At 31.8% G+C, this 57,671-nt stretch carries 57 protein-coding genes and 1 other annotated feature (2 of these 58 running past the window's edge); of the genes, 4 read left to right on the forward strand and 53 right to left on the reverse strand.

Translation table 11 applies throughout. From position 1 onward, the window contains the following. Positions 1 to 143, forward strand: partial view of a hypothetical protein gene (locus B5X81_RS11385; protein WP_079491847.1) — the 3' end only. It extends 889 nt beyond the left edge of the window; 143 of the gene's 1,032 nt are visible here — the last part of the coding sequence; the start codon falls outside the window, past its left edge; the stop codon is at positions 141 to 143. A gap of 77 nt (positions 144 to 220) precedes the next feature. Here B5X81_RS11385 and B5X81_RS11390 read toward each other — a convergent pair whose 3' ends face one another. Further along, positions 221 to 493, reverse strand: coding sequence for a DUF3343 domain-containing protein (locus tag B5X81_RS11390; protein ID WP_079491848.1), 273 nt, complete (start codon positions 491 to 493; stop codon positions 221 to 223). Between the two features lie 258 nt (positions 494 to 751). On the opposite strand from B5X81_RS11390, the gene B5X81_RS11395 reads away from it, so the two are divergent. Further along, the gene (locus B5X81_RS11395; RefSeq protein ID WP_079491850.1) at positions 752 to 1,495 is read left to right on the forward strand and encodes a CsxC family protein; all 744 of its coding nucleotides are present in this window, start codon (positions 752 to 754) and stop codon (positions 1,493 to 1,495) included. A 133-nt stretch (positions 1,496 to 1,628) separates the two neighbouring features. Here B5X81_RS11395 and B5X81_RS11400 read toward each other — a convergent pair whose 3' ends face one another. From B5X81_RS11400 to B5X81_RS11615, 46 genes are all read right to left on the reverse strand, one after another. Further along, positions 1,629 to 2,183, reverse strand: coding sequence for a DUF4489 domain-containing protein (locus B5X81_RS11400; protein WP_079491851.1), 555 nt, complete (start codon positions 2,181 to 2,183; stop codon positions 1,629 to 1,631). 66 nt (positions 2,184 to 2,249) lie between these two features. Further along, positions 2,250 to 2,789 carry a hypothetical protein gene (locus B5X81_RS11405; protein WP_079491853.1) on the reverse strand — a complete coding sequence of 180 codons (540 nt, stop codon included), beginning with the start codon at positions 2,787 to 2,789 and terminating at the stop codon, positions 2,250 to 2,252. 222 nt (positions 2,790 to 3,011) lie between these two features. After that, the gene (gene orr / locus B5X81_RS11410; protein WP_139380308.1) at positions 3,012 to 4,085 is read right to left on the reverse strand and encodes an ornithine racemase Orr; all 1,074 of its coding nucleotides are present in this window, start codon (positions 4,083 to 4,085) and stop codon (positions 3,012 to 3,014) included. 173 nt (positions 4,086 to 4,258) lie between these two features. Continuing rightward, on the reverse strand, positions 4,259 to 5,629 hold the full coding sequence (locus B5X81_RS11415; protein WP_079491854.1) for a GlmL-related ornithine degradation protein: 1,371 nt from the start codon (positions 5,627 to 5,629) through the stop codon (positions 4,259 to 4,261). Beyond that, positions 5,619 to 7,838 carry a D-ornithine 4,5-aminomutase subunit OraE gene (oraE, locus tag B5X81_RS11420; RefSeq protein WP_079491856.1) on the reverse strand — a complete coding sequence of 740 codons (2,220 nt, stop codon included), beginning with the start codon at positions 7,836 to 7,838 and terminating at the stop codon, positions 5,619 to 5,621. Before oraE ends, B5X81_RS11415 begins: the two co-directional genes overlap by 11 nt. After that, positions 7,838 to 8,215, reverse strand: a complete 378-nt coding sequence (locus B5X81_RS11425) for an ornithine aminomutase subunit alpha (protein ID WP_079491857.1) — start codon at positions 8,213 to 8,215, stop codon at positions 7,838 to 7,840. The genes oraE and B5X81_RS11425 overlap by 1 nt, the downstream gene beginning before the upstream one ends. Positions 8,216 to 8,286: 71 nt before the next feature. Further along, entirely contained in the window at positions 8,287 to 9,696 is a 1,410-nt protein-coding gene (gene ortB / locus B5X81_RS11430) for a 2-amino-4-oxopentanoate thiolase subunit OrtB (RefSeq protein ID WP_079491859.1), read from the reverse strand. After that, positions 9,689 to 9,997 carry a 2-amino-4-oxopentanoate thiolase subunit OrtA gene (gene ortA / locus B5X81_RS11435; protein WP_079491860.1) on the reverse strand — a complete coding sequence of 103 codons (309 nt, stop codon included), beginning with the start codon at positions 9,995 to 9,997 and terminating at the stop codon, positions 9,689 to 9,691. Before ortA ends, ortB begins: the two co-directional genes overlap by 8 nt. A 26-nt stretch (positions 9,998 to 10,023) precedes the next feature. Continuing rightward, positions 10,024 to 11,070: a 2,4-diaminopentanoate dehydrogenase gene (gene ord, locus B5X81_RS11440; protein ID WP_079491862.1), complete on the reverse strand. Its 1,047-nt coding sequence runs from the start codon at positions 11,068 to 11,070 to the stop codon at positions 10,024 to 10,026. Positions 11,071 to 11,293: 223 nt separating this feature from the next. Then, positions 11,294 to 12,715, reverse strand: a complete 1,422-nt coding sequence (locus B5X81_RS11445; RefSeq protein ID WP_280175267.1) for a sigma-54 interaction domain-containing protein — start codon at positions 12,713 to 12,715, stop codon at positions 11,294 to 11,296. A 103-nt stretch (positions 12,716 to 12,818) separates the two neighbouring features. Further along, on the reverse strand, positions 12,819 to 13,247 hold the full coding sequence (locus B5X81_RS11450; protein WP_170917384.1) for a SoxR reducing system RseC family protein: 429 nt from the start codon (positions 13,245 to 13,247) through the stop codon (positions 12,819 to 12,821). A gap of 157 nt (positions 13,248 to 13,404) precedes the next feature. After that, positions 13,405 to 13,677 (reverse strand): metal-sensitive transcriptional regulator, encoded by a 273-nt coding sequence (locus B5X81_RS11455; RefSeq protein WP_330397371.1) that lies wholly within the window; start codon positions 13,675 to 13,677, stop codon positions 13,405 to 13,407. Between the two features lie 334 nt (positions 13,678 to 14,011). Continuing rightward, the gene (gene aspS / locus B5X81_RS11460; RefSeq protein ID WP_079491866.1) at positions 14,012 to 15,790 is read right to left on the reverse strand and encodes an aspartate--tRNA ligase; all 1,779 of its coding nucleotides are present in this window, start codon (positions 15,788 to 15,790) and stop codon (positions 14,012 to 14,014) included. A 24-nt stretch (positions 15,791 to 15,814) separates the two neighbouring features. Then, the gene (hisS, locus tag B5X81_RS11465; RefSeq protein WP_079491868.1) at positions 15,815 to 17,077 is read right to left on the reverse strand and encodes a histidine--tRNA ligase; all 1,263 of its coding nucleotides are present in this window, start codon (positions 17,075 to 17,077) and stop codon (positions 15,815 to 15,817) included. Positions 17,078 to 17,159: 82 nt separating this feature from the next. Then, positions 17,160 to 17,431, reverse strand: a binding site (T-box leader). Between the two features lie 80 nt (positions 17,432 to 17,511). Beyond that, on the reverse strand, positions 17,512 to 18,996 hold the full coding sequence (hemZ, locus tag B5X81_RS11470; protein ID WP_079491869.1) for a coproporphyrinogen dehydrogenase HemZ: 1,485 nt from the start codon (positions 18,994 to 18,996) through the stop codon (positions 17,512 to 17,514). A 52-nt stretch (positions 18,997 to 19,048) separates the two neighbouring features. Beyond that, on the reverse strand, positions 19,049 to 19,228 hold the full coding sequence (locus tag B5X81_RS11475) for a hypothetical protein (protein WP_079491871.1): 180 nt from the start codon (positions 19,226 to 19,228) through the stop codon (positions 19,049 to 19,051). Between the two features lie 111 nt (positions 19,229 to 19,339). Next, positions 19,340 to 19,960, reverse strand: coding sequence for an MBL fold metallo-hydrolase (locus B5X81_RS11480; RefSeq protein ID WP_079491872.1), 621 nt, complete (start codon positions 19,958 to 19,960; stop codon positions 19,340 to 19,342). 12 nt (positions 19,961 to 19,972) lie between these two features. Next, a complete protein-coding gene (dtd, locus tag B5X81_RS11485) occupies positions 19,973 to 20,422 on the reverse strand; it encodes a D-aminoacyl-tRNA deacylase (protein WP_079491874.1) in 450 nt (149 codons plus the stop codon). Positions 20,423 to 20,452: 30 nt separating this feature from the next. Continuing rightward, positions 20,453 to 22,621 carry a RelA/SpoT family protein gene (locus B5X81_RS11490; protein ID WP_079491875.1) on the reverse strand — a complete coding sequence of 723 codons (2,169 nt, stop codon included), beginning with the start codon at positions 22,619 to 22,621 and terminating at the stop codon, positions 20,453 to 20,455. 290 nt (positions 22,622 to 22,911) lie between these two features. Beyond that, a complete protein-coding gene (locus B5X81_RS11495; protein ID WP_079491877.1) occupies positions 22,912 to 23,424 on the reverse strand; it encodes an adenine phosphoribosyltransferase in 513 nt (170 codons plus the stop codon). Positions 23,425 to 23,470: 46 nt separating this feature from the next. Continuing rightward, positions 23,471 to 24,835 carry a hypothetical protein gene (locus tag B5X81_RS11500; RefSeq protein ID WP_079491878.1) on the reverse strand — a complete coding sequence of 455 codons (1,365 nt, stop codon included), beginning with the start codon at positions 24,833 to 24,835 and terminating at the stop codon, positions 23,471 to 23,473. 425 nt (positions 24,836 to 25,260) lie between these two features. After that, positions 25,261 to 25,659: a LapA family protein gene (locus B5X81_RS11505; RefSeq protein WP_079491880.1), complete on the reverse strand. Its 399-nt coding sequence runs from the start codon at positions 25,657 to 25,659 to the stop codon at positions 25,261 to 25,263. A gap of 194 nt (positions 25,660 to 25,853) precedes the next feature. Continuing rightward, entirely contained in the window at positions 25,854 to 26,717 is an 864-nt protein-coding gene (gene secF / locus B5X81_RS27045) for a protein translocase subunit SecF (RefSeq protein ID WP_139380309.1), read from the reverse strand. A gap of 41 nt (positions 26,718 to 26,758) precedes the next feature. After that, positions 26,759 to 28,063, reverse strand: a complete 1,305-nt coding sequence (gene secD / locus B5X81_RS27050; RefSeq protein WP_139380310.1) for a protein translocase subunit SecD — start codon at positions 28,061 to 28,063, stop codon at positions 26,759 to 26,761. A 19-nt stretch (positions 28,064 to 28,082) separates the two neighbouring features. Further along, positions 28,083 to 28,589 carry a gamma carbonic anhydrase family protein gene (locus B5X81_RS11515; RefSeq protein ID WP_079491881.1) on the reverse strand — a complete coding sequence of 169 codons (507 nt, stop codon included), beginning with the start codon at positions 28,587 to 28,589 and terminating at the stop codon, positions 28,083 to 28,085. A 17-nt stretch (positions 28,590 to 28,606) separates the two neighbouring features. Next, entirely contained in the window at positions 28,607 to 29,962 is a 1,356-nt protein-coding gene (scfB, locus tag B5X81_RS11520) for a thioether cross-link-forming SCIFF peptide maturase (protein ID WP_079491883.1), read from the reverse strand. A gap of 123 nt (positions 29,963 to 30,085) precedes the next feature. Continuing rightward, a complete protein-coding gene (gene scfA / locus B5X81_RS11525) occupies positions 30,086 to 30,226 on the reverse strand; it encodes a six-cysteine ranthipeptide SCIFF (protein ID WP_079491884.1) in 141 nt (46 codons plus the stop codon). 70 nt (positions 30,227 to 30,296) lie between these two features. After that, positions 30,297 to 30,692, reverse strand: a complete 396-nt coding sequence (locus tag B5X81_RS11530; RefSeq protein ID WP_170917385.1) for a TIGR04086 family membrane protein — start codon at positions 30,690 to 30,692, stop codon at positions 30,297 to 30,299. A gap of 100 nt (positions 30,693 to 30,792) precedes the next feature. Continuing rightward, on the reverse strand, positions 30,793 to 31,041 hold the full coding sequence (gene yajC, locus B5X81_RS11535; protein ID WP_408606796.1) for a preprotein translocase subunit YajC: 249 nt from the start codon (positions 31,039 to 31,041) through the stop codon (positions 30,793 to 30,795). A 195-nt stretch (positions 31,042 to 31,236) separates the two neighbouring features. Next, the gene (tgt, locus tag B5X81_RS27420; RefSeq protein WP_079491888.1) at positions 31,237 to 32,355 is read right to left on the reverse strand and encodes a tRNA guanosine(34) transglycosylase Tgt; all 1,119 of its coding nucleotides are present in this window, start codon (positions 32,353 to 32,355) and stop codon (positions 31,237 to 31,239) included. A 9-nt stretch (positions 32,356 to 32,364) separates the two neighbouring features. Beyond that, entirely contained in the window at positions 32,365 to 33,390 is a 1,026-nt protein-coding gene (gene queA / locus B5X81_RS27425; RefSeq protein ID WP_079491890.1) for a tRNA preQ1(34) S-adenosylmethionine ribosyltransferase-isomerase QueA, read from the reverse strand. An 11-nt stretch (positions 33,391 to 33,401) separates the two neighbouring features. Beyond that, the gene (locus tag B5X81_RS28760) at positions 33,402 to 34,964 is read right to left on the reverse strand and encodes a SpoIID/LytB domain-containing protein (RefSeq protein WP_170917386.1); all 1,563 of its coding nucleotides are present in this window, start codon (positions 34,962 to 34,964) and stop codon (positions 33,402 to 33,404) included. A gap of 78 nt (positions 34,965 to 35,042) precedes the next feature. Next, entirely contained in the window at positions 35,043 to 35,255 is a 213-nt protein-coding gene (locus tag B5X81_RS11555) for a DUF2905 domain-containing protein (RefSeq protein WP_079491893.1), read from the reverse strand. Next, on the reverse strand, positions 35,234 to 36,286 hold the full coding sequence (ruvB, locus tag B5X81_RS11560) for a Holliday junction branch migration DNA helicase RuvB (RefSeq protein ID WP_079491894.1): 1,053 nt from the start codon (positions 36,284 to 36,286) through the stop codon (positions 35,234 to 35,236). Before ruvB ends, B5X81_RS11555 begins: the two co-directional genes overlap by 22 nt. Positions 36,287 to 36,304: 18 nt before the next feature. Next, on the reverse strand, positions 36,305 to 36,907 hold the full coding sequence (ruvA, locus tag B5X81_RS11565; RefSeq protein ID WP_079491896.1) for a Holliday junction branch migration protein RuvA: 603 nt from the start codon (positions 36,905 to 36,907) through the stop codon (positions 36,305 to 36,307). A gap of 93 nt (positions 36,908 to 37,000) precedes the next feature. Beyond that, complete coding sequence (ruvC, locus tag B5X81_RS11570) at positions 37,001 to 37,492, reverse strand: crossover junction endodeoxyribonuclease RuvC (RefSeq protein ID WP_079491897.1); 492 nt, start codon at positions 37,490 to 37,492, stop codon at positions 37,001 to 37,003. A gap of 161 nt (positions 37,493 to 37,653) precedes the next feature. After that, positions 37,654 to 38,322 (reverse strand): BofC C-terminal domain-containing protein, encoded by a 669-nt coding sequence (locus B5X81_RS11575; RefSeq protein ID WP_170917387.1) that lies wholly within the window; start codon positions 38,320 to 38,322, stop codon positions 37,654 to 37,656. Between the two features lie 567 nt (positions 38,323 to 38,889). Next, entirely contained in the window at positions 38,890 to 40,035 is a 1,146-nt protein-coding gene (locus B5X81_RS11580; protein WP_079491900.1) for a hypothetical protein, read from the reverse strand. Between the two features lie 54 nt (positions 40,036 to 40,089). Then, positions 40,090 to 40,257, reverse strand: coding sequence for a hypothetical protein (locus tag B5X81_RS27430; protein WP_170917388.1), 168 nt, complete (start codon positions 40,255 to 40,257; stop codon positions 40,090 to 40,092). A gap of 135 nt (positions 40,258 to 40,392) precedes the next feature. Beyond that, positions 40,393 to 41,736, reverse strand: a complete 1,344-nt coding sequence (locus B5X81_RS11585) for a CCA tRNA nucleotidyltransferase (protein ID WP_330397372.1) — start codon at positions 41,734 to 41,736, stop codon at positions 40,393 to 40,395. 1 nt (position 41,737) lies between these two features. After that, positions 41,738 to 42,406 (reverse strand): alpha/beta fold hydrolase, encoded by a 669-nt coding sequence (locus tag B5X81_RS11590; RefSeq protein WP_079491902.1) that lies wholly within the window; start codon positions 42,404 to 42,406, stop codon positions 41,738 to 41,740. A 260-nt stretch (positions 42,407 to 42,666) separates the two neighbouring features. Continuing rightward, positions 42,667 to 43,863, reverse strand: a complete 1,197-nt coding sequence (gene gltS, locus B5X81_RS11595) for a sodium/glutamate symporter (protein WP_079491903.1) — start codon at positions 43,861 to 43,863, stop codon at positions 42,667 to 42,669. A gap of 129 nt (positions 43,864 to 43,992) precedes the next feature. Further along, positions 43,993 to 44,895 carry a DNA-binding domain-containing protein gene (locus B5X81_RS11600; protein ID WP_079491905.1) on the reverse strand — a complete coding sequence of 301 codons (903 nt, stop codon included), beginning with the start codon at positions 44,893 to 44,895 and terminating at the stop codon, positions 43,993 to 43,995. 5 nt (positions 44,896 to 44,900) lie between these two features. Further along, positions 44,901 to 46,136 carry an ATP-binding protein gene (locus B5X81_RS11605; RefSeq protein ID WP_079491906.1) on the reverse strand — a complete coding sequence of 412 codons (1,236 nt, stop codon included), beginning with the start codon at positions 46,134 to 46,136 and terminating at the stop codon, positions 44,901 to 44,903. Between the two features lie 103 nt (positions 46,137 to 46,239). Further along, complete coding sequence (locus B5X81_RS11610) at positions 46,240 to 47,856, reverse strand: ABC-F family ATP-binding cassette domain-containing protein (RefSeq protein ID WP_079491908.1); 1,617 nt, start codon at positions 47,854 to 47,856, stop codon at positions 46,240 to 46,242. Positions 47,857 to 48,043: 187 nt separating this feature from the next. Continuing rightward, positions 48,044 to 48,244, reverse strand: a complete 201-nt coding sequence (locus tag B5X81_RS11615) for a hypothetical protein (RefSeq protein ID WP_079491909.1) — start codon at positions 48,242 to 48,244, stop codon at positions 48,044 to 48,046. A gap of 479 nt (positions 48,245 to 48,723) precedes the next feature. Between B5X81_RS11615 and B5X81_RS11620 the strand changes: the two genes are divergently transcribed. Further along, a complete protein-coding gene (locus B5X81_RS11620) occupies positions 48,724 to 48,975 on the forward strand; it encodes an aspartyl-phosphate phosphatase Spo0E family protein (protein ID WP_079491911.1) in 252 nt (83 codons plus the stop codon). A gap of 117 nt (positions 48,976 to 49,092) precedes the next feature. Here the strand turns inward: B5X81_RS11620 and B5X81_RS11625 are convergent, their stop codons facing one another. The 3 genes from B5X81_RS11625 to B5X81_RS11635 form a co-directional block, all read right to left on the reverse strand. Further along, the gene (locus B5X81_RS11625; protein WP_079491912.1) at positions 49,093 to 49,578 is read right to left on the reverse strand and encodes a methylated-DNA--[protein]-cysteine S-methyltransferase; all 486 of its coding nucleotides are present in this window, start codon (positions 49,576 to 49,578) and stop codon (positions 49,093 to 49,095) included. Beyond that, entirely contained in the window at positions 49,578 to 51,038 is a 1,461-nt protein-coding gene (locus B5X81_RS11630; protein ID WP_079491914.1) for a DNA-3-methyladenine glycosylase 2 family protein, read from the reverse strand. Before B5X81_RS11630 ends, B5X81_RS11625 begins: the two co-directional genes overlap by 1 nt. A 166-nt stretch (positions 51,039 to 51,204) precedes the next feature. After that, positions 51,205 to 51,858 carry a (Fe-S)-binding protein gene (locus tag B5X81_RS11635; protein ID WP_079491915.1) on the reverse strand — a complete coding sequence of 218 codons (654 nt, stop codon included), beginning with the start codon at positions 51,856 to 51,858 and terminating at the stop codon, positions 51,205 to 51,207. Between the two features lie 480 nt (positions 51,859 to 52,338). Between B5X81_RS11635 and B5X81_RS11640 the strand changes: the two genes are divergently transcribed. Then, a complete protein-coding gene (locus tag B5X81_RS11640) occupies positions 52,339 to 53,985 on the forward strand; it encodes a PucR family transcriptional regulator (protein ID WP_079491917.1) in 1,647 nt (548 codons plus the stop codon). 87 nt (positions 53,986 to 54,072) lie between these two features. On the opposite strand, the gene B5X81_RS11645 is transcribed toward B5X81_RS11640, so the two are convergent. The 3 genes in view from B5X81_RS11645 to B5X81_RS11655 are tightly spaced (at most 11 nt apart) and all read right to left on the reverse strand, a layout consistent with a single transcriptional unit that may run on beyond the window. Then, positions 54,073 to 55,665: an OPT/YSL family transporter gene (locus B5X81_RS11645; protein ID WP_079491918.1), complete on the reverse strand. Its 1,593-nt coding sequence runs from the start codon at positions 55,663 to 55,665 to the stop codon at positions 54,073 to 54,075. 11 nt (positions 55,666 to 55,676) lie between these two features. Beyond that, complete coding sequence (locus B5X81_RS11650; RefSeq protein ID WP_079491920.1) at positions 55,677 to 57,185, reverse strand: AroM family protein; 1,509 nt, start codon at positions 57,183 to 57,185, stop codon at positions 55,677 to 55,679. Positions 57,186 to 57,189: 4 nt separating this feature from the next. Continuing rightward, positions 57,190 to 57,671: the 3' portion of a DUF1177 domain-containing protein gene (locus B5X81_RS11655; protein ID WP_079491921.1), read on the reverse strand. Its footprint extends 448 nt past the window's final position; only the last 482 of its 930 coding nucleotides appear in the window; its start codon lies beyond the right edge, outside the window; it ends in the stop codon at positions 57,190 to 57,192.

A 57,671-nucleotide genomic window follows, 5' to 3' on the forward strand; every position in this document is an offset into this window, starting at 1 on the left:
ATAAAGAAAGTCAGGACTCAAACTTCATTAGATATAAATTCTATTCAAATTATAGTCAGGATATTGATAATTTTAATCTTAATAATATATTTGGAACAAGTTACCCTGTAATGTCCTTTTTAGGCTTTAAGAATATTAAGTAGTGCAAAAGCGTCCCCTGGGAACCTAGGACGCTTTTGTAATTTTAAGTCTTATTTATTAACCTTAAGCTTAATTATTATTATTTATATTTTTTTAAAACCATATATATTTTTTCATTGTTTTTATAACAAACCTTATATATCCTATATACATCCAATTTATTAGATGATATTTTTTTTACTATAAAGTCATATGCGCTTTCATCTATTTTTATAGCCATGCTACAGCTTTTAGAAAGGTATCCAGGTGCATTATATAAATTTGGTTTATATTCATTTTCTTTAAGAACTTTTTCTAAATGAAAAGCATGGTTTTTTGAATTAAATACAACAATAATACTATTGCTAACCATATAATCATCCTTTACAAAATACTTATTACAGTATATTACTATATGTTAAATCAAGTTACAACAAAAAATCTTCACCAATAGTGGATTAATCTTAAAACTTGATTTATAAATTCTAAAAATATCAATGCTTCTGGGATTCTTTTGATGTGCAAATTTACTTTTGAATTTAATTCACTAAAATACAGATATTTTCATATTATATAGCAAGAATTATAACACTGTATTCATTATTCATATTTTCAAAGCGAGGTGCTAAATTTGGTAGAAAACTCTTCACAGACAAATGAAATAGTAGTTAAACAAAATTGTGTAGATGTATCGGCAAATGTTGTTGAATCATGTGAAAACACACCTATTAGAATAGAAGGAATTACTGATAGAGTAATAGCTAAAATACCAGTTGTTTTAGCTAAGTTCAATGTACAGGTAAATGTATCAGCCAAGGTAAAACTTCCAGAAATAGCATTGGAAATAAAAAATGTTAAGATAAAACTTATGCTAACTCAGTGTATGCTTTTACAAGATACAAACACACTATTTATTAAGGGACTTGTACGTAAAAATATAGATTATTCCACAATAGAAAAATGCCCGACTACAAAGGATGTATGCGGAGACATACGCCACTGCACTGTGAATATCCCCTTTGAATGTACTACAACTGTAGAGTTTAACGGATTTCCACCTGCTGAAATTGTTCCATCAACCTGGAAAGAATTCCAGTATTTTCAAAAACAGAAATTACCTAATAATTTTGCTGAAAAAGACAGACTTTTATCTGGTGACTTATCTGAGTTCAATCAGAATAGTACAGAATACTATAATGATCTTCCCTACTGTGAATTAGTAAACAGCTCAATTATTAATTTAGATGAATATCTTAACCGTAAGATAATACGAAATGGACCAATACAAGAAGGAGTTTTTGAAGAATTTGAAGAGAAAATGACCATAAATATTGTATTAAGAGTTTTGCAACACAGACTGGTGGAAATTAATTAATTTCAAATGTCAGGTGATAATTCCTTGCTACTACTCTTGTCAATTCTATTATAAATAAAAGCCCTATGATTTAATCATAGGGCTGTATTTTAACATAGACTTTTAAATTAAATCTTTTGTTTAAAATGCTCTATTATTTGTCACATGAAGATTGTGCAAATGCTGCAATATGACAGTTGGTAACTGAGAAGCTGCATTCATCTAATTCCATTGGTACACATCTTACAAAGTATTCGCAGCATCCAGGGCAGCTATTACAGTCACAGTAAATGAAAGAAAAAGTTTGTGCAAAATTGTCATCTTCCTCTGTTATTTCAAATAGCCACGAATTTAGTGATGTTTCATTACCATTGTCACATTTTCTAACTAGCTCAAATTCAAATTTAATTGTTCCAAATCCAGCTCCACGATTAAATGGAACAAAGTGAACATTGCTGGCAAATTCAATTTTCACTGCTGGTTTGCATAAACATGTAGTATCTATTACAACTGTTCCAAGTGTCTTAGGTCTACCAGCTTGATTTGGGCTAGTTAGAGAAATACTCTCACCATTATCTGCAAAGGTAAATCCATTTCCTTGACCACATGCCATTATTATTGGTTTTGGTAATTGATGACCTGCTGGTTTACACTGAACACAATCCTTGTTATTATCTTTTCTTTTCCAATCATAATATTCAATTGACATATTAAATCCTCCTAAAATTTTTTCAACAAAGATATTACTGCTCGTATTTCCATAAGATTATATGGTTTATCTTAAAATTATATTTTTAATGTACTTATCTAAATTTTGTCTTAAATTTGGTTCTTCTTCTTCTAATACTTTTAGATATTTATCTATTACTCCCAATTTTTTTAATGTTCTTAATATGGATTTATGCATATAATGTTTTTTCCTCCGGGGATCAACTACTTTTATACTTTCATCTTCCTCAATAAAAACATGCTTACTTACACCATCTAATCTCAGCTTCAATTCCTCAAATTCCTTAGCAAATTCAATTAGATTATGTGCTAAATTCTTTGAAAGACCATTTTTTTCAATATATTCTTTAATAGGAACTCCTTCAATATATTCTCGAAGCATGAATTTACCTTTACACTTTATGACCTTTGGAAAATATTTATTTCCTTCCATCATTTTTAGTATCTTATATTCTCTTTTGCATAAACTGGTATTTCTATAGACCTTCAAAGCTTCACCATTAGGGGTTAGAAAAACTTTTCCCTCTACCCCTTTTCCAATGAAATTTAGATCCATAACATTTATGCCAAATATTTTTTTGCCCACAGAAAATACCTCCTATGTTAATTGTCTACTTTTATGCGGCTTCTTCCTAATACCTCCTTCTCAATATATAATTCTAATATGCAAGATATCAGTTGGTTTTATAAATTATTCTAAAGAATAAACAGCTTTATTGTCCCCCCTGTTTTCTTGCACTACATATTATTCCAGAGTATAAAAATGGTTACATGCTTTATAAAAAAACTCCAATTAGTCTTATTAAGACTAATTGGAGTTTATAATTTGCTTATGAATATATTCAGATGTTGTTAGTTGAAGCAATGCTCCGTACTCTAAATTAAATTTAATCTCATCACCAACTTTATATTCCTTTTCACTATCGGTAACATCAATAATTAAGTGATCGCTGCTTGCTCCAATGATTTCTATCTTTTCATTTATTGGGATAAGATTATCTGGATTTACGTCCTGTCTGCCTACTGCTAATATAGCCCGTTTTCTATTGCCTTTATCCTCAAAGGTAGGTTTGTTGCCAAAGGCATCCATACCAATCTCTCCAATGGGTATGGAGGGCTTTACCTTAAGCTCTATAATCTCTGCTGCTAACTTAAACGCATCCTGATAGGTATTTTCAATGGAATTACCATAGGCTGTTTCTCTACCTAAAACTATTGATTCACCTAATCTTAAATTATTGATTTTATCTGGGATCTCATTTTTTTCTATAATATATAAGCTGCTTGAATTTCCGCCAGAAATAATATCTAATTCTATATTAAATTCATTCTTTATCTCATCAGCTATTCCAGCTAGCTGGCCTAGATTTTCTTTATTGGGAAGAACTCCACCATAGCATGTTAAATTAGTACCTATTCCCTTAAGCTTTATACCTTTAAGTTTTAATATTTCTTTTACTATAGAATTTACATCATCTACCCAAACACCTTCTCTTAAATCTCCTAAATCAACCATGAGGATGATTTCATGGACTTTATTTAGCTTTATAGCTTCTTTAGACAGTTCTTCTATTGTGCTAAGCTCAGAATTAAGACTAATATCTGCATATTTTACTACCTCATGGACTTGGCTTATCATTGGCAATCTCAATAATAGCTTCGGTATATTTAATTCAGCTAATTTTACTAAGTTTTCTATTCTAGAATCTGCTAAATATTTAACTCCGCCTTCTACCATGGTATTAGCCACCTTGGGAATAGCACAAAAGACCTTCGTTACTCCAGCTATATCAATATGATGCTTTTTGCATAAATCTACAAGAACTTTTGTATTATGTTTAACCTTATTTATATCAATTTCTATTCTTGGACAAATAAACATATTTATCACCACCCAGCTATCTATTTTGTATTGCTTTTGGGTTAAAATTAAGGTTGAGAATTAGGGTCATATCCTTTGAATAACAGCCAATGAATAATAGCCAAAATTCACTAAATCTTCTCCCAGAAGGATTGACCCTACTCAACCTATAGGAATTGACCTAAATCCAAGCTTTAATCTATTTTCAAACTCTGCTTTAATAAATTAAATGCTGCTTCTTTATACCTTTTAGACAAAACTCCCAGGGAAGCCATTATATAATCATTGTCAATTAATATTTCAGCTTCCTTTGTAGGCAACAGTTTATCTCCTTTATTACTTAGTGCAATCTGTTTTATAATATTAACTCTGTTTGGCAATCTCGTTAAAGCACCACCAGTTCCTATAATCCATTTTACATTTGTCAAATCCTTACCCTCAGCCAAGGTTTTTTTACCATTGCTTCCATATAAATCTCTAAAGCCTCCTGCATGACGATGGACGGAATTAATAACAGCCTCTATAGTAAGTCTTTCAACAAAGCTTATTTGATCATCGGTCACTGGTATAGGCCTGTGATTTTCTATGAGCTCCTCTAATTTTTTCTCATTTATTTTTAAATCCTTAATCAATTTTTCTTTTCCAATGATTTCTACAATGTTCCTCATGTTAACATATACTCCTAGGTCCCCTTCTACTGTCCTCTTAGCAGTAGGTTCGGGACTAATTAATATTCTATTAACCTCTTCACTGCCATCAGTCACAGAGTGAACATCAGTTGTTGCGCCACCTACATCTAAAGTAACCAAGTCACCAATATATTCCTTCAATAGCTTAGAAGCTTCCATAACCGCCCCGGGAGTAGGTATAATTGGTCCCTTTACAAGCTCCCTAACCCTAGTCATACCAGGAGCATGGATAATATGCTCCTCAAAGGCATCCTGAATAACTTCCCTTGTGGGCTCTACATTTAATATATCTATCTTTGGATAAACATTATCTACAATATATAATAGATGAGACTTATTATTTTCTTCAAATATTTCTTTAACATCTTCATGGTTTTGAACATTTCCCGCATAGATTACAGGAACATCTATATCTAATCCTGCTATGACTTCAGAATTATAAATGGCTGTATCCCTTTCTCCATAGTCAACTCCACCGGCAACAAGTATTATATTTGGACTCATTTCCTTTATCTTTTTTATATCTGACCTTCTAAGCTTTCCGGCAGTAACCAAATGGATATTTGCCCCTGCTCCAAGGGCAGCTTCCCTGGCAGCTTTAACTGTCATATCATAGACCAAACCATGAACAGTCATTTTGAGACCACCGGCTGCACTGCTTGTTGCAAGCATTTCATCATAGCTTATTTTGTCACAACCTAGACTTTGTCTTAGATTTTCTATTGCATTATTCAGTCCAATATTTACGTCTCCTTCTAATACAGTAGTTGGGGCTTGCCCTTGCCCTAAAAACTTAGGGCAAGTTTCTATATCACCAAAGGCATTAACCACCGTCGTAGTACTACCGATTTCGGCAACTAGGACATTAATTTTCATTTTGCTTCATTTCCCTTCTTTTCTTAACTAAGAAAGTAGCAACATGCACACCTTTAGATGATTTTCCAAATCCACCATCGATACCTTGCTTAACGGCTATTTCAGGAGTTACCTGTGTGCCACCACAAGCTATTATTATATTATCCCTTATGCCTTTTTCTACAGCATATTCATGTATTCTTCTCATATTTTTGTAATGGATATCGTCATGACTTATAATTGTAGAAGCCAATATAGCATCTGCATTTACTTCAATTGCAGCATCTACAAGCTTTTCTATAGGGCAGGAAGTACCAAGATATTCAACCTCTATACCCCATTTTTCTATGCCCCCATGTTTTATATCAATAACTTCACGAAGTCCAACTGAATGCTCATCTTCACCTACAGTTGCAGCCACAACCTTTAGAGGTCTTTTTTCGATTTCTTCCCAAAGTTCTTCGTCAGTCATTACATCTGGTTCCGGCGGTATCTCTAAAGTACTTATGTCAAGATCAAATTCCACTTTACCCTTTACTTGCACTCTAGTACCTTCTGAAGGATGCATCATTTCAAGATGAATAACCTCCGGATCCTTAAGGTTCATCTTCTTAGCAAATTCTATTGCCGCAAATTCAGCAACTCTTTTACTTACTGGTAAAAATAATTCAACTTGTACTGTTCCATCTGCAAGCCATTCAACCTCTGGCTTTATAAAGTTAGAATTTCTATACTTTTCAGATTCATCTAAACGGGCATAAACATTGTCATTTTCATCTAATTCATCGATATATATAATTTTTTCCGGCTTTTCCAGTGTACAGCCACCAATTAAGCTTGATGGATTATCAACAGCATTTTTATCATACTGAGCAACATTATTATATCCATAGTGGGCAGTTACAGGAGCCATATAGTCTTCATCTCTTTCAAATATAGTCCCTACCCCTATTCCACCTTCGATTTTTCTTCCTATACCGTCTCCGTTTCTTTCTGGATACATTCCTGAATCAACAAAGAAACCCTTTTCTACTGCTTCAAAATATCCTCCAACTTCAATTAACTCTTCCAAATAAAGAACTGCTCTTTCCTTTAGTTCTCTAACTTTTTCTGGTAAATATCCCTCTGTCTTAAGCTCTACCATTTCCATTAATCCGTCAAGTCCAACTAAAGTTTGTTTAGCAGTATCACATGCCTCGATATTATACATATGCCACGGAACATTTCTTCCTTCATCGGGGGTAATTGTTGATTGAATATCGGCCCTAGTCAGTTTAGATATCATCATATTCATAACATGGGTTACAGTGGCTTCTCTGGATGATGAAGTAATGTATTTTGTGTTTTGTTGAGCTCTCATCTTGTATTCATCAAATAAATCCCTTAGTGCAACGGCATAGGGAAGATCATACTTTGTACATGGCACCGGTGCAGCAGAAGGAGGTACTGTTGAAAGACATATATCTTCTTTTTTCATCCCAACCTTATGGGAGAATATTGAGTTGATTCCATGCTGAACCATAAGCTCAGGCATAACCTTCCATGCATCCCTTGCAGTTGCATTAGCATTGTGGGCACCATCAATTTGTGCCATACCAGCCCATGCCATAACCTTCTTGGATTCAGCCGCATCAACAAAGGATCTCACCATATTAATATTTCTATATAAAATATTGTACTGAGGATCCTGATGGGCCCCATTTACACCTTCTTCAGCAAACATAACAGCTATATCAGGACCAGCAACTCCCGATACATAGGAATGGTAATTTATTGGTCTTCCTACTTCTTCTTCTATAAGATCAAGGGCTTTCCTTTGGGATCTTACTTGTTTTCTTGTTACAGGAATTCCACCAATACCTTGGGGAGAGCCTTCAATAAGTCCGTCATAATGGGATTGTCCGGCAGTTCTAATAACCATAATATGGTCAGCCCCATGCCATGCAGCCATTCTCATTCTTCTAATGTCATCTTCGAATCTTCCGGAAGCTATTTCTGTAGTAATAGACTCTTTAGGCTGCGGGTCTAAGTTATCAAAATATTGAACCGCTGCCGGTATGCCTATAGAATTTTTCAGTGGCTCTGAACAATCTGAATAAGTATGGGGTCCCTCCTTAAGCTCATCTACCTTCTTTCTCCAGGTCCAACCCCTTCTCTTAGGTCTATAATTTTCTAAATCACTTAAAATCTCTCTTATATCCATTTTTTCATTCTTATCTATCTTTTTCATTACTCTTTCCCTCCTTTAAAGATTGCTACGGCATCATCCCAATGCTTACCTTCAATCATTTCAAGACCAGCTTGTCTTAGAGGGATATTTTTATCCTTTGATATTCTATATACAATATGTCCTACACCTTTTCCTATTAAGCCTCTATCTATTGCTCCTTCAACTAGGGGTTTTGCCTCTAAACTCGAAAATCCCATTCTCAGAAGTACAGAACGCTCTATTGAAGGTGATGTGTGAGTTCTAGCAAGGTCAAGTAAAGGATTAACTGCTTTTTCTGCTAACTCCCAAAATCTTTGCTTTAATTCTTCATCGGTAAGATTAGCTAGATGCTTTCTTCTCTCTTTAAAATCATCATCTCTCTTTATATATCCTTTCATGCTTTTCCTCCTTAATATCTTAATATATACAATCCAATGAAAATTTTTAATTGTAGGATGTATTATTTAATTTATTTTAATTCCTTTAAAATTTTCTTTACAAATTCTATATCTGTTTTAGTATCTGCAGCTAAAAACTCTAAATCTTCATTACTTAATTTCTTTACATTATTATTTTTTAAACAGTTTTTTATATATGATTTTTTAATTTTATTTAAATCCAAATCTTCAGCTTTGATTAAACTTGGATGCTCTGGTAGTATTATACTTTCTCCAGGAATTTCTTCCTTAGGATTACCAAACTTAATTTCTATTCCATTTTCTCTAGCAAAGGACAGCTGAGGCTGAATATGTTTACCAGCTCCCGTATATTCAGTTTCCTGTACAACAATAATCTTATCTTCATCTAATTCCTGAGCTAAACTAAATGCAGCAGCCAAAGAAGTATTTCCTGCCGGTCCTCTTTCAAGTCCTTCAAGCTGTGCTAAGGATTCTGTCATATAGAATACTTCACCTTGACTCACTGTTACATATCTATCCATGTATCTAAGTGGTCTTGCCGCTGATCTTGGTACATCTGATCTGTCAGGCCATGTTGCAAAGGGAATACCAAATCCAGTATGTCCTGTAGTAAATGACTTTTTATTAAACTGATCATCACTTGCCATGTGTAAGCCTTCTAAATTTACACTTGCTCCTACAACCAAAGTATTCTCAGATCCTGCTTTAACAAGTCCTCTAGCAGTTCCAGTAAGATTTCCGCCACCTGCATTGGTACAAACCACTACATCAGGATCTCTACCTTCAAGGGCCCTCATCTGCATCGATATCTCATATCCAAGAGTCTCTACCCCTGCTATTCCAAATGGAGTGTATAAAGAAGCATTAAAATATCCAGTTTCTTCAAGGAGAACTAAAAAACTATAAAATAATTCTGGCCCAACGGTAAGTTGAACTACTTCTGCTCCATAGGCTTCACATTTTCTTGCCTTTTCGATTATTTCCGGCTGTCCCTTGCCTTTACTATCATAGCATTCTTGGACTATAATGCATTTAAGCCCATGGATTGCTGCTTGACTGGCAACGGCAGCACCATAGTTTCCACTTGTTGCAGCTATAACCCCTTTATATCCATTTTTTTTGGCATGATATACTGAATTAGCTGCTCTTCTAGCTTTAAAGCTGCCAGAAGGATTAGACGCTTCATCTTTAATAAATATTCTTGCACCTTTACCTTTATCTGAAAATTTTCTTGCAAGATTAGTTAAATTTTTCAATTCCAATAATGGTGTATTACCTACTCCAGTAGACCTTTGAATCTTTTTCATTTCTTCAAGGGTATACCCGGTTTCTCTCATCATCTTCTCATAATCAAAAGCAATTCCTTTACCTTCAAATCTTTCATAATCAATTCCTACAGCTTCTTTCATTATTTCATTTTTACGTGACATAACTCCTTCATAACTCATATCTTTATTCATGGTCTTCACCTCCAAATAAAATTTCCTTCAATTGAAGACCTATTTGAAATACTTCAGGTACAGTATTTCCAAAGGAATGTTTATATGATGGATTTATTTCAACAAGCTTTCCTCTGACTTCTCTTCCAATGATTGTTTTTATTGTAACCATATCCCCTATCTGGGCATCCTCCTGAATAAATCCCTTTATCCACATTTCAAGGGGGACTTTCTTAGTATCCTCTGGAACCTGTGGTGCTCTTTCATCTGGTTTTAAAACCACATTATATACATTAACCCAATCGCCTTTTTTAGCTTCCATGATTATCACCTCACAAAAATTTTGTGCTATCTCTCTATAAAATCTCTCATATCTCCCATAATGGCCCTTGGAACAGGTAGGTCCAACATAGTTTTAAGTCCTGGAGATGCATTGATAACATGGGGAATCATATTAACACACATTGCTATTGTACCAAGACCACCTTCTACCTCAGGTTTAATGGCCATATTTACTTCCGGAGTTCCCTTTATATTAATATAATCTCCTGTATAAGTTCCTTCCATTTCAGGTTCAATTTGTTGAGGATGTACCATATCAATCTTAGCCTCACCATTTACATAGCCTTGTCCAGTCATGTTAACTCCTGCAACATCACCCGCCGCAGCAAAACCATGGGGGGATTTCCTATCTACCTTTGTAACAATAGGCTTCATTTGCTGCTCAAATTTATCAATCTTCCAGCCTATGGCATCTGCAATCATTTGTACTGACTCAGCAAATCCAACATGTCCTGCCATAGTTCCATCTTTCACACGTTTATTAAATTCTTCAACTGTTAAGCCAACACCTTGCTCTTCCATAACAGTATGTCCAAAGGGTGATAAACTATTAACCCTTTTTGCTTCGATATGCTCCACGTCAATCATGCAACCCGTTAAACAAACAACTAGTAAATCCATTATAAGCCCAGGGTTAATTCCTGTCCCCAAAACAGTCACTCCATTTTCCTTAGCAATCTTATCAAGTTCAGCGGCCAATTCTGGATTTTGAGCCTGGGGATATGACATTTCTTCAGCAGTGGAAATTACATTTACCTTTTGCTCTAGGCAGTATTTTATTTTTGGAAAAGCTCCCTTTGTAAAAGAATCTGTTGCTGTTAAAACTATGTCACAAGATTTTTCATTCACTACTTCTTCTATATTAGAATTAATAATAACCGGTTTTCTATCTCCTCTTTCTACACCTAAAAACTCGTATATATCCTTACCAACTCTTTTTTCACTTATGTCACATACTCCAACTATCTCTACACCCTTCTTATTAAGAAGCATCTTAGCCATTCCACTTCCCATTGCTCCAAATCCCCAAATCGCAACTTTAACTTTTTCCATTAAAAACACCTCCAAAAATATTTAATAGATTTTCTTAATAATTATATAGTTGCAATTATCATGCCATAACGAATTTTATAAATACTAATATTTTTGCATAACTATGTAGTTCTTTGCAATAATTCTGAATATTTATTAAAAAATAATGACTATTTCCACCTTTTTCCCAATGCTATAAAAAATAAAAGCAAAATAATTTGCAGTAAATGCAAATTATTTTGCCCTATAAATCCAAATTATGCTTTTTGATTTTGTATTGAAGATTTTGTCTTGATATACCTAGATCCTTTGAAGTTCTAGTAATATTGTACCTATTTTTATTTAAATATTTTTTAATAATATTCTTCTCTACATTTTCTAAATATTTATTTAAGTTCTCCACGTTAATAAAATCTTTTAAATCTTCATCTCCCGTGTGTAATGAAGTATTTTGTGCCATTAACTCTTCCACATGGGAAGGAAGATGCTCTTTTTTTATTACATGATCTTCCAAAATCATATTCATTGCTGATTCGATAAAATTTTGAAGCTCCCTAACATTTCCCGGCCATGAATAGTTTAAAAAGGCTTCAAGTAAATCCTCTGAAATCATCCAAACATCTTTGTTTAACTTCTCATTATAATATCTTATAAAATGATCTATAAGAACAGTAATATCATCTTTTCGATTTCTCAGGGGCGGGATTTCAATGCTTATTACATTGATTCTATAGTATAAATCTCTTCTAATATGCTTTTCCTTCATTGCCTTTAGTGGATGCTCATTTGTAGAAGCAATTATTCTCACATCTACAGGTATATCCTTAGTCCCTCCAACTCTCCTTATATAGCTTTCCTGTAAAACCCTTAGAAGCTTAGCTTGCAGGGCAAGGCTCATTGAATTAATTTCATCTAAAAATAAGGTCCCACCATTTGCCTGTTCAAACAAGCCCGGTCTATCAATTGCTCCAGTGAAGCTCCCTTTACTGGTTCCAAACAATATGCTTTCAAGTAGGGTTTCAGGAAGCGCAGCACAATTCTGACCTATAAAAGGCTTGTCCTTTCTATTGCCTTCATAATGTATACTCTGAGCAAACATTTCCTTTCCCGTTCCCGTTTCACCATATATTAAAACACTTGAAGAAGTTTTACACGCTCTTTTTCCAAAGGCTATTGCCTTAATAAGTTCTTTATCCTTTCCTATAATGTCCTCAAATGTATAATGGTTTACTGTTTTTCTTTTCCCTTTATTTGGCTCTATAAGCCTTTGCTGCAGCTTTATGATTTGCCTTGACAAATCAGTTACCTTATCAATATCCTTGGCAATTTCGATGGCACCTATTATCTTTTCATCTTGAATAATTGGAAGAGTTGTATTAATAGTAGAAATCTTTTTCCCCTTTAAGTTTAAATAACTCTGTTTATATTTTTTTATTGTTTCACCTGTCTTTAATACCTTTAATACTGTACTTGTATCCTCATTCAAACTTGGAAACACCTTAAGGATATACCTTCCCATTACATGATCAACTTCTAATCCTTCAATATCTGCCATGGCAGAATTATATAATATTGTCTTTCCTTTTTCATCTATTACATGAATCCCTTCTTCAATATGGGGCAAAATACTTTGCACTATATGTTCAAACATTTTCCTCTTTTTCAATTAAAATCACCCCAACGTAAAATTATACATTAAAAATATACTAAAATTCTTCACATGTATTATGCAATTTCCTCTATTTATATAACATTCAACAATTTCTATTCTAATCTATAATTTCAATTATTTGAGATAAATATTTTTTACTTTCCTTAAATTTATCTTCATTGCTCTTAATAAATAAAAAAGAAATAATCATAAGCACTAATCCAGTAATAAATGAAAACAGCTCTACATTTCCTTCTATCCCAATTAACTGTTTAAATAAAAAATTTCCCCCTGCTACTCCGATAATAAGCATAATTAAAGGTATTCCATATACTATAAAGGCAGCAGTTAATACATCTTGGGATTCCATGTCAACTACTACATTATTACCTACCTTAGCTCCTACAGTATTTAAAGCCTCTATGGTTATATTCATATTCTCTTTTCCCATCTGACAGGCACCACAATCTCCACAAGCAGAATGCTTCATTAATACTACAGTTGCATTATCTCCATTTATTGCCGTAACTTTTCCTTCTCTGTTCATTTTCCCCTCCATATAAATTTTTTTAAACATCATCTACTTGAAAAAATTACATACTTGACTCTTTTAAAAACCAACTACTACATCTAGCTTAAATTTTTCACAAACCCATTCCATAATATATTATTCAATCATCCTAAATTTTAATTGTATGATTATATCACTTAATAAACTTTACCATTGTATTAATCAATTCATCTATTACTTCTTCCTCCGGTTTATCGGTTAAAGATTGCTTTATACAACCCTTCAGATGGTTTTCTAAAATTAAGCCTCCTACTTTATTCATAGCTGATCTTACAGCTGCCACCTGTATTAAAATATCATTACAACATCTGTCTTCTTCCAACATTTTTTGTATTCCCTTTACTTGTCCTTCAATTCTCTTCAATCTTTTAAGTAGAGATTGTTTTTCTTCAGAATATGAATGCATCATATCACCCCTGTTTTTCTTATATGTTGTACATTCAGGTCAGTTCCAAGTTGTAAGTTCTAAGTTTTAAGTTTTAGAGTCATTCTTTTATATCATTATTAGAATTCCCCATATTTATAGGTTATCACATTTTTATATAAATATGGGGGGAATTTTATTTATATTTTATATAAACTCCAATAACAGAAGTAGTCTCTGAGGTTTCCTTCTAAGCGATTTTTATGAACCTGTTTTTCCCTTAAAATTAATAAATAAACAGGTTCATTACATAATCTAGAAGGATCCTCAGTGACTACTGAAGTCAGTCAAAATTTTTTTAAAAATGCATTTATTTTTATTCTTCCATTAATTTTATCTTTAATTCTTCCAGCTGGGTATTATCAGCAACACTAGGAGCTTCAGTCAACAAGCATCTTGCATCTTGAGTCTTAGGGAATGCTATTACATCTCTAATATTTTCTGTACATGTTAAAATCATAGTAAGTCTATCAAGTCCATAGGCAATTCCACCATGAGGAGGAGTACCATATTTAAAGGCATCTATTAAGTATCCAAATTTTTCATAGGCTTCTTCATCTGTAAATCCTAATGCTCTAAACATTCTTTCCTGCAAGCTTGAATCATGGATTCTTATACTTCCTCCACCAACTTCTGAACCATTTATAACTAAATCATATGCTTTAGCTCTTGCTTTTTCTGGATTAGACTCAACTATATCTATATCATCATCAGCAGGAGATGTAAATGGATGGTGTTTAGCATAGTATCTACCATCATCCTCATCATACTCAAATAGAGGGAATTCTGTAACCCATAATATCTTAAATTCATCCTCATTTATTATATCAAGCTTTTTAGCAATTTCAATTCTCAATGCACCTAGAGTGGTATTAACAATAGAAGATTTATCTGCTACAAATAAGATTAAGTCACCTACTGTTGATTCCATTTTATCAATGATAGCTTTGGTATCTTCTTCACTCAAAAATTTTGATATTGGAGAATCTATACCATCACTAGTAACTTTCATCCATGCAAGTCCCTTAGCCCCATATGTTTTAGCAAGCTTTTCAAGGTTTTTCATGCCTTTTTTACTAAACTTTTCTGCTCCACCATTGATATTAATAGCCTTTACATCATTACCAGCTTTAACTGTATTTGCAAAAACACCAAATCCACATTCTTTTACAACTTCATTCAAGGCTTTAAGTTGATATCCAAAACGTAAGTCTGGTTTATCACTTCCATATCTTTCCATAGCTTCTTTATATGTCATTCTCATGAATGGTGTATCGAGCTCTATTCCTTTGATCTCTTTAAATAGCCTTTTTACTAGCTTTTCATTGATAGAAATTACATCCTCTTCATCAACAAATGACATCTCAATATCTACCTGTGTAAATTCTGGTTGTCTATCCGCTCTCAAATCTTCATCTCTAAAACATTTTACTATCTGATAGTACTTGTCAAATCCCGATACCATCAAAAGCTGTTTAAATATTTGAGGTGATTGTGGCAAAGCATAAAATTTACCAGGATTTACCCTTGAAGGTACTAGATAGTCCCTTGCTCCTTCAGGAGCAGGTTTTGTAAGTACAGGTGTTTCTAAATCCAAGAATCCATTTTCATCAAGGAAAGACCTAATAGTAGAAGCAATTTTACTTCTAGTTCTCAGAAGCTTTTGCATTTTTGGCTTTCTTAAATCTAGGTATCTATACTTTAATCTTATTCTCTCACCAGCTTCATCTTCATCATTTATATGAATAGGTGGTATTTCTGATTCAGATAATATTTTAAGCTCCTTTGCAAAAACTTCTATTTCTCCAGTTTTTAGGTCTGTATTTATATCTTGTCTTTTTTTCACCTCACCTTTTACAGCTATAACAAACTCGCCTCTTACATTTTCCGCTTTATTAAAAGCTTCTTCAGACACATCTTTATCAAAAATTATCTGTACTAATCCTTCCCTATCTCTTAAATCAACAAATATTAATCCACCTAAATTTCTTCTTCTTTGAATCCATCCCATTAAAACTACTTCTTTACCTATATCATCACTTCTTAAAACTCCACACATATGAGTTCTTTTCATTCCCTTTAGTAATTCAGCCATCTTTATGCCTCCTTATTTTATTATCTATTTTATTCTTTTAGTTATTTCCTCTACTATAGTATCTAAGTCAATCTCTTCCTGAATTCCAGTTTCCATATTCTTCAGTGATACACTATTATTATCAAGTTCATTATCTCCAATAACAATTGTATATTTACTATTTACCTTATTTGAATATTTAAATTGAGCTTTTATACTTCGACCTAAATGGTCAATATCTACTGAAACCATATTATTTCTTAATTTGTGTGATATTTCAACTGCTGCTTCATAGGCCCTTTCTCCCATTGTAACAATAAATGCATCCAGCCCCTTAGGTCTTGGAATATCTATATTGTTATTTTCTAAAGTAAGAATTAATCTCTCAATACCCAATCCAAATCCGACTCCAGGTGTAGAAGGTCCTCCAATTTCCTCAACCAGACCATCATATCTACCTCCACCACAAACAGTACTTTGGGAGCCAATTTCATTGGATATTATTTCAAAGGCAGTTCTATTATAATAATCCAGTCCCCTTACTATCTTAGGATCTATTTTAAATTCCAATCCCATAATACTAAGATACTTTTGAAGTTTTTCAAAATGCTCCTTACATTCATCGCATATATAATCAAGAATCAAAGGCACACCTTTAAGTTCCTTTTGACATTCTTCTTTCTTACAATCTATAATCCTCATTGGATTTCTATCATATCTCCCTGCACAGGTTTTACACAATTTACCCATTTTATCCTTTAAAAATGTCCTTAACACTTCATTATATTTCTTTCTACATTCTGGACAACCAATACTATTTATTCGCAGCTGAAGATTTTTTAGTCCAAGCTTTTCAAAAAAAGTCATTGCCACACCTATTACCTCTGCATCAACAGAAGGGTTCTTTGAACCAAAGGCTTCTATCCCAAATTGATGAAATGCTCTAAGTCTTCCTGCCTGAGGTCTTTCATAACGAAAACACGGTGTAATATAGAAAAGCTTGGTTGGCTGAGTTCCAGCATAGAGCTTATTCTCCACAAAAGCCCTTACAACTGGAGCAGTTCCTTCAGGCTTTAAGGTAATATCTCTACCACCATTATCAGTAAAAGTATACATCTCTTTTTGAACTATATCTGTAGTTTCTCCAACTCCTCTTTTAAATAGCTCAGTATGCTCAAACACCGGTGTCCTTATTGCCTGGTAGCCAAATTTTTCGCAGATTTCACTAAACATCTTTTCTACATAAACCCATTTATACACATCCGATGGTAATACATCTTTAGTTCCCCTTGGAGCTTTAGTAAGCATTTTGTTACCTCCTCTTTCATTTTATAGTCACTTTAATATATTTCTTTCCAATAAAAAATACTCTTCGTCTATGATTAATAATCATAGGGACGAGAGCATTGATTCCCGCGGTGCCACCCTAATTGGTTAAACCCACTTGTTTATATACAACCAATACCACCCACTAGATAAATTTAATAACTATACAAAAGTATTGGTTATTCTTTAACAGTTAACGCCTGAATACGTACTATCTTTTTATATACGATAGTAGACTCTGAGATGTCTTCACTAAAACTTAAGATATTAGGCTTTCACCATCCCTAATTCGCTGCAATCGTCATTATAGCTACTATTTCTCTTCCATGCCAATTTCTTTAATGAAGTTTTATATATTATAAATCAGATAAATAGATTATGTCAAGGTATTATTTGTAAATTTAGGATCTTTAGAGCTAAATTATTTGCTTTCTCTTTCTTTTTACCATCTCATCTACTCTTTTTATATACTCATCTACATTTTTTACATTGGGAACCCTTTCAAGTCGATTTTCCATTGGGAAAACAATTTTTGATACTCCTCCAGCACCAAGGGCAATAATAGATTGCTTCTCCTCCATTATTTGCATATTGTATAAGCACTCATGTCCTTTTTTGCAATATCCTACATTCTCCAAATTCCCAACCATATATTTCTGTCTATACATATAATATGGATGAAGTCCAATTCTATAAGTATATTCCTTTGTTATAGCCAACATTTCCTTTACCAAATCTTCATCACACATTTTAAATTCACCTAAAGCTCCCTTTAATCTAGAGCTTCTTTTAACAGCCAATGTATGAACAGTAAGATTTTCTGGATCAAGTGTTTTAATAGCTTCCATTGTATTTTGTACTTCGTCAATTCCTTCACCTGGAAGTCCAATAATTATATCCATATTAACAGTATCAAATCCAGCTCTCCTTGCACTATAAAATGCCCTCTCAATCTCCTGGGGAGTATGTTTTCTTCCAATAAGTTCGAGGGTCTTGAGATTCATAGTTTGGGGATTAATACTTATTCTATCAATGCCATTTTCCTTTAATGTCTTTAGCTTATCAATATCTATTGTATCAGGTCTTCCGGCCTCAACAGTAAATTCCTTTAACTCTGATGTATCAAAAGACTTTCTTAGACATTTTATTAAATTATCAAGCTGTAACCAGGATAATGTTGTTGGTGTTCCTCCACCAATGTATATACTTTCTACTTTTTTATTGGCTTCTTTTAACAACTCACTTGTCATTTGTATTTCATTATATAGTGCTTCAAGGTAATCTTCAATTTTATTACTGCCTTCTTTTATTGGATTAGATGGGAAAGAACAATATATACATCTCGTTGGACAAAAAGGGATACTGACATATACGCTAACCAGATCTTCATTAATCGGGTAAATATATTTTCTCTCACAAAGGGCAATATCCATTAGAAGTTCTATTTTTTCACTAGATATTCTATAATCATCCTTTAAAATTTGCTTAATTCCTTCAACACTTTTATTATTATCTAAAAACTCATGTACTATTTTTGTAGGTCTGATTCCCGTTAAAATTCCCCAGGGAATATCATTGTTGAAAATTGTTACCAAGATATCAAAAATATTGACCTTAATATTTCTCTTTAATTCTTTTCTTCTTTTTATATCAGAATCCTTAAGATTTATTATATAACTTGTATCATGGATCCTAAGTAATTGATTATCTTTACTAAGCTTTGTTCTAATGAAACATTTTTCTTCTTTCTCAATCACTTCATTAATTAAAAAAAAATCATTCCTATTATTATATTCTCTTTCCTCTGAAATAAATGCTATATCTTTAAATAAACCAAAAACCTTAATCAATTCTTCAATATCATGTCTAAAATCATGTCCCCTTAATAATACATTTATCATCTTCCCACCTCTAGGATTACTTTTAAAAACAATAACCGTGGAAATTACATAACTAATAATATTTATTAGCCTCATCTCTAAGCATATTTATCTGTTCAGTAGACACACTTAACTCCTTGGCAATTTCCCTTACACTATATCCAAGCTCAACTAATTCCATCAATTGATATGCATCAATATCAATAAAATTACTGTATTTATATTTTGAATAGTTATTTCCTTTTTCAAGCATATTGAATCCTCCTATATTATACAATAATCATCTTATATTTCTTGTATATAGAATTTAAGAATATTTTCTCCATATAACATAAAAGGTATTCATAATATTTATACTGTATTATTATCTTAAAAATGGATTTTTAGCTCGTTCATTACCTATTGTGGATGCAGGACCATGACCGGGTAATACCTTTGTTGAATCATCATAGATTAAGAGTTTATTCTTTATTGATTTAATTATTTTTTCAAAGGAACCACCTTCAAAATCAGTTCTTCCTATTGAACCTGCAAATAAAGTATCTCCTGTAATCAGTACATCCTCTACCTTTATACTTATACCTCCTGGTGTATGTCCAGGCGTATGAATAATCTTAAGCTCCAGCTCTCCTACATCAACTATGTCTCCATCATTTAAAAGTCTGTCTGCCGTCAAAGAAACATCTGGGCCGCTCATTAGACTTGATAAGTTTTTTTCAGCATCCTTTAGTAAAGCTTCATCCTTTGAATGAATTAAAATTTTTGCTCCAGTCTTTTCTTTTATTTCCCTAACAGCACCTATATGATCCCCATGTCCATGGGTTAAAATAATATATTTTACATCAAGAACATTTTTATTTATTTTCTTTAAAATGTCATCAGCATCTCCACCTGGATCAATTACTGCAGCCTCATTGGTTTTTTCACAGCCTAATAAATAACAATTTGCAGCATAAATTCCTGTAACTACTCTTTCAATATACATAATATCAACTCCTTAAAAGATTTTTTTACTATCAACCAATATAGTAACAGGTCCATCATTCGAAAGATTTATAACCATATGTTCTCTAAAAACTCCGGTTTCAACCTCTAGACCTTTTTCCCTTGCCTTTCCCACAAAATCTTCATACAATTTGTTAGCAATATCGGGCTTAGCCGCCTTCATAAAATTAGGTCTTCTTCCTTTTCTACAGTCACCTAATAAAGTAAATTGAGATACAGCTAAAATTTTCCCCTTTATATCTAAAACTGAAAGATTCAGTTTTTCATTTTCATCTTCAAATATGCGTAGATTAGTAATTTTTTCAACCATGTATTTTACATCCTCTTTATTATCACCATCTTCTACCCCAAGTAGAACCAAAAGTCCTTTATCAATATCTCCAACCTTCTCATTCTGGACCATTACATTAGCTTTAGTAACTCTTTGTACAACGGCTCTCATTTTTTAACCTCCTATTAAAATCATCTGCTTTTATGATGTAACTCTCTTTACTTCAATTACATCCTGAAAACCTCTAAACTTATTCATAAGCTTTGAAAGCTGTTGAGTATCGGAAATTTCAATGGTTAAATTAATAATAGCTAATTTTTCTTTAGTAGTTCTTGCATTAATTGCCGTTACATGCATTTTTGATTCTGTGATACTATTAGTCATTTCAGCAAGTAATCCTTTACGGTCGCTTGCAATAATCTGAATTTCTGTTGAATAGGAAATCTTCTTGTCAACATGCCATTCCACTTCTATAAACCTATCATAGGAATTAGGATCATTTTGTATATTGGGACAATCCTTTCTATGAATAGTAACACCTCTTCCCCTGGTTATATAACCTATAATGTCATCACCGGGGACAGGACTACAGCATTTAGCAAATCTAACCAAAATATTATCTATTCCCTTAACCTTAACACCTTGCTTTGTCTTATCTTTTGGCTTCTTTTTATTAACATTTGTTTGAATATTTTCTATTTCAACATTTGGATTCTTCTCTTTATGTTCTTCTCTGTACAACTCCTTAAGCTTTGGTATAACTTGATTTAAAGCAATGCCACCATACCCAATAGCAGCATAAAGATCTTCCATATTATTAAAACGTAATTTTTTCATTACTACATTTAGCCACTCGGTCTTTAAAAATTCCTTTGCTGGATATCCCAGTCTTTTGGCTTCCTTTTCCAGCAATTCTTTTCCCCTTTGGGTATTTTCTTCTTTTCTTTCTTTTTTAAACCACTGCTTAATTTTATTTTTTGCCTGAGTACTTTTTACAAACTTTAGCCAGTCTCTACTTGGACCATTACTATTATTTGAAGTCAATACATCAACTATATTTCCAGTTTTTATCTTGTGATCTAAAGGAACTATGCGTCCATCCACCTTGGCACCAATACATTTATTACCAACAGCAGAGTGAATTTTATATGCAAAATCAACGGGAGTTGATCCTACGGGAAGGTCAATAACATCTCCCTTAGGAGTAAATACAAAAACTTGATTGGTAAATAAATCAATTTTTAAAGATTCCATAAATTCCTTAGGGTCTTTAAGCTCTCTTTGCCATTCCAATAATTGTCTTAGCCAGGTTAACTTTTTATCTATATCTTCATCTTCAGTCTTACCCTCTTTATACTTCCAATGGGCAGCAATACCATATTCAGCAACTCTATGCATTTCATTGGTTCGTATCTGTATTTCAAAGGGTTCTCCCTTTGGTCCAACAACAGTCGTATGGAGAGATTGATACATATTAGGCTTAGGCATAGCCACATAATCCTTAAATCTTCCGGGTATCGGTTTCCATTTTGTATGGACTACCCCCAGTACTGCATAGCAATCCTTCACATTATCTACCAATATTCTAATTGCAGTAAGATCAAATATTTCATCAAAGCTTTTATTCTGATATTCCATTTTCTTATATATACTATAAAAATGCTTAGGTCTTCCGTAGATATCATATTCTATATTGAGCTTGTCTAATTCAACATCAAGTTCATCAATTACATAATTAATATAGTCTTCTCTTTCTTTCCTTTTCTTTGCAACCTTCTCTACCAGATCATAATAGCCTTCCGGATCAAGATATCTTAAACATATATCTTCAAACTCCCATTTTATTTTAGATATACCAAGTCTATCTGCTATGGGAGCATATATTTCCAAGGTTTCCATAGCTTTTTCTTTCTTTTTTCTCTCATTCATGAATTTTAAAGTTCTCATATTGTGGAGCCTGTCAGCCAATTTTATAAGTATTACTCTTATATCCTTAGCCATGGCAAGAAACATTTTTCTAAGATTCTCTGCTTGTCTTTCTTCCTTTGTTTCATATGTGAACTTACCGAGCTTTGTAACTCCGTCTACCATTAAAGCTATTTCTTCACCAAATTCTCTTTTTATATCTTCAAATGTATATTTTGTATCTTCAATAACATCATGTAAAAGCCCTGCAATTATAGTTCCTTCATCCAACTCTAATTCTGCTAGTATAAGAGCAACATTAGCTGGATGTATTAAGTATCTTTCTCCAGATTTTCTTAACTGACCTTCATGGGCATTCTCTGCAAAATTATATGCCCTAACTATCTTCGACAAGTCATAATAAGGGTTATATTGTTTTATTTTTTCTATGAAGTTTTCTAACATGTTATCATCACCTTCTTCAACCTTTTGAAGAGCATATAATGTCAAATAAATAAAACTATATGGGAAATTAAATATATTATATAATAAAATGTCTATTTTTCATAGTTTTATTCACCTGAGAAACTTGCCTAATTAGCATTATTAATTTTAAAATAAAATATGTAGATAACTCCCATGACTCTCTCTACTACATTTTGTATTTTAAAATTCTTAGGAATTTAAGTAAAGACTTTAATTTATACATTATTAATATTCAAAATCTAGCAAAATAGTGAATGGGAATCCATTCACTAATACTTAATCACAGATTTAACATCATAATCTTTTAAAGTATCTCTTCCATTAAGAAACTCTAGCTCAATTAAAAACAATACTGATACTACTTGTCCACCAAGCTGCTCAATAAGTTTTATAGTTGATAAAATTGTTCCTCCAGTGGCCAATAAATCATCAACTATCAAGACCTTTTGCCCCGGCTTAATTGAATCTCTATGAATTTCCAATGCATCTGTACCATACTCTAATTCATATTCATATTTCACTGTCTCATATGGAAGTTTACCTGGTTTTCTAACGGGAACAAAGCCCTTGCCTGTAGCATAGGACATTGGAGCCCCTATTAAAAATCCCCTAGCTTCCGGCCCAATAATAATATCGAATTCTTTATCCTTAACTGCCTCTATACATAAATCCACTGCCCTTTTATATGCCTTACCGTCCTGAAGCAAGGTAGTAATATCTTTGAAGCTTATTCCTTCCTTTGGAAAATCTTCTACAACTCTAATCTTATCCTTTAAATTCATCATAAATCCTCCTTAAAACTAAAATAGAAATAATCCCAATACAATATTAAAATATAACTTTTGAATAGTTTTTAAAATCTTTAATAACCCCTGTTACTCTTTTATATAATTCTGTAGCTGCTATATCTATTTTTTCCTCGGGAGGAGGCAACAATTCAACAGCAACTTTTTCTTTGGTATGGTCATATACAATTAACTTTAATTCCGACAATATATAAAGAGAAAATCTAAGCTTAGCAAAATTCATATTTGATAAATCATTTATCATATTTTCATAAGACATTTCATTGGTATCAGAAAACTGTTTTAAATATATATAAATTTCTGCTAAATCATCTCTATTTGGAATAGTATTTTTCAGAAATTCCCTTAGTATTTTTATATCATTCTTATTGTAAAGGCAATGTACCTTTTCCCCGTAATTTATCAAAAAATCTATTTCTTCTTTTATAACAGGTACATCATATATATAAATATTTTCATACTTTTCAAAATCCAACTTATTTAAAATTGGATTTACTATAATAATATTATCATAATTATCATTTTTAGAAAAATTAAAGCTAATAGATTCAATTATATCAAATTTATTAATATCCCATAAAAATAAACTTAAATCTATAAGTCCTTCTATTGTATTAACTAAAATCAAATTATTACTACTCAATTCTATATTTTCAATTACATATTTAGCCCTATTCTTAATATTTCTCAAATCCACAACATTATCTAAACTAAATTCCATTTCCTTGTACTGGCAATTATTAAATAAATTTGGAAAACTCCAATAATAGGCATGAACTAAGCTGCTAGCCTTATAGCCTTCTTCACAACGTCTTCTTATGTCTATTAGATATAGCTGAATTGTTTCAATTCCTTTAAATGAATTTATACCTAAAGAAAAAGCTATATCTATTTCTTCCCCCCTTGACAAGGTTTCATTAGCTTTCCCTAGGTTGAATCCAATACAGTCAAGGATTCTACCTTCATCTTCAACTTCGAGCTTAATATGCTGATTTTTATCACCAAAAAAGTTTACACTTAACAATCTTATTTTCCTATAACAGAACAAAGGTTTAGGATTGTTATATCCAAAAGACCCTAGCTTTTTTATTTCATCAATCAAATCAAAGCCTATATCTTTTATAGTCAGTTCCATATCAATTTTTAATTCCTGGATATTAGGATTTTCTTCTATCCAGTCACAATTATTAATATCCTTTGATAAAAGGGAAGTATTTAAATGATTTCTATCGGTTTCTAAAAAAGACACAGCCTTATCAAAAGTATCTATTCCTCTATTAGTTAATAATCCAGCCGTAATATTTGATATTCCCAGCTTGTTTGCTAACTCAATTGTATTATTGTCAAATTCATTTTTTATAACCCAAATTTTATCATGTAGCAGCATAAAAACTCCTATCTTTTGATAAATGAGCAAATTGCATAATTACCATATAAAAAAACTATATACTACATATATCTTTAAAATCTTCGAAACTATATCACATATATTATACAATTTTGCCAAGTTAGAATTATGAAATTTCCTCAAATATTATATATTATATTTATAAGAACATTTTCTATGCATATATCAATTATCTTACTATTATTTATATCTGATAAATTTAAAGCATCACAAAATAATCACATCTTATTATATGATAAATTATGCTTAGATTCAACAAATTTTTCAGATGTGATTTTTATAAAATATAATAATAGCGCTACTCTAAAAAATTAATAAATTTCTTTGAAAGAATGTAAAAGCCTTCGTTATTTCAGCAAAATTTATTTTAAGTTTTAATATAGCATGACTATAGATAACTATACCTATACATTCTCTTCTCTATCATCTTCCACATTTATTTCTTGATTAATAATATCTTCCTTAATAATATCCTGTTTATTCTTTTCTGTATTATTATTTTTATCAACCTCTTCATTTATCGTTGTGTCATTACTTTCTATAGATTTTGACTCTATTTCTTTTTCTAGTTTTTTGATTTTATTTTGTAATTCTCGAATTTTTAAACTTGACTTAACTTTACTAAAAATCCCTAAAAATGCTACTATTGTGGCACCAAATACAGCTGAACCTAATATAACTATTGCCTGGGAAAACTCAAACTGTTTCCATAATAATTTTATGGTAACCGGATCAGAATTCATAACGGCAAAAATTGAAACCAAAATGGCAAATACAAGGGATAAAATAAATAATATTTGCATAAAAATCACTCCTTAAAGTTGTTTTCTTTAAAGCATATAGTTAATATTCAACAAAATTCCCTTTTATCCTTCTTTCACTTAAAATAACTTTCTTTTATGGAAAAACCCATGAGACCTATTATCTCATGGGTTTACTATAGCTAAAAGGATTCTCAGTATCTACAACCGTAAATCAAACTTTAGAACAATGAAAATTAGTTTTTCCCAATACTTTTTGATAAAGCCCATACAGGACTAGCTATAAATATTGATGAATAAGTTCCTGTAAGAACCCCTGCCAATAGAGGCAATGCAAATTCCTTTATAGATTCAACTCCAAATACAAATAATGCACCAATTACTAAAAGTGTAGTTATAGATGTGTTGATTGATCTAGTCAATGTCTGTTTTATACTTTTATCGGCAATATCAAAATATGTTTCTTTCTTCATGTACTTAAGGTTTTCCCTTAATCTATCAAAAACAACTATAGTATCATTTATTGAATATCCAACTATTGTTAATACTGCTGCAATAAAGGGACTATTTACAGGAATTTTAAATATAGAATATATTGACAACACTATCAATGTATCATGGATAAGAGCAATAATTGCAGCCACACCAAATCTAAGTTGGAATCTATAGCTAATATACAAAAGCATTCCAGCAGAAGCCAATAGAATTGATATCAAGGCCTTATTTCTAATTTCTGCTCCCATTGTAGGTCCAAATTGCTCAGCTTCTCTAAAATCTTCATCCTTATTCAAATTATATTTTTCTTTAAATACTTCAAATATTTCCATTCTTTCTTGATTTGATAGAGATTTCTTAGTTTTTATAATTACTTCTTCTTTATTCTTCCCAGCATGTAATATATCCGCATCTAAATCAAACTGGGATGTTATTTCCCTAATTTCTTCCAATGTAAATTCTTTCCCTATATTAAACTGCATTACGGTTCCTCCAGTAAAATCTATACCAAGATTCATACCAGAAGTAATCGCCATTATCAGTCCTAAAATCATAACAGCTAATGATATAGTAAACCAGATTTTATAATTCTGTGCAATCTTCATCTTTATTCTCCCTTCTATAGATAAATAACTTTAGAGTTATTCTACACCCCAAATAGCTTCTTACTTTTGAATATATCCATTTTTACTATTAATTTTAATAAAAACTTAGTTACAAATACTGCTGTAAACATACTTGCCAATATACCAACCATAAGGGTAACTGCAAAACCTTTTATTGGTCCAAGCCCAAAGTAGTACAATACTATAGCAGCTATAAAGGTAGTAATATTAGCATCTAAAATTGTTCTAATTGCCTTAGCAAAGCCTGAATCTATAGAAGATCTTACCGTTTTTCCATTTCTTAGTTCTTCCTTTAATCTCTCAAAGATAATAACATTGGCATCTACAGCCATACCTACACCTAATATCAATCCTGCTACTCCAGGTAATGTTATTGTTGCATTAAGCCCTATTAAAACAAGAACAACAATTAATATATATATAATCAAAGCAATATCAGCAACAAATCCAGGTACTCTATAGTATATAAGCATAAAGAGAAGTACAAGTAAGATACCTATTTTAGCTGCATCAATGCTTGTCCTAAGGGAATCCATCCCTAAAGTAGGTCCAATTGCTGAAGTTTGAATTTCATGTAAATCAACGGGCAGTGCTCCTCCCCTTATAAGTGCAGCAAGTCTTGCTGCTGAATCCGCTGTAAAACTTCCTGATATAAAAGATTTTCCATTAGGAATTTCTTCATCAACCATTGGGCTAGATATTATCTCATTATCCAATACAATGTGAATCGCTCTCTCTAGATTTACAAGCCTTTTTTCAGGATCATTGGGATCCTGTATATGATAAGGTAATTTTGACAGCTCCCTTGTGGCAATTTGAAATGCCTTTGTTCCTTCATTATTCAGTTCTAATGAGACAATAGGCTCCTGAGTTTCAGGATGGAATCCTAAGGTTGCATTTTTTACCTCTTTACCTGTAAGAACTACCTCTTCCTTTTCTCCTTTTATTCTGACAAATTTCAGTTGAGCAGTTTTACCTATGGAATCAATAGCTTCCTGGGAATCTTTAACCCCGGGTAATTCTATTCTTATTCTCTTATCACCTTCTAAAACAATATTAGGCTCTGTGAGTCCCATTGCATTAACACGTCTAGTTATAACTTCTTTGGTTTGCTCCATTATTTTCTTTAAACTTTCACCTTTTTCATCGGTTTCTGCTTCTAATACAACAAAGGCTCCACCCTTTATATCTAAACCTAATTTCATTGAATCCTTAACAGGTTTAATAGTAAAATTTCCAATTTCAAGTCCTTCTAAAGCAGTATATATACCTGCACCAACTATAGCCAGTACAAGCAGAAAAACAAAAAAGTTTTTTAACTTCATACCCCTTTTCCTCCTAACTTTATTTCACTTTATATTCCTTTGAACTCTTTACATAATGTTTTGCTGATTCTTCTAAACCCTTTACTTCTTCCTCTGTAAGCTTTCTTACTATTTTACATGGAGAGCCAACTGCTAATGAATTTTTAGGAATAGTTTTTCCTGGAGGAACTAATGCCCCAGCTCCTATTATTACATTATCCTCTATAACTGCTCCATCTAAAATAATAGCACCCATACCAATTAAAACATTATTTCCAACAGTACAGGCATGTACTATTGCAGAGTGTCCTATGGTACAACTCTCTCCTATTATTGTTGGCATATCTTTATTTATATGGACAACAGCATTATCTTGTATATTTGTATTTCTTCCTACTTCAATATAACTTTCATCCCCCCTTAGTACACTACCAAACCAAATATTTGCATTTTCTTTAAGCTTTACTCTGCCAATAATTTGGGCTGTCTCAGATATATAACAGCTTTCATGAATATCCGGTTCATAATCAATGTACTTTATTATCATAGCCTATTACCTCCATTTTAAATTTCTTTACTTAGTTTAGCCTTTATATATAGAGAACATTCTATTCTTTTCTTTTCCATCTCACATCCCAATTCATAGGGCTCGTATATATCCTTATTAAAATTATAGGCATTGGCGTGGCAACCTCCACTACAATAAAACTTAGCCCAACATTCTCTACATTTTTCTTTACTGTATACATGAGCATTTTTAAAATTCAATCCAAGTTCTCTGTTTTCAAATCCAGTCAATACATTTCCCATATAAAAATCTTCATTTCCAACAAATTGATGGCAGGGATATATGTCTCCTTGTGGTGTTATAGCCAAATACTCTGAACCTGCACCACAACCACTTAATCTTTTTATAACACATGGACCCTGTTCTAAATCAATCATGAAATGAAAAAAGCTAAAGCCTCTACCTTCTTTTTCTCTACTTATCATTTCTTTAGCCAATCTCTCATATTCATCAAAAATTACCGGCAAATCTTCTTTAGTAAGCTCATAATCCTGTCCCGGTTCAGCCACAACTGGTTCAACCGAGGTGCTTTTAAAACCTAAATCAGCTAAATGCAATACATCCTTTGAAAAATCTAAATTATGCTTTGTGAATGTTCCCCTAACAAAATAACTCTTGTCTTTTCTATTTTTAACTACTTCCTTAAACTTAGGAATAATTATATCATAAGATCCACCTTTATTTACTGTATATCTCATTTTATCGTTAATTTCTTTTCTTCCATCTATACTTAAAACTACATTATCCATATTCTCATTTATAAATTCAATTATTTCATCATTTAATAATACTCCATTTGTAGTTGTAGTGAATCTAAAATTTTTATTTGCTTCTTTTTCTCTTTTTCGTCCATATTCTACTAATTTTTTCACAACATCAAAATTTAATAGTGGTTCTCCTCCAAAAAAATCCACTTCAAGATTCCTTCTATTTCCAGAATTCTCAATAAGGAAATCTAAAGCTTTTTTTCCTATCTCTTCGGTCATAAGACTTCTATCACCCTTAAAATCCCCTTGAGAAGCAAAGCAATATTCACATCTTAAATTACAATCATGGGCAATATGCAGGCAAAGAGCCTTTATAACAGGTTTTCTGTTTACAAAGCTAGAATTTGTAATATATGAGTCTTCACTAAATAATATATCCTGCTTTATAAGACTATCTATTTCTTTAATGGCAGCTTCAATCTCACTGGGACTATATTTTTCCTCTAAAAGTTTAATAACCTCTTCTCTGTCTTTATATGGATAATAATCTAAAACATTATACACTAAATCATCTATAACATGTACCGCACCACTATTTACATCTAAAACAATCATTACATCGTCTATTTTAAATTTGTGTATCATTTTTTTCCCCTTCTTTGTCAAAATTTTAGGTTTCCACTACTTATTTTATTAAATTTGCTTTTATTAATCAAGAACAAGTTTTTTACATGGAAAAGGCAGCCTATACGCTGCCTTTGGTATGTATTATTGATTTTCACATTCCTGATTTGCAACTGTACAAGATGTTTTGCATGCAGATTGACAAGATGTTTGGCATTCTCCACATCCGCCCTTTTCTGCAGATTTCTTAAGTGCTCCGAAGCTCAATGTTTTTATATGTTTCATTTTTTATTCCTACCTCCTATTTTGTCAGTACTACTAAATTATAGCATATAGTCATCACTTATGAAAAGTATTATTTCAAATTCACTCCAATCATTCCACCTATACCCCCTGCTATTATTCCAATAATACCTTTTATTATAGCAAATTTATCTATAGAAAAATCCTTTATCAAAATCCAGCTTAAGATTAATATAAACAATATATATATAGCTCCAGTAAATAGTCCATGGATAAATCCATTCTTCCTAATCTCCTTCGCCGATAATAAACCACTAAAAGCAATACTAAATATTATAATTATAGAAGTTATTAATGGCATTATAGATTCTGATACCGATGTAAATGTTATTATAGCTGCTAAAATTAGCATTATCGCCAATGTAAATATTAATGATTTAACTATACTTTTAAAATATGTCATCCTTGGCATTTTTTCTTTGCTATTAATAAATTTGGCCTTAGCCATATTATTACACCTCCACATAATACTATATAATAAAAATATATGTGAAGAGTCATTATTTAGAACAAAAAAGAGGAGGCTTTAGACCATCCTCTTTTAATTATTATTGATTAGATTTATCTTTTACACTTCCTACAGCCCATTTAGAAATTTGAAGTTTTACCTTGTCAGCACCAACTTCAATAGTTACTAATTCGTCCTTAATACTTAGGACTTTACCATGAACTCCACCTATAGTTATGATATTATCTCCAACCTTTAATTCACTTCTCATTCTTTGAATTTGCTTATTCTTCTTTTGCTGAGGTCTAATCAATAGGAAATAAAAGATACCGAAGAATACAAGCATCATTATTAAACCTGAATACTGCTGCACAATAACTCCTCCTTTTAATTTGTTAACCATATATAATCCATTATAAATCTCCCTTTTTACTTCTCAAACATTGAATTATATACAGTAAGAAAATTTCTTGTTTTTCTTAAATTTTTACATTTACATTCAAGGTAATATATTCAACGAAAAACTCAATTTTCCTCTATTTTTTTATAATTCGTATCCATACTTCTCAAAAAATTCCTTCCTATAATCTAATAAATTGTCATTTCTTATTGCTTCTCTTATATTTTTCATAAGTTTAAGTAAAAAATATAGATTGTGATAAGAAAATAATCTTGCAGACAAAATTTCATTTGCTTTAAATAAATGTCTTAAATATGCTTTAGTATAATTTTTACAGGTGTAACAGTCACATTCGGGATCAAGGGGAGTGAAATCATCAAAATATCTAGCCTGCTTTATTGTTATTCTTCCCTGACTCGTCATAGCTGTACCATTTCTAGCTATTCTGGTAGGTAAAACACAATCAAACATATCTACTCCCCTAATTGCTCCTTCAATTAAGCAATCTGGGCTTCCAACACCCATTAAATATCTTGGCTTATCCTTTGGCATCAAAGGCGTTGTATATTCAAGGATTTCATACATGAGAGGCTTAGGCTCTCCTACACTTAATCCCCCTATAGAATATCCCGGAAAATCAATTTCCGTAATTTCCTTTACGCTTTGCTCCCTTAGCTCCTTATACATTCCCCCTTGGATAATACCGAAGAGGGCTTGAGTATCAGTCTTTTTATGGGCCTCCTTACATCTTTTAGCCCATCTAGTTGTTCTCTCTAAAGAATTCTTAACATATTCTCTATCTGATGGATAAGGAGCACATTCATCAAAACACATCATAATATCAGATCCCAAAGAATTTTGTATTTCTATGGCTTTTTCAGGACTTATGAAATGCTTTGACCCATCAATATGAGATCTAAACTCCACGCCCTTCTCAGAAATTTTTCTTAAATCCCCTAAGCTGAAAACCTGAAACCCTCCACTATCGGTAAGTATTGGCCTGTCCCAATTCATAAACTTATGAAGTCCACCTGCTTTTTCAACTAGTTTATGTCCAGGTCTTAAATATAAATGATATGTATTACTAAGTATTATTTGAGATTCTATTTCCTTTAACTCCTCTGGAGTCATGGATTTAACAGTTGCTTGTGTGCCTACAGGCATAAAAATTGGCGTTTCTATTACCCCATGGGGCGTATGTAATTTTCCTAATCTAGCGCCACTCTGTTTGCATTCTTTTATTAGTTCATATCTTATAGCCATTTTTTCCTCCTAAATAATTAACATTGCATCTCCAAAACTAAAAAATCTATATCTTTCCTTTACAGCTTCATTATATGCCCTTAAAACATTCTCTCTACCTGCCAAAGCACTTACAAGCATTATAAGGGTTGATTCTGGCAGGTGAAAATTTGTTAATAGTCCATCGATTACTTTAAATCTATATCCTGGATAAATAAATATATCTGTCCAGCCATTTCCTTCTCTTATCCTACCATCACTATCTCCAAGGGTTTCTAAGGTTCTTGTGGCAGTAGTTCCAACAGATATTATTCTCCTGCCATCAGCTTTTGTGCCATTTATCAGATCGGCGGTTTCTTTACTTACCATGTAAAATTCTGAATGCATTTTATGTTCAAGTATATTTTCCGCCTTTACAGGTCTAAATGTTCCTAGACCAACATGTAAAGTTATATAGGCAATTTTTACACCTCTATTTTTTAACTCCTTTAATAAATCCTCCGTAAAGTGAAGACCTGCCGTTGGAGCAGCTGCTGATCCCCTGTGCTTGGAATATACCGTCTGATACCTTTCTTTGTCCTCAAGCTTTCTGGTAATATAGGGTGGAAGAGGCATATTACCTAGTCTATCTAAAACCTCTTCAAAAATTCCTTCATATGTAAATTCTATTATCCTTGTTCCTTCCTCAGCCAGGTCAACAATTTCTCCAGTAAGCTCCTTACCGTTTCCAAAGAAAAACTTAGAACCAATTTTAGCTCTTTTACCAGGCTTAACTAATGTCTGCCACTTATTTTTATCTATTCGCTTTAAAAGTAAAAACTCTACATTTGCTCCTGTATCCTTTACACCAAAAAGTCTTGCAGGTATTACTCTGGTATCATTAAGAACTAAACAGTCTCCAGCCTTTAAAAAACCCAATACATCTCTAAAACTATTATGACTTACTTTTCCAGTTTCCTTATCAAGCACCATTAATCTAGATTTATCTCTTTCCTTTAAGGGAACCTGAGCTATTAATTCCTCCGGTAAGTCAAAGTAAAAATCACTTGTTTTCATTTCAAAAACTCCTATTCTATTGTTGTTCCAGTATAATAATGCTTAAGTATATCCTCATATTCATATCCTAGTTCAGCCATTTTTTTTGCTCCCCATTGACTCATTCCTAATCCATGTCCATATCCCTTTCCATTAAATATATATTTTTGGGGCCCTGATGAAGATGACACATGATCATCCCCATTAGATATTCTATATGTATTACCTCTGGAAGTTTTTTTAGATTCATCTGCCGATAATATAACCAAATCATCCATTGACTTTCTTTCTACATTGGACATATCAGAGGACATAATGTAATGATCTGCATTTGTACTAATATGAAAATTCATACTCTTTATTACTGTAGGTCCAAATATAGTTCTTGTCTTTCCCTTTGCCAAATTTATTTCTCTTATACCATCACTTATTATCAGGCTGAGTACTCTTCCATTATCCGAATACTCTTCCACATATATATCCTTTATTTTTCCGATATTGAAGCCAGCAGAATTCAATATTTTTTCTATTTCTCCTTCTTCATATACCTTTGTCCAGCTGCTGTTTGGTCCTCCCAGTGAAAAATCATCCTTTACTCCTCTAATATAAGGCAGCTTAGCACTCCATACATTTTCACTATCCTCTGTATATCCTCCACTATTGGCATGGTAAAAAGGTGTTATTATTTTACCATCATATGTTATAACTTTTCCGGCAGTTTCATTAACCGCCATATTAGTTTTTGGCTTCTCAGCTTCATATCCTCCATAGGCCTGGCAATTAGTAGTAGTACATAAATTAAAGCCTAAATCCTGATGTTTATTTATAGTAGAAATAGCATAACTCCGAGCTGCAACAGCCTGGGCCTTCAAAGCTTCCAACGGTGAATTATCTGTCATTTCCTCTGGAAGAACTCCATATAAGTACTTTTCTAGATCCAAATAATTTATTACGGTCATATCACTACCTGGAAGTCTCTTAATAACTATTCCTCCACGGTACTTTTTCCCATCAACAGTTATTATATCATTTCCATTCTCATCATTAAATGATATAAAATTAAATTCCAGCTGTGAACTATCATAGGCTAAAAGTGGTCTTTCTCTTCTATCCAAAACAACAACACTTTCACTATTAGGTTTTACAAGTTTTAATTTTTTATGATTGATTTTGCCAGTCTGTCTAATAAATTCTTTAGCATCTCTCTCTGAACTATACAATCCAATATATATTTTCCAATTCCTTTCATAAGCTGGATAATAAGAACCTCCACTTAATTCATCTAAAAAATCCTCCATTTCTTCCCTAGATGAAAAACTATCCCCTACTTGTATCTTATAATAATCATCCTTTTTTATCTCCATAATTTCTACACTCTCAAAATCACACAAAGAATAAAACCTATCATCTTCAAAATATCCAAATTCAAAACCCTTCTTAGAATGTAAATTTACTGAAGAAGCAGAATTACTACCAAATTTTAGTCCTATTTTAATCATACTTGGTATTTCGTTTTTGCTAAGTCCAAAAGAAACACTGGTGCCTAAAAATATAATTATTATAAGCATGTATAAAATATATATTTTCTTTTTCATCTTGTCTCCCCTTTTATAGATAACCAACATCAAATTTATATTACTTAAGGGTTGATTATCTTTATTAGAATTTATAAATTATCTTCTAAAAAATAGATTTCCTATTAATGTTAAAATAATACTAATTATAACACATGTTAATATTGGAAAATAAAAAGTTACATTGCCTTTTTTGATAAAAATATCCCCAGGTAAGCGTCCAAGACCTAATTTACTGCCATAGGTAATTATCATACCTATGATCACAAGAGTGATTCCAAGAGAAATAATTACTTTTCCAATAGATCCCATAGTTTCTCATCTCCATCTCTTTGGTGAAAATCTAATCCCATATGCTCATAGGCCTTTCTAGTTAATATTCTACCCCGAGGAGTTCTTTTAATAAATCCTAATTGTAACAAAAACGGTTCAATAACATCTTCTACAGTATTTTTTTCTTCGCCGGTAGATGCAGATAATGTATCTAATCCAACTGGACCTCCATCGAATTTTTCTATCATTGATACAAGTATCTTTCTGTCAACTCCATCCAGTCCTAAATCATCTACTTCTAACATCTTCAAGGCTTTTTTTGCAATATCAAGATTTATATATCCATCTTCAACAACTTGTGCAAAATCCCTTACTCTTTTTAATAACCTATTAACAATCCTTGGAGTTCCTCTACTCCTTTTGGCTATTTCTAGAGCAGCTTCATCACTAATAGGTACATCCAATAATTTAGAAGATCTTTGGACAATAGTTTTTAAATCCTTATTACTATACAAATCCAACTTACAAATTACTCCAAATCTATCTCTCAAAGGAGATGTTAACATTCCAGCCCTTGTTGTGGCCCCTATCAAGGTAAACTTAGGTAGTTCTATCCTCACTGATCTGGCACTAGGACCCTTTCCTATAATAATATCCAGAGCATAATCCTCCATAGAAGGGTATAAAACCTCTTCAACACTACGACTAAGCCTGTGAATCTCATCAATAAACAAAACATCATTCTCCATTAAATTGGTAAGTATTGCAGCTAGATCCCCCGGCCTTTCTATAGCAGGGCCAGAGGTGATTCTTATATTTACACCCATCTCATTTGCAATTATATTTGAAAGTGTCGTCTTTCCAAGTCCTGGTGGTCCATATAAAAGCACATGATCCAAGGCTTCTCCCCTCATCTTTGCAGCATCTATAAATATTTTTAATTTGTTCTTTACCTTGTCTTGTCCTATATATTCCTTCAGGCTTTTGGGTCTTAGGCTTCCTTCTACTTCATTATCATCTTCCCTTAAGGTTGGAGTTACTATTCTATTTTCATCTAATTCATTGGCCATTTCAATCCATCATCCTTCCTATTTTACTAGCATCTTTAAAGCCTGCTTTATCATTTCCTCAATTGGAAGATTATCGTCTATACCCTTCATTGCTTTTTGAGCTTCAACTTTACTATAACCTAACGACACAAGAGCTTCAATAGCTTCATCATTTTCTGTATTCATATTTATTATATTTTTTTCAAAATCAATGGATTCTAAAGATTTAAATTCATCACTTTTATCTACTTTATCCTTTAGCTCTAAAATAATTCTTTGGGCGGTTTTCTTTCCTATTCCCGGTGCACGGGTCAAGCTAGTTACATCACCAGCTGACAAAACATTTAATAATTGCACATATGGCAAAGAAGACAATATTCCTAAAGCCACTTTCGTTCCAACACCTTTAACTGTTCTCAGCAAATCAAATACTTTAAGCTCTGCTCTGGTGCTAAAACCACAAAGGCTGATATCATCCTCCCTAACAATCATCTGAGTATATACTATAGCATTATCACTCTTACCATTCAAGTCAGCAACTGTATAGGCAGAAGTAAGTACTTTATAACCAATTGAATTATTCTCTATCACAACATAATCCTGACCTATGTATTCTATTTTTCCTTTAATAAAATCTATCAATTATATCACCTCTTTATGTTTAAGTCCTAAACAAGATTTCAAATATTTCTAATTTTAAACATTTTTGCTTCTCTTTATAATAACATATTTATATTATAGTTTGTATATATTACCCATTCTACCGGTATGAGCATGGCTTATGGCAACGGCCAATGCGTCTGCAACATCATCGGGCTTAGGTATGTCCTTTAGATTTAAAAAGGTCTTCACCATTAATTGAACTTGTTTTTTTTCTGCTCTACCATAGCCAACTACACCTTGTTTTACCTGTAGGGGAGTATATTCAAAAATATCTACATTTTTATTGGCAGCAGCTAAAATTGCCACTCCTCTGGCTTGTCCTACTGCTATGGCAGTCTTAACATTTTTATTGAAAAACAATTCTTCAATAGCAACTGCATCGGGTTTATAAGTATCCAATATTCTTTCCAATTCACTGTAAATCTTCTTTAGCCTATCGGGTGTAGCTTGCTTAGAATCAGTAAGTATAGCACCATAATCCAATGTCTTAAAGGAGTTACCATTATATTCTATTATACCATATCCAAGTATTGCAATTCCTGGGTCAATTCCTAAAATAATCATTATTAATATCCTCCATTATAAAAATTAGTAACACAAACATATATTCGATAAAAAAACTATGAATTCCTTCTTTTATCTTCATTATTTTCTTTGAAATATATCTTAAGTTTTACTATGGGAAATCTATATAATAATAAAAAAAGATGTACCAATTAGTACATCTAACTACTATAATCTTCTATAATTCTATATAACTCTTCTTGACTTTTAGCTAATATCCCTTTATTTAGTTTCTCTTTATCAGTTTCACTTAGGGTTGATATTGATATATCCGTTTCTTCATATAGTACCTTTTTACCGGACTCATCAATCTTATACACCACTATGTATCCATCTTTGTTTTGAACAAAATAATAATTAGGGTTATAGCCATCTACTTCCCTGAACAATGAGGCGGATTCAGTAGAAATACTTCTTAATTGCCAATTCTCATAGTTACTTTCAATATATTCTCTAAATTCATTTAAATTCACACCTATTACATTAACAGGAATCTTGGCCTTTTTAGTTTCTACTTCACCAGTCTTTGCATAATAGGTATTGAAAACAATCTCTGAATCCTCATTTACTTCTTCATTAGGATTTGTGATTTTATCTTCATCATTTTTAATTACTATATCAGCTGCCTCACCTTGCAGATCTTCATTATTTTTATTATTAGTGGGATTGTTTTTGTCTATTTTACTATTATCTTCTGTTTTACTAATATTCTGGGGTCTGTTCAATTTCTTATTATTGGATATATATCCATAGGTAAACCCAGCAAAAAGAAGCAAAATGCAAACCACAAATACTATACCACCTCTATTTCTTCTTTTCCTGTAATACAATATTATTTCCTCCTTTCATATTTGAAAGTTATATATGCTAATCTAGGGTACTATTCTATGTCATTTAGTATTTTAGCCATTTTAAAACATTTTATACAAAATTATGGAATTAGAATTTTGTTTTAATATCTTTTACAATTAATCGACATTTTTTGATAATTTTAATTTTTATGTTGACATTTCATGTCACATTGGGTAGAATTATATTATAATATGTTTAAACACGCATGCAGTACTTTTGAACCTACTTTGGTTCATTTTTTCTTTTTTGTAATTTCCATTTTACTTAAGAAAAACGGAAAGACCCCAATGTGAAAAAAACATTGGGGTCTTTTTATACAATAAATAATAATTGGGAAAATTGCATAATATAAATAACCAGCTCTAAAATATTATAAATTTTCCAGAAAAAATGTAGTAGAGAAAATCAGGTGAGTTATCTATAGATATTCTAGTAAAACAATTAATTTATACACATCAAAAATCCTTAGAAACACTGGATATTTTGATATGTATAAATTAAGTTTTACTATGAGAAATCTATATATATTGTATTATTAAATTAATCTATCTTAATAATCTTTGAAAAAAACCATTAAGCTTAAATTTATGTGGCTCTATCTCATAAAAAAATACTTTGCAATCCACCGGCTCACCTTCTCGCTCATCATAATATTTGCTTTTAGCATCTCCTGTCATTATAAGCTCTTCTACTCCATCACCATTTATATCACCTTTGCTTAAAAAGGATATATCCCAAATATCATCTCTTCCTAAATCCTTCAAATGACCACCACTGTATATTTTTATCCATTTATTATCTTTTAAAGTGAAGGTATCCATCCAAGGTTCTATTCCTAACCTACTTCTTGTTTGAAAGATAATATCATCCTTTCCATCCTCATCCATATCATAGACTAAAAAATTATGGGGCTCTCTATAATATAAAGTCTTTGAATGAATATCAATCTCACCAGCTTCAGATTCAATAATCCCTTCATCCCTTCGCTCTATTTCAATGAATATACATTTTGATTCTTTAGTTCCATTTCCCTCATCCTTAATAAAATACAATTCATCAAAACCATCTCCATTAAAATCAGCCTTTGTTAATCCCAATCCCGTTGTGCTAATTTGATCATCATAGTTTTTAACAAATTCACCATCAGTAAAGGAATAGGATATTATTTTTCCGCTATAATAACATATAAGCTCTTTTTTACCATCCCTATCCTCTATGACTTCAATATCACGTTTATAGTCTAAAGCTTCTATCATATTGAATTTATCATTGATTTTCTTATATATTCTAATTTCTGATTCTTTCCCTTGTTCTAAGCTTACAATTACTTCAAACATCCCATCATTATCTAAATCTTCTATTTCCCAATCTATCATACGTGTTTCTTTATCCTCTAAAACAAAGCTATCTATTTTTTCAATTTTATTATTTTTCCAGTCATATATATTTATTGATAAAGATTTATTCTTCTCCGACAACCTTACAATTTCTTTATCATTATTATCATCCATATCATATAATCTTATATACAAAAAAGCTTCATTAAACTTCTGACTGTAGAATTCAGCAATTCCAAAGTTACTTATTTTATTAAGAAATTCATCTCTACTACTATACAAAATTACTAATAATGGTAACAATAATACAATAATTTTTACAATTCTATTTTTGCTACCTTTTTTACTTTGCATTTTTCAATCCCCCTATTGTTTAAACCAACCCTTTTACTTTTATCCCATAAATTTTTAATCCTTCCCTAATAAATCCTTAATAGCCTTTGCAATTAATTCATCCGACACATTCTCTAATTTATCACTTTTTTTACTCTTTTCCTCAAAAATATCTGATAATTCCTTTTCCTTAGGCTCTTGATTTCCCTTTTTAGAAGCCTTCTTTTTCTTTTTAAAAAACATATCCAATCACTCCTTTTATATATCTACCCCAATAGAACTTAATAAAGGAAATCATAAACTTATCAAATTATAATAATTATAATTTCCGTGATGTGTTTCAAAAAAGTCTACCTTTAAAAGAAGAATTCTCAGTGGCTACGACCGCAACTTTAACATGTTCTTTGCTTTAGATATTAAAATATCTTTTCTATTCAAATCAGGATTATCTAATATCATATTCAATAATTTATTTAGAATAATTCCTATTTCTTTACCCTGCCGAGCACCGATTTTCATTAAATCATGTCCATTTATATCTAAATCCTTTACAGTTAACGGGTGTTTTTCATTTAATATTTTTTCACTAATCTTCTTAGCTTTATTAATATTACTAAAATCACAGGGAGTTTTACCGCCTTTGACATCTGCCCTTTGAAGTTTAAATAGCTTATCAATATTTTCCCTACCAACTCTATTTATCAATCTTTTCATTGCCCTTGGAGTAACAACTTCATGTCTTAGCATATGTTCTCTAATTAACATTTTTACTGCTTTTATGGTCTTATTATCATACCTAAGTCTTTTTAATATCTTCCCAGCTAATTCCATCCCCTCCATGTGATGTCCATAGAAATGTCCTATATTTCTATCATCAACAGAAAAACACTCTGGCTTGGCAATATCATGCAATAATGCTGACAGCCTCAAAACCAGATCACTTTCTGTATTGTCTAATACAGCCATAATATGATAAAAAACGTCTTTATCATGGTGAGGATTTTTTTGATCAAAATTAACACATTTCTTAAGTTCAGGAATAATATACTGTAATAATCCAGTTGATTCTAACAATATAAATCCTTTAGATGGATTTTGGGCTAATAAAATTTTACTAATTTCATCCCTAATTCTTTCCTTACTAATTTTTAGAATATTTTTTGCTGAATTTCTTATGGCTTCAAAGGTTTCCATATCCAATTCATAATCCAATTGGGTTGAAAACCTAACAGCTCTCAACATTCTAAGATAATCTTCATTAAATCTTATTGTAGGATTTCCCACACATTTTATTATTTTATTATATATATCAGACAAACCATTATTGTAATCTATTAATCCTTCCTTTTCATTATAGGCCATAGCATTAATAGTAAAATCTCTTCGCTTTAAATCTTCTTTTAAATCATTGGTAAATTCAACTTCCCTTAGGTGTCTTCCATCTAAGTAATCCTTATCTATTCTATAGGTGGTCACCTCAAATGCCTTTTTGTCTATAAGAACTGTAACAGTACCATGTTTTAATCCAGTAGGTATTACTTTAAACTGACTAAAGATATCAAGCATTACATTAGGCTCAGCCCCGGTGCAAATATCCCAGTCATTGGGAACTCTACCCATAATACTGTCCCTAACACATCCACCAACTACATATCCTTCATATCCATTTTTATATAACATATCTAATATAATTTTGACTTCTTTAGGAAGCTGTATATTCACTTTAATAACCTGCCTTCAAATTTTCATGGGGGAATTTACCTTTTTCAATAAAAGCATCTACTAATTTTGCAGTATCCCATTTATAATGTATTTCCTTATGCCCATAGGGTAATATTATTATGTCACTTAAGCCCTCATGATGCACAGAGCTTGTTTTAATTCTTCCATCATTATCACCAGATAAAAACCTACCGATTAAAAGCCTGCTTTTATTCCCTGCTATGGCACCAACTTTAATTTTATCATTTTTTATAAACCCTATTTTCTTCACATATTCAGTTCTCAATGACTTTAAGGTCTTATAGGTGCTTGTAAAAAGCTTAAAGCGTTTTGCTACAATATCTGCAAGCTCACTTCCATTATTAGGAGTAGCAATTAAAACACAACTATTAATCCTATCAATATATTTAGTATTTAACAGAAATTTTCTTATTACTAACCCCCCTGTACTATGACCAATCAAGTTTATTTTTTCATTTTCCCTTAATCCATTTAAAATCTCCTCTATATTTTTTTCAAATACAGATAGTGCATAGTCAATCTCCTTATATGTTAAGGGTAAGTCTACTATAATACATCTATGCCCTAGCTTCTCAAGATTTGAGCCTAGAGTATACATATCTTTTTTATTTTTATTATATCCATGAACTAATACAGATATCTTGGTCATAAAAACATTGCACTCCGTTCCAAAGTAAAAATTCTTTAAATATTAATCTTGTTTATCTTTAATTATACTATATCAATTTTAAAAATAAATGATAATATAGATTTCCCATAGTAAACCTCAATTTATGCATATCAAAATATCCATTGTTTCTAAGGATGTTTAATATGCATAAATTAATTATTTTTCTGGAATATCTATAGAATTAAAAAAGCTCTAATGAAAATTTTCATTAGAGTTTTTCCTATCTTCTTCGTCTCTTTTTAAAATAAATTCATAAAGAAAGTAATAATACCTGCGTTGAAGAAATCTATAAACAAGCTGCCTATTAGAGGCAATATGAAGAATGCCCTTGGAGCAGATCCAAACTTACTTGAAAGAGCGTCCATATTTGCCATAGCATTGGGTGTGGCTCCCATTCCAAACCCACAATGACCGCAAGCCATAACTGCTGCTTCATAGTCTCTACCCATAATATTATATGTTACAAAATAAGCAAATAATCCCATAAGTAAAGCTTGTGCCATAAGCATTATAACCAGTGGACCTGCCAAATCAGATAATTGCCATAGCTGCAAGCCCATTAAAGCCATTGCTAAAAATATAGATAGAGAAGTATTTCCAATAATATCTATCTCTTTTTCATAAACTTTATAAGTATTAGTAAAATCAGATATATTTCTAATAATTGCAGCTGCAAACATAGCTCCAATATATGGAGGGAAAGTCAAATCAGTTTTTTCCAGTAATATTGATAATATAGTTCCAAGTCCCATAGCAATAATAATTTGTGAAACTGCTGACATGAAAGAACTTGCATTTATTTCTCTAGCTTCCTTATTCTCTGAAGTAGAAGCCTCGTGAAACAAAGCTTCATTATTTTCCTTGTTTAAAAGATTATTTTTTTCGATCAATCGTTTTCCTATAGGCCCTCCAAGCATACTTCCCATAATTAACCCAAAGGTTGCCGATGCCATAGCCACAGTTGTCGCCCCCATGGCTCCAGATTCTTCAAATATAGGCGCAAATGCTCCTGACGTTCCATGTCCTCCTGTCATGGGAACAGAACCAGTACTAAGTCCTATAAGATGATTCAAGTTGAAAACCTTTGCCAAAGCTATACCAACCACATCTTGCAGAGTCACTAAAATTACCGCTAATATTAGGAATAATAAAACCTGTATTCCGCCTTTTTTAAGTAGTTTAAAGCTTGCTGTAAATCCAACAGTTGTAAAAAATGCTGTCATAAATAATGATTTAAGTGTCATATCCATTTCAATTGTAAGAATATTTGTTTGTTTGAACACTAAAATTAGAATTGCAAATATTAGTCCTCCAATAACAGGAGCTGGTATACAAAATTTTTCTAAGAAATTTACTCTTTTCTTAATCCCCTGTCCTAAAAGTAAAATAAGTATTGCCAATGAAAGGGTTTGAACCACATCTAAACTCAACGTCATATCTCATACCTCCATTTATCTTATACATTAATCCCTTTAATAATATTATACGGAGGCACAACAATTTCTCATTAAATTCGACAGAATGCTACGCTGGTTTTTTTGATTTTTCTAATATTTCAATTATAATTAAGTAGTGATATCATCTTTCTGATAATTCAACTTAGAAATTACTCCTTCAATAAATTTTTTAATATTAATCTTTCCTCTATCTTCATTGGGATTATTGATATATCGCATTTCTTGCTTAACTTGCCTAAAATCAAATAGACTAGTGCTGTATTCAGTAAACTTACTGTTAAAGTAATCATCATGTCCTAATTCCGCTATAGTTTGAAGTGATTTTTGAATTGATCTTCTAACTCTTTGTTCTATAGTTCTTCTATTTATATTATGATTGGATTCCAAGCTTTCTTCCTTTGAAATTTCCTCATATAATTCTTGTAACTTATAAGTCGATGAAGGATTCATTTTCTTTATTTCAATTATTTTTATAATGATTTTTTTCAAGGCATTTGTACCGCTACTACCTATGATTCCTATATCGGTAAATATATTTTTTATTTGGTCATCTAGAGACATCCGTTTCATTGGTTTTGATTTTTTCACCCCATCAATGTCTAAAACAGCATTTTTTATTAATGCCACAGATCTTTCTAAATCAATGTTTCTACACACCCCTTTTATAACATTAATTGCTTCGATATTATTAATTGGCTTATTAATAAAGAATAATATTCCACTTTCATAGGCCTTTGAAACCATTTCCTCATCTTCAACCTGAGATATCATTATAAATTTACCTTTGTAATTTTGAAGCTTAGCCGATTTAGTTATTTCTATACCGTCCTTAACTGGAAGAAGTAAATCTATAAGTATTATATCGGGATTATAAAATAGAATTTCTTCTACTGCATATTCACCACTCTCCAATTCAGCTACTACCCTTCCAAGATTATTCTTACGTATTAAGAAGGCCATCATCTTTCTGATATTTACATCGTCATCAATTATTAGAAAAGTCTTGTCCATAAATATCACCCGCTTAATGAATTTTTTGGTATTATCAATTTGACTGTGGTTCCTTTATTAATTTTAGATGTAATCTCTATATCACCTTTTAAATTCTCCATAATATTCTTAATATGGGAAAGGCCTATACCAGTAGATGGTTTTCCTGTTACTTGATCATATTTTGTAGTAAAACCAGGATTAAAAACATAGGGAAGAATTTCTTCTTCAATACCATTTCCAGTATCTATGACCTCAAAATATATGTTTTCTTCGTCACTCCATTGGACTATCTTAATGGAATCATTATCCATGCAGGCATCTATACTATTTATAATCAAATTATTGAGTATTGAAAATAAATAATAATAATTTTTAAGTATGAAATTGTCCTTTAACTTAAAATGCATTTTTACAATTCTATTATTTTCAGTAAGATATCTATTGGTATTATCTCTAATAATTCCAAAAACATCTGCTAATGTCATTTTATCGTCATTTTCAAAATTTCTCAAGAAACTTTCAAAGCCCTTTAAAACCCTATAATAATCTTTTTTTATCTCATGTACCTCTCTGGAAATGTTTAAAGTCTTTTCCCTTAAAATCTTATCTTCTTTATAGCTTTCATACAAATTATAGCTTTTACTCATTACATCTTCTATATCCACCATAGATTTTTTTAGATAAAACATTTCCGCTTGAATATCCGATACTAATTTATTTAATTGTATATACCTTTTTTGATGCTCCCTTGCCAATATATATAACTCCTGCTTTTTATAAAACCAATATATAAAGTATGCAATAAAACTTCTGATAATGCCTGCCAGTACAATAATCTTAACTACACTAAATGAAATATTACTTCTCATTATAGTTTCGGCCACATTACTAAGGGAATCTATAAAGGCTAACAAAAATATAGTCTTAATAAGATTTTCCTTATCCTTTTTCACCTTTGTAATAAAGGCAAGAAATCCAAAAACCATATAATAAATCAAAGCTGGAAAATCAAGGAATATAGCTCCTTGAATTGTAATAGATTGAAATAGTACTACTAAAATGCTTCTAATTACAAAGACCGCTATTCCACACAAAATAGAAAGCCTTAATTCAGATATATCGTCATTTATTAAAATAATCAAATTTAACGCAATAATTCCTACAGAAAATCTTAGTTCACTTGTGAAAGGAAAAAAATATATTTCGCTTAAAAAAGCCACTGCTATTATTGCTAATAAATATTTCTTAGCTTTAGACATACAAACCTCCCTTCAATTCTTCCCTAAATTATATTTTACTATATTTAATTAAAAAAACACCTTCTTATCATAAAATATTTTTTATTAAAGAAGGTGTAATCTTTTAATTATACATTTTATCAATTGAATTTTGAGTTTCTTCATCTTCTAAAAATTCATCGAATGTGACTTTTTTATCAAAAATTCCCTTTGGAGTTATTTCCATTACTCTATTAGCAATTGTCTGAATAAACTTATGATCATGGGATGTAAAAAGCATAGTGCCTTTGAAAGCTATAAGTCCATCATTAACAGCTTGAATAGACTCCAAGTCCAAATGATTTGTTGGTTCATCAAGCAGCAAAACATTGGCACCGGACAGCATTAATTTTGAAAACATACATCTTACTTTCTCTCCACCGGAAAGAACATTAACATTTTTTAAAGGCTCCTCACCGGAAAATAACATTTTGCCTAAAAAGCCTCTAATAAAGGTCTCGGATTTTTCCTGGGAATATTGTCTGAGCCAATCAATTATATTTAAATTCACATCCTCAAAATACTCTGAGTTATCCTTTGGCAAATATGCCCTTGTAGTAGTAACTCCCCACTTAAAAGTACCTTCATCGGGCTCCATATCACCCACTAAAATTTTGAACAAAGTTGTTTTTGCAAGCTCATTTCTTCCAAGTAAAATAATTTTATCTCCCTTGGCTAAGGTAAATGAAATATTATTTAATATCTTAACCCCATCAATAGTTTTACTTATTCCATCAACGGTTAAAATATCCTTTCCAGCTTCCCTATCTGGAGTAATTCCAACAAAGGGATACCTTCTTGACGATGGCTGAATATCCTCTATGTTTATTTTATCTAAAAGCTTCTTTCTAGCAGTAGCTTGTTTAGCCTTTGAAGCATTAGAACTAAATCTAGCTATAAAGGACTGAAGCTCTTTAATCTTTTCTTCCTTCTTCTTATTTTGCTCCTTCATAAGTTTCAATGCCAATTGACTGGATTCATACCAAAAGTCATAGTTCCCAACAAATAGCTTTGCCTTTCCAAAATCAATATCCAGCATATGGGTACATACTTTATTTAAAAAGTGTCTATCATGGGATACTACTATAACAGTATTTTCATAATTTATTAAAAACTCCTCTAGCCAATTTATCGTTTTAAAATCCAAATGGTTTGTAGGCTCATCTAACAAGAGAATATCAGGATTACCAAAAAGAGCCTGAGCCAATAACACCTTGACCTTTTCACTGCCCTTCAATTCCTCCATTTTTTTATAGTGAAGCTCCTTGCCTATTCCTAGACCTAATAATAGCTTCTCTGCATTCACCTCAGCTTCCCAGCCATCTAATTCTGCAAACTCCCCTTCAAGCTGAGATGCCTTAATTCCATCTTCTTCACTAAAATCTTCCTTCTGATAAAGGGCATCCTTTTCCTTCATTATCTCATAAAGTCTTTTATATCCCATTATTACTGTATCCAATACAGTATATTCATCGAATTCAAAATGATTTTGTTTTAATACCGCAAGCCTTTCTCCTGGGGTTATAGATACATCCCCTGTATTCGGTTCAATATCACCAGACAAAATCTTGAGAAAAGTTGATTTACCTGCACCATTAGCTCCTATTACACCGTAACAATTTCCTGGGGTAAATTTTACATTTACATCTTCAAATAATTTTTTATCTCCAAATCTTAGTCCTACTCCTGTAACTGTAATCAAATTGATTTGTTATACATCCTATATTTGTATAACGTCCTCCTTTCGGTTTTTATACACAAAAAATTGCACAAGCTACTGTGCAATTTTATTAAGCTCATTCTATTATACATTTTTTTTGGAAATTATCAAGCTTGAGAAAATCACTTTAAGGATTTCATGCTTTTAATAGAGATTACAAGTAAATACTCTAATTTAATATTGCTTCTTTAAGCTCTTCTACTATCTTAGTCTCCAATTCTGTCGCCTCTGACACCTGCGTTGTCGATAGGCCCATCTTTAAAAGTCTTTTTGCTATTTTTACTTTTCCTTTCTCTATTCCTTTCTCTATTCCTTTTTCTATTCCCTTTCGTTCTATATCATCTAATGTTTTCTCTAGATTATATACCATATTTTCCACCTTATACACTTCCTATTCTTATGTACATTATACCAAATTAAAGGAGTTGTTAGCAATGCTAATTATCACAGTAAAAATAATTATCTCCTTACGTTAATCTTATTTTAATATTTGAGTAAATTACACAACAAATGGTTAAATTATTCACCTACTCAAAATCCTTCCTGCTCCTTCGATTTAATTCATGAAATTTTTAAATATTATTGCATTTTTCCCCAAAAATAGTATAATCTATATAGAGGAAAATTAAAAAGGTCGCCATAGCTTGTGAGTGGTGGAGCACTCACAAGCCCATGCAGGTACGAAGACTACCTACAAAGATAGCGTTAAGCTATCATAGCAACCTTATGTTATTATAACTCATTCTGTAAATTTTTTCAATAACATAAAGTGTGCGTGTAGGACTGTACAGCCCTGCCGTGCACTTTTTTAATTTTCCTCTCAAAACAAATTTTGAGAGGAAAATATATATGTCTTACAATGATTTAAAAGAGAAAGGGTGTAAAAAAGATCATTCCACCCTTTCCCAAAAGGAAAAAGATACGCCTTTAAAGGAAGAGCTAAAAGAAATAAAAGAATCCATCAATAATATGAGAAGCAAGATGTGCAAGATTGCAGGATTTGACAAAAAGAAAAACATTGTCATCAGTAGAGAAGCTTTAAAAGCTAGTCAAGAGCTTGATGTACTCATCACAAAATATTATCAAAAAAATAAGATATAGCCAGAAGAAATGATTTAAAAATGAGGGGCAAATAGTACAAAGGCCTCCTCATTTTTAAACTTCTTCTATTTTAAACTTCCTTCAACTGTGTTCACATAAAAATATTATGGTTCATCCCTACTCTCCTATTTTTGATTTTTCATGGTTTATGATTTTTTCTTTAATGGCAATACCATAGGCAAAACCAGTAAGCTTACCATTTGAACCAATTACCCTGTGGCAAGGTATTATAAGGGGTATGGGGTTCTTGCCATTGGCTGCACCAACTGCTCTTGAAGCATTTTCATTACCTAATTTTTTTGCTATTTCCTTATATGTAGTAGTCCTTCCATAGGGTATTTTACACAGCTCCTTCCAAACACTTTTTTGAAAATCCGTTCCCTCCAGATTAAGCTTGATATTAAATACCTTTCTCTTTCCACAAAGGAATTCTTTGATTTGACAAATCGAATCCTCAAAAAAATCATCATTTAAAATCCAATTCTTTGATATTTCAAAGCTTCTATTACCTTCTCCAGTATTTAAATGCAAATTCCTTAGTCCCAGCTTATCTCCCACAAGAATAATCTCACAAAAACTTGTATTAAACCTTGTATAATACATTATGTTCTCCCCTTCTTTATTGCATAATTCCATAAACAAAGAGTCGCATAAGCCCTATAGGGCCTCCATTTTTCTGCCATCTCTACAATCTGTTTAGGAGATGGCTTTATATCATCCTTTGTAAGTGCTTTAATAACGCCTAAATCCTTAAAGGGAAAACTATCCACCATTCCCAGCCCCCTCATGGCAACATAATTTACTGTCCAATCACCTATTCCCTTTATTGCTGAAAAATCTTTATAAAACTCTTCAAAAGACTGATTAGCACTAAGGCTAATTGACTTATTTGCAATGCTGCTTGTGGCCGCTTTTATTGTAGCTTGTCGCGTCTTAGTTATCCCAATGCCGTCAAGATCAACAGATTGAAGTTCCCATGGATTAGGGAAAAAATAGTCAAGTCCTTCTGGATAATTTGGACTACTTTTGATTGCAGTCTTTTCTACAATTCTTCCAGCCAAAGTTGTAGCCGCCTTTACTGTTATCTGTTGACCAAGTATTGCCCTTATGGTAAGTTCAAAGGCATCAAAAGCCACCGGTAATCTTGGTACCTGTCCACCTTCCATACCCTTTAATAGTATTTCGTCCTTAGAAAGCTTTTCTCTGATTACTTTGAAATCCCTATCAATATCAAACATCCTACGAACTTTATTATAAATCGCCATATAGCATCTTATATCATCACAGTTTATATTTAGCTCCAAAGCTGATTTTTTAGTGTTATTGGTAACAATAAAATATCCTCTTGTATCATTAATTCTAAAAGTTCTGCCATAAGTATTTTCTGTAATAGTTTCTATCCCTTTTATTGCTCTATCCTTCATAAAGGATAATATTTTATTGAAATTAAATGGCTCTTCGTAATAAATCAAAAGCTTCATTTTCCCATAGTTATTCTCTTTATCTGTGATTCCTTTTCTTACCATGGTAGGCGTTACACCAAATATTTCTTTAAAAACATCGTTAAATTGTCTCGTTGAACCAAATCCAGCAGCAGACGCAATTTCAGTTATGGATAAATCGGAGAAAAGCAATAATTTTTTTGCGAAGATTGATTTATGATACTTAGCTATTTTAATAGGAGGGATACCCAAATTTTCAACAAATAGCTTTCTTAGATGTCTAGCTGATATGAAAAGCTCCTTTGCCAAATCCTTAATAGAATTATAATTTAAATAGCCGTTATATATCATTTCAAGTGCTGAGCTCACTATTGAAGCACCATCAATATTCCCATTATAATATTCTACATTCACATCAGGTCTACATCTTAAGCAAGGTCTAAAACCTTGTTCAAGTGCCTCGAATACTGTGTCAAAATAAACAACATTTTCTTCCTTGGCAACAGGTGCTGGACAAGATGGTCTGCAAAAAATTTTTGTAGTTTTTACACCAAAGAAAAACTTTCCATCAAAGCTTTTATCTTTTGTTATTCTGGCTGTATGATATACACTATTGTCCATAATAACCTTTTTCCCTCCTTACAAATAAACTGTCTCTACCTATGGCCTAAATCAACTGGCTATGCTAGTTCTTCTAAATAATTAAATTAAGGATAATATTCCCATATGCAACCCAGCCAAGTTAGAATTATGCAATTTCCTCAATTTACTAGCACAACGGGTTAAATTAGTGTTCACTAATAAACTTGTCCAAAATATCATGCCATTCCCTTGGCTCACATTGGCCTCCATGGGTTTTTTCATTAAAGAGTAAATCAATTAGATACCGTGGTGTCTTACCACCATTAATCATTGATTTCACACAGGAAACGCAGTGTACTATCACATCTTCCAAAGGCATTTCATCTGCTCTTTTTTTCATTTGATGCTTAACCTTTTCGTTACTCATAAAACCATAAAAACTATCTCCACAGCACACTCCATTTTCCCTAGTTCTCTCTGGTTCAACAACTTTAATATTCATTTTAAACAATAATGTTCTGATTGCTTTATGAACTTTTCCATTAGTTCTAGTTGGACAAGCATCATGTATGGTCATAGCTTTTCCACGGTAATCAGGAAATGGAAAGGTTTCACTTTCAGCTAAAACCTCCCATAAGGAAATAGTTGAAATTCCATCATAAAGCTCACTATACCTCTTATGGCATCCGGAACATACATTAATAATTTTTGTTCCCTTTTTAAGATTCGGTTCATGTCTGCAACAAATCAAATGCTTATCCTTACAATCATTATTTTCTTTTAAATATTTAAGGAGCCTATCTGCTAATAATGGTTTATAAATCATCAAAGCACATCCCGGTGCAAATACTATATTCATTTTAAAACCTCCATATACAATATAATTTTGATATGTATAAATTAATTGTTTTACTGGAATATCTATAGATATATGACAATCACACTTAATAAAGGAAGGAGCCTCTGAGGTTTCCTTTTGAGCGATTTTTATAAACCAGTTTATCCTTTTCGTTATTCAATCTAAAACTGGTTTATTACATGAGCCAAAAGGATTCTCAGTGGCTACGACCGCAAATTAAACTTTTAAGGCCGTAGATTTTCCAATAGTAAATCTTAATTTATAAACACCTTTGAATTTGTTTCACTATATAATAAACTTTATATTTATAGAATAAATAAATCTGTTAATTGTAACAAGAGATTTTCGGATAGTGCATTGTATTTATATAGTATATTATATAATATAGTATTAGGCTTGAAACTTTAACTATGGTATAATTTTATTTATACATTTCTACCTAAATATCCAGACCTATCTTATTTCCAATGGGGTGATCTTATGATTCTAACAGTAAAAGATCTTTTCAATTTAAATAGAAATTTGAGTGAAATAAAAGTATTAGCAGGCTTTAACGGACTAGATAGACAAATCACGAATGTTCAGGTAATGGAAGCTCCCGATGGCGTCTACTGGGTAAAGGAAGGTGAGCTTTTAATATCTACAGGATTTGGCTTTAGAAATACCCCCGAAGAAATATCTGAGGCTTTAAAAATATTAATAGAAAATAAAGCAGCTGGGCTAGTAATAAAAATAGGAAGATTTATAAAAAAAATACCTCAAAGAGCCTTAGATATTGCAGAAAAATCAAACTTTCCATTATTGGAGTTTCCTGTTAAGCTGGGCTATAGAGACATTACCCACCCTATAATGGAAAAGCTTATGAATCAAGAGAATTATGAGTTTAAAATGCTGGATCAGCTTAGAAGTAGTCTTTTACAAACATGCTACAATAAAAATAATATAGAAGATACCTTAGCAGTAATCTCATGCTATACTAATAATTCTATAGTAATATTCGACAGCTATTTTAATATCCTAAAATATAATATTAGCGAAAAAAATAGAGAAGATTTATCAATAATTTTTAAAATATCAAATTATATAAAGATGGATTATAAAAAACTTATTAATAATAGTTCATCTATTAAAATTAATGATAATTTCTATAATTTCATTATATTTCCATTAATAAATGCCGATGAAATCATAGGCTATTTATGTACTTTTTCATTGCATGAAATAAACAAATTAGACAAGCTGGTTTTAAATCAATCAGTACCCTACGTAATTATATCATTATTATCCAAGAAGAAAAATAGACAAGATTCTTTACTAATCAGAAATGATTTTTTTAAAAATCTAATATTGGGAAACTATGTTTCTAAATCTATTATTAAAAGTGGAATAGATTATTTTAATTTAGAAGAAAATCTCAATAGAATGATAATGATAGTGTATATTGAAAACAGCACTTGTAAAATAGATTATCAAGCCTACAAAAACAAATTATTAACATATATAAATAACAATCCCATGCCCAATAGTTATGAAGAAATTATTTTTAACAATAATGAAGGTATTTTTCTTTTAAATCTTGAAAAAGATTTGGATATTTCAAATATACAAGCAAATTATTCAAAATGGTCTGATGATTTTCTAAAGAGCTTTAAATTTCTATATAAAAGAATTTCAATCTTAATTGGATTTGGAGATATATATGATAACTTGGAAAAAGTCAACAAGAGCTATAAAGAAGCAATTTTGAGCATAAAACTGGGACCTAAAATCATGAAAGACAAATCCTTTATTTACCATTATAATGATTTTAAACTATATCATATTTTATTTGAGTTTAGAAATCATCCCCTTTTAGAAAATATCTTTGAAGGGTCAGCAAAAAAACTAATTGATTATGACAAAAGCAATAACGCTCAGCTAATAAAGACCCTGGCATTATTTTATCAAAACAATAGCAATGTCCAGAAAACAGCTAAGGATTTATTTATCCATAGAAATACCCTTTACAGTAGATTAAAAAAAATTTCTCTATTAACAGCAATAGATCCGACTTCATCTGAGGGAAGTTTATTATTGCAATTGTCTTTAAAATTAATGGATATATATGAGTTGTATAAAAATAAATAGAAAATATAACTTAAAAGGATGCCAGCAGCATAATTGCTTTCTGGCATCTCTATAAGAAATCTATACTTTTCTAAACTTTGCTAAATACTATTTTTTCCCAAGTTTTAATGTTGATGAGAAGAAACTGTATATTGCTGAACCAGCTATAAAACCTGCACCAAGTACATATAAAGCACTTTGCCCTTCCTCTTTATATCTTTTTACAACTAAATATCTAATTATCAGGCCAATTATAACTGTTATTCCTGCAACAGGGAAATTAATTAAAAGCCCAGTAGCAAATAATACTCCCAGCTGTCTATCTGGTCCCCCTAAAAATTGTATTATTGCACCAGGTATAGCCCAGATCAGAAGGTTTTTAGCAACCGCCATACTTGCGCCAGCTTCTATTGTCGCAACATATACCCTATTTACAGGTGCAAATAAATCCTGTGCAAAGTAAAATCTATAAGCAATAGCAACTACTATAAAAGAAACAATAAATCCTAATAATTCAGCAAAATACTGCTGCTTTCTTCCTTGCTTTTCAAATTCCGAATCCTTCCCTTCACCTCTTAGTATCCATCCAGCTTTAAGGTCATAGGCCATATCTGCAAAAGCTGGTCCTGTACATGCGGTAAATCCTACTAATAACGCCAAAGCCAGTGGTGGAAATCCTATTAACATTCCAATAACTAAAAATATTAATGCCGTTGCAAAAGCTGGAAACCATCCAGAGTGCATAGCTGCAATTCCAACTATCAGCTCAGATGCTATTGCAGCCAGTGCTGCAAATACTATCCAAAGTATTAACATTCCCATAGACATTTCAGATGCAATCCCACCAATTAGTGCCAAAATCAAAGCAATTGCCAAATATGCTATATATCCTCTTCCTAAGCCTCTTTTCATTTCCTTTAATGACCTGGTAAATCCTGCCGGTGTATCACTATCATCAGATTTAGAAGTAACAATTTTAATTATTTGAATTAAAGCAACAAGTCCTGCTCCTATCATAACTCCATGGGGTAGATATATAGCATCCAGATCAATTCCAAAATACTTAGGTACATATCCTCTAACTATTAAGCCTACACCAAATGCCAATAATGCAAATGCATTTCCTATCCAGGTAACACCAAATACATCAGTGGGAATACCCAGATATTTGCCCACAATACCACCTGCTATGCCATACAATAACATCATTGCTTTCTTTCCCTTTTGCGCAGCTGCTAAAATTGCCTCTGCCGCTGCAATTCCAGGAGGCCATGCAGCTTTAGCAGGAAATGCCTCTGTGTCAAAACTAAAATAAAGAATAGTTGCGTCGGTTATAACTGCTAAAATTGCTCCTATTAGCATAGGCATTACTAAATCAGGTCTACCCATTAAGTATGGAATTCCTATAGGCAGTAATAACCCATTAGCTGCTGAAAAAGTAGCTCCAGAAATAGACGTTTGAATCAAGTTTTGTCTATTAATATCTTTAAAATTTCTAAATATTTTTAGTGGTATTCTAGCTATAAGTATTGCTAACAATGCCCCAACAATAGAAGTATTAGTGCTGATTCCCAACCTTGTAATCAACTCAAGCCCAATAATTGCACCTAATACTGAAACAATTATATTTAAAGCGATTGTTGCCGGTTCAAATGCTGAAGGATGTTTCTTAGACATATTGTTCTCATTATTTTTCAACATAGTAATCCTCCTTAACAAATTTCATTAATCATCCTAGCAATTAATGTTCTAGGTAAAATCACATACTTACCTGTTATGCCCTTTACCAATTCCTTCATTTCACCTGTATAACCCATACAATCCATGAAAATAAATTTTACATCCTTGTCTATAAGCTTTTGTGCAGCTTTTTTCACATTTTCTACATCCCCATAGGGAGAAGCTATTTCAATGCTAATTTCTGATTCCCCATTTTTCCACCATTCTATTGCCTGAGTAATCTGATCTTCATGGGGTAGTATTACCCCAATTTTTTCTCCTGCTGCAAGCTTAGAAACAGTTGTATGCAATAATTCATGGGGCTTTATTAGCAAAGAATTATGTTTAAACTTAGGAAATTTCCCAGTACACAATAGCAAAATTGTTTCTATACCCTCTATTTCAAGCTTGTCTATACATTTTTGCAATAAATTTATAATATACTTTTCCCCTATTCTTACCTGTCTTCCATCCCTCATCCTTGTAACCAATACACTATCACCTTTTTGAGGGGAAAATTTTTCTAATACTTCTTCATATTTGTACTCATCTAAAGCACCACACTGCTTTAATAATATTTCCTTATTTAAAATATTTTCTATATCGGGAATTAAATCATTTCTAGGTGATTGTCCTATAGTTATAATCCCTAGCTTTTTTCTCTTTTCTTCCTTTAATAATCCACTTTTATATCCGCATCCAATATGATTTTTACAGCTTTTACAAGGTGCCTCACATTCTACAAGGGATTCTCTAGTGCCAGATATATATTTTCTTTCATTTTTTATTTCCATTACTGCTTCTAATATTTTATTTACTTCCTCATCTCTTCCCCATACTTCTAGGGTCACACTACCATTAGCTTCATTCAACCCACCGGAACCTACAGCTTGACATTCAACATTGGCCAAATATTTTATTGCTTCGATTTCCCTTATTAATTCACCACTAATAGGAAATAGTCCAACTGCCATGCCAGTAGAAACATCCTTTCCTTTTCTGCCACTTCTATTTATTATTTCATCTAAATTCCCGGGGATCATTTTTTCTATACCTACTGGAATGAGCACAGGTATCCCCTCTGTATACCACGAGCTGAGGGATTGTCCAATATTTCCTCCACCTGGGCTTCCTGCCATAAGGGCTGCTTTACCATTACTATCAAAGGCATTAGCACCACATACAATTAAGTCATCTGAACTTAACTCTTTCATAACTTCAGCTACTTCTTCATCTATATTTCTCCACTTTCCATTTTCTACAAGTATAGTGTGGGGCTTTCGAGAATCACTTAAAGATGATACTGTTCCCCTTTGAGTAATTCTTCCGCATATTCTTAAGGGGGTATTAAGCATGAATTCAGATATTCTAGATACCGTTGTACCACCCTTCAAAACAATTTTTCCCTTTTCATATGCTCCTTTCAATTTTGGATGTTTCATGGTTCCTAAAGCTATCAATTGTTTTGATTCCTCAACTAATAAGGTAAACTGTATCTTCATTTTTCTACTCTCCCATAGTCTGGAACTTTTTCAAATTCCCATATAGTTTAACTATCCTATTAAATTCTTCCTTATTGTAAAACTCACATTTGTCTTCTCCAAAATCCTTTGCTACTTCTAGTACAAACCTAGCGGCCATTTCTATATCAATAGGATGGGTGGCTCCTGTGGCACATCCAGCAACTGGTACTTCTGTAGTTATTGCCACTCCAATTACTGGTGCCAAGGTAGATGTTGCAGGCTGCAATATACTATTTAAATGATACAAATCATTTCCATAGGGAGTTATATCCTGCTGTGATAATGGAAATACTTTAGGCATCTTTCCTGTTGTTCTCATCATAATATCTAATAAGCTATCACTGACTTTTAAAATATATCCTTCCTTAACCGTAGGAGAAATAGCAAATCCTCTTCCATTTATCACTTTATTGCCCTTGGTTGTATCTATAGATAATATTGCATCCATATCTTCATCAACCTCAA

The sequence above is a fragment of the Maledivibacter halophilus genome, from assembly GCF_900167445.1.
In the GTDB taxonomy this organism is placed as follows: Bacteria; Bacillota; Clostridia; order Peptostreptococcales; family Caminicellaceae; genus Maledivibacter; species Maledivibacter halophilus.

Bases quoted from the DNA above. Each gene is read 5' to 3' on its own strand.
- B5X81_RS11390 (WP_079491848.1), bottom strand. From the start codon at position 493: ATGGTTAGCAATAGTATTATTGTTGTATTTAATTCAAAAAACCATGCT.
- B5X81_RS11400 (WP_079491851.1), bottom strand. From the start codon at position 2,183: ATGTCAATTGAATATTATGATTGGAAAAGAAAAGATAATAACAAGGAT.
- orr (WP_139380308.1), bottom strand. From the start codon at position 4,085: ATGTTTATTTGTCCAAGAATAGAAATTGATATAAATAAGGTTAAACAT.
- B5X81_RS11415 (WP_079491854.1), bottom strand. From the start codon at position 5,629: ATGAAAATTAATGTCCTAGTTGCCGAAATCGGTAGTACTACGACGGTG.
- oraE (WP_079491856.1), bottom strand. From the start codon at position 7,838: ATGAAAAAGATAGATAAGAATGAAAAAATGGATATAAGAGAGATTTTA.
- B5X81_RS11425 (WP_079491857.1), bottom strand. From the start codon at position 8,215: ATGAAAGGATATATAAAGAGAGATGATGATTTTAAAGAGAGAAGAAAG.
- ortB (WP_079491859.1), bottom strand. From the start codon at position 9,696: ATGAATAAAGATATGAGTTATGAAGGAGTTATGTCACGTAAAAATGAA.
- ortA (WP_079491860.1), bottom strand. From the start codon at position 9,997: ATGGAAGCTAAAAAAGGCGATTGGGTTAATGTATATAATGTGGTTTTA.
- ord (WP_079491862.1), bottom strand. From the start codon at position 11,070: ATGGAAAAAGTTAAAGTTGCGATTTGGGGATTTGGAGCAATGGGAAGT.
- B5X81_RS11450 (WP_170917384.1), bottom strand. From the start codon at position 13,247: ATGAACAGAGAAGGAAAAGTTACGGCAATAAATGGAGATAATGCAACT.
- B5X81_RS11455 (WP_330397371.1), bottom strand. From the start codon at position 13,677: ATGCATTCATATTCTGAAGAAAAACAATCTCTACTTAAAAGATTGAAG.
- aspS (WP_079491866.1), bottom strand. From the start codon at position 15,790: ATGGCTGAATTACTAAAGGGAATGAAAAGAACTCATATGTGTGGAGTT.
- hisS (WP_079491868.1), bottom strand. From the start codon at position 17,077: ATGCTTACTAAAGCTCCAAGGGGAACTAAAGATGTATTACCATCGGAT.
- hemZ (WP_079491869.1), bottom strand. From the start codon at position 18,996: ATGATAAATGTATTATTAAGGGGACATGATTTTAGACATGATATTGAA.
- B5X81_RS11475 (WP_079491871.1), bottom strand. From the start codon at position 19,228: ATGCTTGAAAAAGGAAATAACTATTCAAAATATAAATACAGTAATTTT.
- B5X81_RS11480 (WP_079491872.1), bottom strand. From the start codon at position 19,960: ATGTATATTGAAAGAGTAGTTACAGGAATTTATGCTGCAAATTGTTAT.
- dtd (WP_079491874.1), bottom strand. From the start codon at position 20,422: ATGAGAGCCGTTGTACAAAGAGTTACTAAAGCTAATGTAATGGTCCAG.
- B5X81_RS11490 (WP_079491875.1), bottom strand. From the start codon at position 22,621: ATGTTAGAAAACTTCATAGAAAAAATAAAACAATATAACCCTTATTAT.
- B5X81_RS11495 (WP_079491877.1), bottom strand. From the start codon at position 23,424: ATGAATTTAAAGGATAAGATTAGAGTTGTAGAAGATTTTCCAAAGGAA.
- B5X81_RS11500 (WP_079491878.1), bottom strand. From the start codon at position 24,835: ATGCTGCTACATGATAAAATTTGGGTTATAAAAAATGAATTTGACAAT.
- B5X81_RS11505 (WP_079491880.1), bottom strand. From the start codon at position 25,659: ATGCAAATATTATTTATTTTATCCCTTGTATTTGCCATTTTGGTTTCA.
- secF (WP_139380309.1), bottom strand. From the start codon at position 26,717: ATGAAGATTGCACAGAATTATAAAATCTGGTTTACTATATCATTAGCT.
- secD (WP_139380310.1), bottom strand. From the start codon at position 28,063: ATGAAGTTAAAAAACTTTTTTGTTTTTCTGCTTGTACTGGCTATAGTT.
- B5X81_RS11515 (WP_079491881.1), bottom strand. From the start codon at position 28,589: ATGATAATAAAGTACATTGATTATGAACCGGATATTCATGAAAGCTGT.
- scfB (WP_079491883.1), bottom strand. From the start codon at position 29,962: ATGATACACAAATTTAAAATAGACGATGTAATGATTGTTTTAGATGTA.
- scfA (WP_079491884.1), bottom strand. From the start codon at position 30,226: ATGAAACATATAAAAACATTGAGCTTCGGAGCACTTAAGAAATCTGCA.
- B5X81_RS11530 (WP_170917385.1), bottom strand. From the start codon at position 30,692: ATGGCTAAGGCCAAATTTATTAATAGCAAAGAAAAAATGCCAAGGATG.
- yajC (WP_408606796.1), bottom strand. From the start codon at position 31,041: ATGATGCTTGTATTCTTCGGTATCTTTTATTTCCTATTGATTAGACCT.
- tgt (WP_079491888.1), bottom strand. From the start codon at position 32,355: ATGGCTATAAGATATGAACTAATAAAAGAATGCAAACAGAGTGGCGCT.
- queA (WP_079491890.1), bottom strand. From the start codon at position 33,390: ATGAAAACAAGTGATTTTTACTTTGACTTACCGGAGGAATTAATAGCT.
- B5X81_RS28760 (WP_170917386.1), bottom strand. From the start codon at position 34,964: ATGAAAAAGAAAATATATATTTTATACATGCTTATAATAATTATATTT.
- B5X81_RS11555 (WP_079491893.1), bottom strand. From the start codon at position 35,255: ATGGGATCTATTGGAAAAGTAATTATTTCTCTTGGAATCACTCTTGTG.
- ruvB (WP_079491894.1), bottom strand. From the start codon at position 36,286: ATGGCCAATGAATTAGATGAAAATAGAATAGTAACTCCAACCTTAAGG.
- ruvC (WP_079491897.1), bottom strand. From the start codon at position 37,492: ATGATTATTTTAGGAATTGACCCAGGAATTGCAATACTTGGATATGGT.
- B5X81_RS11580 (WP_079491900.1), bottom strand. From the start codon at position 40,035: ATGCAAAGTAAAAAAGGTAGCAAAAATAGAATTGTAAAAATTATTGTA.
- B5X81_RS27430 (WP_170917388.1), bottom strand. From the start codon at position 40,257: ATGTTTTTTAAAAAGAAAAAGAAGGCTTCTAAAAAGGGAAATCAAGAG.
- B5X81_RS11590 (WP_079491902.1), bottom strand. From the start codon at position 42,406: ATGACCAAGATATCTGTATTAGTTCATGGATATAATAAAAATAAAAAA.
- gltS (WP_079491903.1), bottom strand. From the start codon at position 43,863: ATGACGTTGAGTTTAGATGTGGTTCAAACCCTTTCATTGGCAATACTT.
- B5X81_RS11600 (WP_079491905.1), bottom strand. From the start codon at position 44,895: ATGGACAAGACTTTTCTAATAATTGATGACGATGTAAATATCAGAAAG.
- B5X81_RS11605 (WP_079491906.1), bottom strand. From the start codon at position 46,136: ATGTCTAAAGCTAAGAAATATTTATTAGCAATAATAGCAGTGGCTTTT.
- B5X81_RS11615 (WP_079491909.1), bottom strand. From the start codon at position 48,244: ATGGTATATAATCTAGAGAAAACATTAGATGATATAGAACGAAAGGGA.
- B5X81_RS11620 (WP_079491911.1), top strand. From the start codon at position 48,724: ATGTCTTACAATGATTTAAAAGAGAAAGGGTGTAAAAAAGATCATTCC.
- B5X81_RS11625 (WP_079491912.1), bottom strand. From the start codon at position 49,578: ATGTATTATACAAGGTTTAATACAAGTTTTTGTGAGATTATTCTTGTG.
- B5X81_RS11630 (WP_079491914.1), bottom strand. From the start codon at position 51,038: ATGGACAATAGTGTATATCATACAGCCAGAATAACAAAAGATAAAAGC.
- B5X81_RS11635 (WP_079491915.1), bottom strand. From the start codon at position 51,858: ATGAATATAGTATTTGCACCGGGATGTGCTTTGATGATTTATAAACCA.
- B5X81_RS11640 (WP_079491917.1), top strand. From the start codon at position 52,339: ATGATTCTAACAGTAAAAGATCTTTTCAATTTAAATAGAAATTTGAGT.
- B5X81_RS11645 (WP_079491918.1), bottom strand. From the start codon at position 55,665: ATGTTGAAAAATAATGAGAACAATATGTCTAAGAAACATCCTTCAGCA.
- B5X81_RS11650 (WP_079491920.1), bottom strand. From the start codon at position 57,185: ATGAAGATACAGTTTACCTTATTAGTTGAGGAATCAAAACAATTGATA.